The organism is Olsenella sp. HMSC062G07, from assembly GCF_001811895.1.
Taxonomy (GTDB): domain Bacteria; phylum Actinomycetota; class Coriobacteriia; order Coriobacteriales; family Atopobiaceae; genus Olsenella_F; species Olsenella_F massiliensis.
Genome location: NZ_KV806951.1, coordinates 1,024,157 through 1,066,396, shown reverse-complemented (window position 1 = coordinate 1,066,396; position 42,240 = coordinate 1,024,157). Strand labels below are relative to the sequence as shown.

41 protein-coding genes (1 of these 41 running past the window's edge) are annotated in these 42,240 nt (G+C 66.6%); 25 read left to right on the top strand and 16 right to left on the bottom strand.

The window, feature by feature from the left end; genetic code table 11:
* The coding region (locus HMPREF2826_RS07985; RefSeq protein WP_070640795.1) for an aldose epimerase family protein at nucleotides 1-741 on the bottom strand (741 nt) is incomplete at its 3' end.
* A gap of 450 nt (nucleotides 742-1,191) precedes the next feature.
* Between HMPREF2826_RS07985 and HMPREF2826_RS07980 the strand changes: the two genes are divergently transcribed.
* The 7 genes from HMPREF2826_RS07980 to HMPREF2826_RS07950 all read left to right on the top strand — a co-directional run bounded on the left by HMPREF2826_RS07980 (nucleotide 1,192) and on the right by HMPREF2826_RS07950 (nucleotide 7,852).
* Nucleotides 1,192-1,800, top strand: a complete 609-nt coding sequence (locus HMPREF2826_RS07980) for a 5-formyltetrahydrofolate cyclo-ligase (protein ID WP_070640793.1) — start codon at nucleotides 1,192-1,194, stop codon at nucleotides 1,798-1,800.
* A gap of 170 nt (nucleotides 1,801-1,970) precedes the next feature.
* Complete coding sequence (locus HMPREF2826_RS07975) at nucleotides 1,971-3,644, top strand: formate--tetrahydrofolate ligase (RefSeq protein ID WP_070640791.1); 1,674 nt, start codon at nucleotides 1,971-1,973, stop codon at nucleotides 3,642-3,644.
* A gap of 55 nt (nucleotides 3,645-3,699) precedes the next feature.
* Nucleotides 3,700-4,359, top strand: coding sequence for a cyclodeaminase/cyclohydrolase family protein (locus HMPREF2826_RS07970; RefSeq protein WP_246824720.1), 660 nt, complete (start codon nucleotides 3,700-3,702; stop codon nucleotides 4,357-4,359).
* A 1-nt stretch (nucleotide 4,360) separates the two neighbouring features.
* Entirely contained in the window at nucleotides 4,361-5,215 is an 855-nt protein-coding gene (locus HMPREF2826_RS07965) for a bifunctional 5,10-methylenetetrahydrofolate dehydrogenase/5,10-methenyltetrahydrofolate cyclohydrolase (RefSeq protein ID WP_070640789.1), read from the top strand.
* A complete protein-coding gene (folE, locus tag HMPREF2826_RS07960) occupies nucleotides 5,212-5,850 on the top strand; it encodes a GTP cyclohydrolase I FolE (protein WP_083307334.1) in 639 nt (212 codons plus the stop codon). Before HMPREF2826_RS07965 ends, folE begins: the two co-directional genes overlap by 4 nt.
* A 60-nt stretch (nucleotides 5,851-5,910) precedes the next feature.
* A complete protein-coding gene (locus tag HMPREF2826_RS07955) occupies nucleotides 5,911-7,326 on the top strand; it encodes a bifunctional folylpolyglutamate synthase/dihydrofolate synthase (RefSeq protein WP_070640787.1) in 1,416 nt (471 codons plus the stop codon).
* Between the two features lie 94 nt (nucleotides 7,327-7,420).
* Nucleotides 7,421-7,852, top strand: coding sequence for a double zinc ribbon domain-containing protein (locus HMPREF2826_RS07950; RefSeq protein WP_058270267.1), 432 nt, complete (start codon nucleotides 7,421-7,423; stop codon nucleotides 7,850-7,852).
* Between the two features lie 137 nt (nucleotides 7,853-7,989).
* Here HMPREF2826_RS07950 and HMPREF2826_RS07945 read toward each other — a convergent pair whose 3' ends face one another.
* Complete coding sequence (locus HMPREF2826_RS07945; RefSeq protein WP_070641283.1) at nucleotides 7,990-8,967, bottom strand: glycosyltransferase; 978 nt, start codon at nucleotides 8,965-8,967, stop codon at nucleotides 7,990-7,992.
* Nucleotides 8,968-9,259: 292 nt separating this feature from the next.
* Here HMPREF2826_RS07945 and thrS point away from each other — a divergent pair, with 292 nt between their 5' ends.
* The 3 genes from thrS (at nucleotide 9,260) to HMPREF2826_RS07930 (ending at nucleotide 12,365) form a co-directional block, all read left to right on the top strand.
* Nucleotides 9,260-11,026 (top strand): threonine--tRNA ligase, encoded by a 1,767-nt coding sequence (thrS, locus tag HMPREF2826_RS07940; protein ID WP_070640785.1) that lies wholly within the window; start codon nucleotides 9,260-9,262, stop codon nucleotides 11,024-11,026.
* 9 nt (nucleotides 11,027-11,035) lie between these two features.
* Nucleotides 11,036-11,665, top strand: coding sequence for a PLP-dependent aminotransferase family protein (locus HMPREF2826_RS07935; protein WP_070640783.1), 630 nt, complete (start codon nucleotides 11,036-11,038; stop codon nucleotides 11,663-11,665).
* A gap of 82 nt (nucleotides 11,666-11,747) precedes the next feature.
* On the top strand, nucleotides 11,748-12,365 hold the full coding sequence (locus tag HMPREF2826_RS07930; protein WP_070640781.1) for a hypothetical protein: 618 nt from the start codon (nucleotides 11,748-11,750) through the stop codon (nucleotides 12,363-12,365).
* A 146-nt stretch (nucleotides 12,366-12,511) separates the two neighbouring features.
* On the opposite strand, the gene HMPREF2826_RS07925 is transcribed toward HMPREF2826_RS07930, so the two are convergent.
* From HMPREF2826_RS07925 to HMPREF2826_RS07905, 5 genes are all read right to left on the bottom strand, one after another.
* Complete coding sequence (locus tag HMPREF2826_RS07925) at nucleotides 12,512-13,060, bottom strand: dihydrofolate reductase (protein WP_070640779.1); 549 nt, start codon at nucleotides 13,058-13,060, stop codon at nucleotides 12,512-12,514.
* A 26-nt stretch (nucleotides 13,061-13,086) separates the two neighbouring features.
* The gene (gene thyA / locus HMPREF2826_RS07920) at nucleotides 13,087-13,935 is read right to left on the bottom strand and encodes a thymidylate synthase (RefSeq protein WP_070640778.1); all 849 of its coding nucleotides are present in this window, start codon (nucleotides 13,933-13,935) and stop codon (nucleotides 13,087-13,089) included.
* A 94-nt stretch (nucleotides 13,936-14,029) separates the two neighbouring features.
* Entirely contained in the window at nucleotides 14,030-14,350 is a 321-nt protein-coding gene (locus HMPREF2826_RS07915; RefSeq protein ID WP_070640776.1) for a hypothetical protein, read from the bottom strand.
* Nucleotides 14,351-14,412: 62 nt separating this feature from the next.
* Nucleotides 14,413-14,859 carry a (deoxy)nucleoside triphosphate pyrophosphohydrolase gene (locus tag HMPREF2826_RS07910; RefSeq protein ID WP_070640774.1) on the bottom strand — a complete coding sequence of 149 codons (447 nt, stop codon included), beginning with the start codon at nucleotides 14,857-14,859 and terminating at the stop codon, nucleotides 14,413-14,415.
* Between the two features lie 5 nt (nucleotides 14,860-14,864).
* Nucleotides 14,865-15,809: a diacylglycerol/lipid kinase family protein gene (locus tag HMPREF2826_RS07905; protein ID WP_070640772.1), complete on the bottom strand. Its 945-nt coding sequence runs from the start codon at nucleotides 15,807-15,809 to the stop codon at nucleotides 14,865-14,867.
* A 121-nt stretch (nucleotides 15,810-15,930) separates the two neighbouring features.
* On the opposite strand from HMPREF2826_RS07905, the gene rnd reads away from it, so the two are divergent.
* The 9 genes from rnd (at nucleotide 15,931) to HMPREF2826_RS07860 (ending at nucleotide 24,199) form a co-directional block, all read left to right on the top strand.
* Entirely contained in the window at nucleotides 15,931-17,076 is a 1,146-nt protein-coding gene (rnd, locus tag HMPREF2826_RS07900; protein ID WP_070641281.1) for a ribonuclease D, read from the top strand.
* Between the two features lie 237 nt (nucleotides 17,077-17,313).
* Entirely contained in the window at nucleotides 17,314-18,000 is a 687-nt protein-coding gene (locus tag HMPREF2826_RS07895; RefSeq protein ID WP_070640770.1) for a zinc metallopeptidase, read from the top strand.
* Between the two features lies 1 nt (nucleotide 18,001).
* Nucleotides 18,002-19,378: an exodeoxyribonuclease VII large subunit gene (gene xseA / locus HMPREF2826_RS07890; RefSeq protein ID WP_246824719.1), complete on the top strand. Its 1,377-nt coding sequence runs from the start codon at nucleotides 18,002-18,004 to the stop codon at nucleotides 19,376-19,378.
* A gap of 113 nt (nucleotides 19,379-19,491) precedes the next feature.
* Entirely contained in the window at nucleotides 19,492-19,770 is a 279-nt protein-coding gene (gene xseB, locus HMPREF2826_RS07885) for an exodeoxyribonuclease VII small subunit (protein ID WP_371440582.1), read from the top strand.
* Between the two features lie 162 nt (nucleotides 19,771-19,932).
* Entirely contained in the window at nucleotides 19,933-20,301 is a 369-nt protein-coding gene (locus tag HMPREF2826_RS07880; protein WP_058270527.1) for a histidine triad nucleotide-binding protein, read from the top strand.
* A gap of 129 nt (nucleotides 20,302-20,430) precedes the next feature.
* On the top strand, nucleotides 20,431-21,612 hold the full coding sequence (locus tag HMPREF2826_RS07875; RefSeq protein ID WP_070640765.1) for an acetate/propionate family kinase: 1,182 nt from the start codon (nucleotides 20,431-20,433) through the stop codon (nucleotides 21,610-21,612).
* 226 nt (nucleotides 21,613-21,838) lie between these two features.
* Nucleotides 21,839-23,434, top strand: a complete 1,596-nt coding sequence (gene pckA / locus HMPREF2826_RS07870) for a phosphoenolpyruvate carboxykinase (ATP) (RefSeq protein WP_070640764.1) — start codon at nucleotides 21,839-21,841, stop codon at nucleotides 23,432-23,434.
* A 123-nt stretch (nucleotides 23,435-23,557) separates the two neighbouring features.
* Nucleotides 23,558-23,743 (top strand): hypothetical protein, encoded by a 186-nt coding sequence (locus HMPREF2826_RS07865; protein ID WP_070640762.1) that lies wholly within the window; start codon nucleotides 23,558-23,560, stop codon nucleotides 23,741-23,743.
* 99 nt (nucleotides 23,744-23,842) lie between these two features.
* The gene (locus HMPREF2826_RS07860; RefSeq protein ID WP_070640760.1) at nucleotides 23,843-24,199 is read left to right on the top strand and encodes a DUF488 domain-containing protein; all 357 of its coding nucleotides are present in this window, start codon (nucleotides 23,843-23,845) and stop codon (nucleotides 24,197-24,199) included.
* Between the two features lie 146 nt (nucleotides 24,200-24,345).
* On the opposite strand, the gene pta is transcribed toward HMPREF2826_RS07860, so the two are convergent.
* Nucleotides 24,346-25,353, bottom strand: coding sequence for a phosphate acetyltransferase (pta, locus tag HMPREF2826_RS07855; RefSeq protein WP_070640757.1), 1,008 nt, complete (start codon nucleotides 25,351-25,353; stop codon nucleotides 24,346-24,348).
* A gap of 225 nt (nucleotides 25,354-25,578) precedes the next feature.
* Between pta and glf the strand changes: the two genes are divergently transcribed.
* Together glf and HMPREF2826_RS07845 are read left to right on the top strand one after the other, a co-directional pair.
* Nucleotides 25,579-26,778, top strand: a complete 1,200-nt coding sequence (glf, locus tag HMPREF2826_RS07850) for a UDP-galactopyranose mutase (protein ID WP_070640755.1) — start codon at nucleotides 25,579-25,581, stop codon at nucleotides 26,776-26,778.
* A gap of 36 nt (nucleotides 26,779-26,814) precedes the next feature.
* Nucleotides 26,815-27,849, top strand: a complete 1,035-nt coding sequence (locus tag HMPREF2826_RS07845) for a glycosyltransferase family 2 protein (protein ID WP_070640753.1) — start codon at nucleotides 26,815-26,817, stop codon at nucleotides 27,847-27,849.
* Nucleotides 27,850-27,945: 96 nt separating this feature from the next.
* Here the strand turns inward: HMPREF2826_RS07845 and HMPREF2826_RS07840 are convergent, their stop codons facing one another.
* The 6 genes from HMPREF2826_RS07840 to ppk1 all read right to left on the bottom strand — a co-directional run bounded on the left by HMPREF2826_RS07840 (nucleotide 27,946) and on the right by ppk1 (nucleotide 34,847).
* Nucleotides 27,946-28,923, bottom strand: a complete 978-nt coding sequence (locus tag HMPREF2826_RS07840; RefSeq protein ID WP_070640751.1) for a P1 family peptidase — start codon at nucleotides 28,921-28,923, stop codon at nucleotides 27,946-27,948.
* Nucleotides 28,924-28,990: 67 nt separating this feature from the next.
* On the bottom strand, nucleotides 28,991-29,629 hold the full coding sequence (locus HMPREF2826_RS07835; protein ID WP_371440581.1) for a Maf family protein: 639 nt from the start codon (nucleotides 29,627-29,629) through the stop codon (nucleotides 28,991-28,993).
* Between the two features lie 68 nt (nucleotides 29,630-29,697).
* Nucleotides 29,698-29,883 carry a ferredoxin gene (locus HMPREF2826_RS07830; protein ID WP_070640749.1) on the bottom strand — a complete coding sequence of 62 codons (186 nt, stop codon included), beginning with the start codon at nucleotides 29,881-29,883 and terminating at the stop codon, nucleotides 29,698-29,700.
* 280 nt (nucleotides 29,884-30,163) lie between these two features.
* Nucleotides 30,164-30,784, bottom strand: a complete 621-nt coding sequence (locus HMPREF2826_RS07825; protein WP_070640747.1) for a YcxB family protein — start codon at nucleotides 30,782-30,784, stop codon at nucleotides 30,164-30,166.
* A 103-nt stretch (nucleotides 30,785-30,887) separates the two neighbouring features.
* The gene (gene rlmD / locus HMPREF2826_RS07820; RefSeq protein WP_148138359.1) at nucleotides 30,888-32,231 is read right to left on the bottom strand and encodes a 23S rRNA (uracil(1939)-C(5))-methyltransferase RlmD; all 1,344 of its coding nucleotides are present in this window, start codon (nucleotides 32,229-32,231) and stop codon (nucleotides 30,888-30,890) included.
* A 21-nt stretch (nucleotides 32,232-32,252) separates the two neighbouring features.
* A complete protein-coding gene (ppk1, locus tag HMPREF2826_RS07815) occupies nucleotides 32,253-34,847 on the bottom strand; it encodes a polyphosphate kinase 1 (protein WP_070640745.1) in 2,595 nt (864 codons plus the stop codon).
* 444 nt (nucleotides 34,848-35,291) lie between these two features.
* Between ppk1 and arcA the strand changes: the two genes are divergently transcribed.
* The 3 genes from arcA to HMPREF2826_RS07795 all read left to right on the top strand — a co-directional run bounded on the left by arcA (nucleotide 35,292) and on the right by HMPREF2826_RS07795 (nucleotide 40,030).
* On the top strand, nucleotides 35,292-36,542 hold the full coding sequence (gene arcA, locus HMPREF2826_RS07810; protein ID WP_058270289.1) for an arginine deiminase: 1,251 nt from the start codon (nucleotides 35,292-35,294) through the stop codon (nucleotides 36,540-36,542).
* 101 nt (nucleotides 36,543-36,643) lie between these two features.
* The gene (gene argF, locus HMPREF2826_RS07805) at nucleotides 36,644-37,639 is read left to right on the top strand and encodes an ornithine carbamoyltransferase (RefSeq protein WP_070640743.1); all 996 of its coding nucleotides are present in this window, start codon (nucleotides 36,644-36,646) and stop codon (nucleotides 37,637-37,639) included.
* 795 nt (nucleotides 37,640-38,434) lie between these two features.
* Nucleotides 38,435-40,030 (top strand): YfcC family protein, encoded by a 1,596-nt coding sequence (locus HMPREF2826_RS07795; RefSeq protein WP_070640738.1) that lies wholly within the window; start codon nucleotides 38,435-38,437, stop codon nucleotides 40,028-40,030.
* A 137-nt stretch (nucleotides 40,031-40,167) separates the two neighbouring features.
* Here HMPREF2826_RS07795 and trpS read toward each other — a convergent pair whose 3' ends face one another.
* Together trpS and HMPREF2826_RS07785 are read right to left on the bottom strand one after the other, a co-directional pair.
* Entirely contained in the window at nucleotides 40,168-41,217 is a 1,050-nt protein-coding gene (gene trpS / locus HMPREF2826_RS07790) for a tryptophan--tRNA ligase (protein WP_070640737.1), read from the bottom strand.
* Nucleotides 41,218-41,275: 58 nt separating this feature from the next.
* Complete coding sequence (locus HMPREF2826_RS07785) at nucleotides 41,276-42,004, bottom strand: M48 family metallopeptidase (RefSeq protein WP_070640735.1); 729 nt, start codon at nucleotides 42,002-42,004, stop codon at nucleotides 41,276-41,278.
* 91 nt (nucleotides 42,005-42,095) lie between these two features.
* Between HMPREF2826_RS07785 and HMPREF2826_RS07780 the strand changes: the two genes are divergently transcribed.
* On the top strand, nucleotides 42,096-42,240 hold the start of the coding sequence (locus HMPREF2826_RS07780) for a 5-formyltetrahydrofolate cyclo-ligase (protein ID WP_070640732.1). 452 nt of this gene lie beyond the right edge of the window; only the first 145 of its 597 coding nucleotides appear in the window; its start codon is at nucleotides 42,096-42,098; its stop codon lies off the right edge, out of view.

The window sequence follows — 42,240 nt, the reverse complement described above, 5'->3', positions numbered from 1 at the left end:
GAGCTGCTCGTCGTCCTCGTGGATGCGCGCGCCGAGGCGACGACCCTCGCGAAAGTCAAAGGGCGTCCCCGCGACGGGGAGCACTTCTCCCGCCGAGACGGAGTCCTCGCGCATGGGGAGGTACTCGTCGGCCTCAATGCGGACGAGCTGCCCGAGGACGTCTCCCGAGCCGTGCCCCGCGAGGTTGAAGTAGGCGTGATTCGTCATGTTCACGTAGGTGGGAGCGTCCGTCTCGCACAGGTAGCGCACGGCAAGCGTGGTCGCGTCACCCTCGTCCGCCAGAGAGAACGCCGCCTCGAAGCGGCGGTTGCCCGGTAGCCCCAGCTCTCCGTCTGAAAGCTCGCAGGCGAGGGTGAGGCCGCTCGACCCCTCCTGGGAGACGACGGACCAGACGCGCTTGTGCAGGCCATGGTCAAGGTCAGAGTGGAGGTTGTTGCGCCCGTCAGGCCCGTCGTTGGCGCTCAGGTGCCAGACCGTGCCGCCCAGGGGGACCTCCGCGCGGTCGGTGCGGTTGGCCACGGGACCTATGGTGGCCCCAAAGCAGGAGGGGTCGTCAAGGTAGCCCTCGAGCGTGTCATAGCCCAAAAGGACGTCGGCATAGGAGCCCCCCGCGTCGGGCACCTCGATGCCCTGGAGGGTGGCGCCAAAGTCCAGGACCCACGCCCGGGCGCGGTCGGTGCTCAGGCACCAGCATCGCACCTGCTCGCCGGAAGGGGTGGTCCCAAAGACTTCGCTTTGCATGATGAGAGCTCCTCTGACCTCCGCGCGCGTCATCCTGACGGCATCGATTATATCAAGGCCGCGCCCCTCGCCCGCGCATATGGGCTTAAAGCCTTGGTTGTCGTGGCGGTTAGCTGGCCCCGCGCCCCTCGCTTGCGCATGCGGGCCCATCCGGTCGCGCGGTCTGTCTTGTCAAGGCCTTGCCGATGACTTGCGTGCGCGTGCCGTCGAGGGCCCCCTCAACATGAGAGACGCCTCTCGTGTTCCAAGCCAAGGGCGATCACATCACGCTTGCCCCAAGAATTCGCCGCGCCGTGCGCTACGATTGATGACGCGCGTGGCCGTCTGCGAAAGAGGGTCGTTGGCACGCGCGGCGCGAGCTCTTGCGCCAGAGGGCGGCCAACGCGAGCAGGAAGCGCCACGTTGACGGCCAGCCGCCGCGTTGTGATGCTCGAAGGGAGTTAGCCCGCCATGGACGACGAGGTCATGAGGACGCGCAAGGCAAATCTCAGGCGCGCGCTCGGCGCCGCGCGCGCCTCGTTTGCGCCGGACGTCCGCGTGCTCGCTGACGAGGGGGTCTGCGACACGGTCTGCTCGTCGGGGGCATGGCGGCGGGCGCGGGTGGTCATGACCTATCTCTCCGTCGGCGCGGAGGTGAGCACCCGCGGCATCATCGCCCGTTCGTGGTCCTGTGGAAAGTTGGTCGCCCTTCCCTGGTGCGTGCCCGGCACGAGGGACCTGCGCTGGTTTGTCGTGGACTCCTTTGACGGGCTCGTGAGAGGCCCCCTGGGCGTGGAGGAGCCCGACCCTGCGACGGCGCGGGAGCTTGCGCCCTCAGGCGCCTCTCATGCCGACGCCGTCGCCATCGTTCCGGGGCTCACCTTTGACGCGAGGGGCTATCGCCTGGGCTACGGCGGCGGCTACTACGACCGCTTCCTCGACGCGTTCGGCGGCCGGTCTCTGGGGCTGTGCCGAGATGCCCAGCTGAGCGAGGATTTGCGGGCGCTCGGCGTCGTCGGGCCGCATGACCGCCCCGTTGAGCTCGTCGCCACGGAGTCGGGGCTCATGGGCGCCCCCTGACCGTCGCCCCCACCCCGCCGGCGTCGTGGGCGCGCGCCATGAATCGGCGGCGTTGTAAAACGTAGGGCACATCGGGCGCCAGGGCGTGCACAATGGTGGGGAGCGCATGAGAGGTCCATCGCGCCTGCGGGAGACGTCCCGACGGGGGCTAGGCGAAAGGATGAGCAGTGATGGCGGAATTCAAGTCGGACATCGAGATCGCCCAGGATGCGAGGCTCCTTCCCATTGCGGAGGTCGCCGCCAAGGCGGGGCTCTCTGAGGACCTCCTCGAGCCCTACGGGCGCACGAAGGCCAAGGTGGACATCCATGCCCTGGCGGACCGTCCCCAGAAGGGCAGGCTCGTCCTGGTCACGGCCGTCAACCCCACGCCAGCCGGCGAGGGCAAGACGACGACGTCCATCGGCCTCGCCGACGCCCTGAACCGTCTGGGCAAGCAGACCCTGCTCGCCCTGAGGGAGCCCTCGCTCGGGCCTGTCTTCGGCGTGAAGGGGGGCGCCGCCGGGGGAGGCCATGCCCAGGTCGTTCCCATGGAGGACATCAACCTGCACTTCACGGGCGACTTTCATGCCATCGGAGCCGCCAACAACCTCTGCGCCGCGCTTCTCGACAACCACATCAAGCAGGGAAACGCTTTGGGTATCGACCCAAGGCGCATCGTGTGGCGTCGCTGCGTCGACATGAACGACCGCCAGCTGAGGAACGTCGTCGACGGGCTGGGCGGGGTCGCCAACGGCATGCCGCGCGAGGACGGCTTTGACATCACCGTCGCCTCCGAGGTCATGGCCGCGTTCTGCCTGGCCTGTGACCTCATGGATCTCAGGCGCCGCCTGGGCAGGATGGTCGTCGCCTACACCTTTGACCGTGCTCCCGTCACGGTTCACGACATCAAGGCGGAGGGCGCCATGGCGGCGCTCCTCAAGGACGCGATCAAGCCCAACCTCGTCCAGACGCTCGAGGGCAATCCCGCCTTCGTGCACGGGGGGCCCTTTGCCAACATCGCCCACGGCTGCAACTCGGTCATCGCCACGACGACGGCCATGAGGCTCGCCGACTACGTCGTCACGGAGGCGGGCTTCGGCGCGGACCTCGGTGCCGAGAAGTTCCTTGACATCAAGTGCCGCGCCACCGGGCTCGCCCCCTCCGCCGTGGTCGTCGTCGCCACGGTCCGCGCCCTCAAGTACAACGGGGGCGTCACCAAGGCGGATCTAGGGACGGAGAACCTCACCGCCCTCAAGGCGGGCCTTCCCAACCTCCTGAGGCACGTCTTTAACATCCGCGACGTCTACGGGCTTCCCTGCGTCGTGGCCCTCAACGCCTTCCCGACGGACACCGCGGCCGAGCTTGCCCTCGTCGAGCGCCGCTGCGGGGAGCTCGGCGTCAGGGTGGCGCTCTCGGAGGTATGGGCCAAGGGGGGAGAGGGCGGCGAGGCGCTTGCCCGGGAGGTCGTCAGGCTCTGCGACGAGCCTTCCGAGCTGCGCTTTGCGTACGAGCTGGGCGAGAGCGTCCTCGACAAGCTCACGGCCATCGCCACGAAGGTCTATCACGCCGACGGCGTCGAGCTCGCCCCCGCCGCCCGAAGGCAGCTTTCCCAGCTCGAGGCCCAGGGCTTTGGCGACCTGCCCGTCTGCGTCGCGAAGACCCAGTACTCCTTCTCGGACGACCCCGCCAAGCTCGGCGCCCCCGAGGGCTTCACCATCACGGTGCGCAACCTCAGGGTGTCCGCGGGGGCGGGCTTCATCGTCGCCCTCACGGGCGACATCATGACCATGCCGGGCCTTCCTAAGGTCCCTGCGGCCGAGGGCATAGACGTGACCGAGGATGGCCGCATCGTGGGGCTGTTCTAGGGTCCCAAGAGCAGGTGGCCCGCGCACCTTCAACCTCGTGAGGAGAGACACGGACGTGAGCACAGAGAGAGGCTCGTCACCTGAGCGCGAGCCGCTGACGACACGAACGATAGATGGGTTTTCCAGGGCGCTTGCCGCCAAGGTCCCGGTTCCCGGCGGCGGGGGGGCGGCGGCCTATGCGGGCGCCCTCTCCGCGGCGCTTGCGGCCATGGTCGCAAACTACACGGTCGGGAAGCGTCGCTACCGGGAGCACGAGGACGACGTCCGTCGCGTCCTTCTCGACGCCGAACGGCTGCGCGAGAGGCTCGTCCTTCTCGTGGACGAGGACGCGGCCGCCTTCGAGCCGCTGTCCGCCGCCTATGGCATCCCCAAGGAGGACCCGAGCCGTGACGCCGTCCTCGACAGGGCCGTCCAGGGCGCACTTTTGTGCCCCCTGGAGATGATGAGGGCGGCTGCGGCGGTCATCCCCCTTCTGGAGGAGCTCGCCGAGAAGGGCTCCGTCCTCCTCGTGTCCGACGTGGGCTGCGGGGCGATCCTCGCCCGCGCCGCCCTGGAGTCGGCGGCGCTCAACGTCCTCGTCAACACGCGGGCCCTGCGCGACCGCGCGCGGGCAACAGAGGTCGAGAGGGAGTGCGACGAGCTCCTCGGCACGTGGGCGCCGCGGGCGCAGTCCGTCTCCCGTCTCGTCTTCTCGCGGCTGAGGGAAAGGGGCTAGCATGGCCGAGCTTTTGAGGGGGGCCCCTGCCGCGTCCGCTCTCTGCGAGCGGCTTTCCGGGCGCGTCCTCGCACTTAAGGAGGCGGGCGTGACCCCCCGACTCGCCATCGTGCGGGTGGGGGAGCGCGCGGACGACCTTGCCTACGAGCGCGGCGCCCTCAAGCGCTGCGGGGCCCTGGGCATCGCGGTGGAGCGCGTCGGCCTTTCGGCAGACTGCTCGCAAAAGGACCTGCTCGAGGCCATCGATGGCGTGAACGCCGACGCCTCGGTCCATGGCTGCCTGCTGTTTCGTCCCCTGCCGGCACAGCTCGACGAGGAGGAGGCCTGCGAGCGCCTCGCACCCGAGAAGGACGTTGACGGCATCACGTCCGCCTCGCTCTACGGCGTCTTCTCTCACCGGCGCGTGGGCTTTGCCCCCTGCACGGCCGAGGCGGTCCTCGCCCTCCTCGAGCATCATGGCGTGGAGCTCTCGGGGGCCTGCGTGACGGTCATCGGACGTTCGCTCGTGATCGGGAGGCCCGTCTCGCTCCTGTTGCAGGCGGCTGACGCCACCGTCACCATGTGCCACACGCGGACGCGCGACCTCGCGGCCTCCTGTGCGGGGGCGGACGTCGTCGTCGTGGCCGCAGGGCATCCCGGCACCTTTGGGGCGTCGTGCGCCAAAAAGACCCAGGTCGTCGTCGACGTGGGCATCAATTGGGACGTCGAACGGGGGAGGCTCGTGGGCGACGTCAACGCCGAGGCGGTGGCCCCCCTGGTGAGGGCCCTCACGCCCGTGCCGGGGGGCGTCGGCTCCCTGACGACGGCAATGCTTGCCAAACACGTGGTGGAGGCGGCAGAGAGGACGGTCGTATGAGCTCGGAGGCGAAGGCGACGGGTGATGGCGCCCTGGCGGGAGGCGGGGGCGCCCCCGGCCGCGGCGTCGACAGGCCCCGCATCGAGGCGGCCGTGCGAGAGCTGCTCATAGGCATCGGCGAGGACCCCGACCGCGAGGGCCTCGCGGGCACGCCCGACCGGGTGGCGCGGGCCTGCGAGGAGATCTTCGGCGGGCTTGCCGAGGATCCCGCCTCCCATCTGCGCAAGCAGTTTTATGAGCCTGGCAACGAGGAGATGGTCGTCGTCAAGGACATCCCCTTCGCCTCCATGTGCGAGCATCACCTGCTGCCCTTCGTGGGTCACGCCCACGTCTGCTACATTCCGCGGGACGGCCGCATCACGGGCCTCTCCAAGGTCGCCCGCTGCGTGAGCGGCTTTGCCCGCAGGCCTCAGCTCCAGGAGCGCCTCACGGGCCAGGTGGCCGACGCCCTGGTGCGCGAGCTCGACCCCTTGGGCGTGCTCGTGGTCATCCAGGCCGAGCACACCTGCATGAGCATACGCGGCGTCAAGAGCGCGGGTTCCGTGACCGTGACCTCGGCCGTTCGGGGCATCTTCCGGCGCAACCTCAAGACGCGCGACGAGGCCCTCAAGCTCATCGGCCTGGGGATTCGCTGACGCGGGCACGTCCCGTCGACTCACGCGCGCCCCGCCGCCTGGGCGGGAGAAAGGCAGAGCATGTATCAGCCACCCTTTGACGTGCCACGCCTCTCCTTCGAGGAGTCCCTCTCGACGCTGCACGGCGCCCTGCGCTTTGGCATCCAGCCTCTGCTCGAGACCGTCGTCGACCTTCTCGCCGAGCTGGGAGGTCCCGACGCCCGCTTCAGGTCCCTCCAGATAGCGGGAACGAACGGCAAGACGTCCACCGCGCGCTACACGGCGGCGATTCTCAGGGGAGAGGGGCTCAAGGTCGCCCTCTACACCTCACCTGAGCTCGTCTCCTACACCGAGCGCATGGAGATTGACGGCGCGCCCGTGAGCGAGGAGGCGTTCGCCCACGGCATCGCCGCGGCCGTCGAGGCCGCACGACGCGTCAACGCGCGGAGGCGCGCGGCGGGGGAGCGCCCCTACGACGTGACGGAGTTTGACACCCTTACGGCGGCCGCCTGCGTCATCTTTGCCGAGGCGGGCGTGGACGTGGTCGTGCTCGAGTGCGGCATGGGCGGGCGCTGGGACGCGACCAGCGCCGTGGGCTCCGTCGAGTCAGTCGCCGTGACGGGCGTGGGACTTGATCACATGCGCATCCTGGGGGACACGCTCGAGGCCATCGCCGGCGAGAAGGCCGCCATCATCAGGAGGGGGCGCGGCTGCGTGCTGGGTGTGGGCACCGCCACGCCCGCGAGCGTCGAGGACGTCTTCTTGTCCCGCTGCGCGTCGGAGGGGGTCGAGCCCGTCCTGCTGCGTCCCGCGCGTCCAGATGACGCCGCGGGCGAGATGCACGAGGGGATGCCGCGCGCGCACGAGGGTCTCCCGCACGCCAGCTACGTCATCACCAAGCACCCTCGGCGCCTCGGCTTTCCCCTTGAGCTGAGCGTCACCACGCCTCGGGGGCGCTACGAGGAGCTCTCCTGCCTCAAGCCGAGCTATCAGGCGGCAAACGTCGCCTGTGCCGTCACGCTGTGCGAGCGGTTCCTGGACAGGGCGCTTGACGCCGACAGGCTCTACCAGTCCGTCGTCGCCTGCCCCACGCCAGGGCGCTTCTCATTGCTGAGGCCCGAGCCTCCCGTGCTCGTCGACGCCTGTCATAACCCCCAGTCCGTCAGGGCCTTCCTCGCCTCCTTGGACGAGCTTGAGACCACGGCTTCCGTCCGCCCTGCGCTCTTATGCGCCGTGCTCGCCGACAAGGACGTGGACGGCATCGTGGCCCTGCTCGCCCCCGCGTTTCCTCGGGTCTATTGCACGCAGACCCGCTCCGCGCGCGCCCTGGCCGCCCCCGAGCTCGCACGGCGCTTTGAGGGGGCGTCGGCGTCGGTCGCCGGCGTGTTCGCCAGCGTCGATGACGCGCTCGCACGCATGGGTCGGGAGGCGTTCGTCGCCTGCGGGTCCATCACGCTGGCAGGCGAGCTCTTCGCACGGCGCAACGAGTTTTGCTAGAATTGCCAAAGCGGCGCCCTCGCGTCGTCTCAGCTGGCTTTTTGGATGACAGTGTTCGCATAGCCCTGTCGTAGTGCAAAGGAGCGCCCGCTTCATGTCTGAACTCATCGATCAGCTCATCACGCCTGAGGTGCGCATGGTGCTGTACCTCATCGTCGCCTGCGTCGTCATGCTGTATGTGCTGGCCATCGTCTACGTCATCCGCGACGCCCAGCGCCGCGGCGCCGAGCCCTGGTGGCTCTGGGCGCTCATCTCGGTCATCCCCGTCGTGGGCCTCCTGGCCTACGTCATCCTGCGTCCCAGCTCCTACCTCGTCGATCGCGAGGAGCAGGACCTTGACATCGCCCTGCGCGAGCACCAGCTCTCGCACTACGGCATCTGCCCCAAGTGCGGCGCCCCCATCGATCGCGACTTCGTGGTCTGCCCCATCTGCAACACGCAGGTGCGCAACGTCTGCCCCACCTGCCACCGGCCCCTCAACGCCGACTGGAAGGTCTGCCCGTACTGCCGCACCCGCATCCAGTGACGCGGCGCCTCGCCAGGCGCCCGCTCGTCAGACGAAAGCTCGCGTGACGGCGGAGGGGACGAAACATGAAGCGGGCGCACCCTGCCGCGCGCCTCCCGCACCCTGCTGCGCGTCCTCGGACGCCGGCCACCCAAACGCTAGTCGCGCCGCGGGGCCCTCTCGCCATAGACGCGCATGACCTCAAGCTCCCACTGGCGCCGACTCGCCTTGACCTCGGTGTCCAGGATGAGCCCGCAGGCAAAAAGGAGGGCGGCAAAGCCGGCAAACGCCACGGCGAGGATGGCGGTGGGAAAGCGCGCGACAAGGTGCGTGCGCTGGAACTCGGCGATGACGGGCACGCCCAGGAAGAGGCTGACCACCAAGGACAACAGCGACAGGAGCGAGAAGAAGCCCAGCGGCTTGTAGTCCTTGAACAGCCTGCCGATCATGCCGAGCACCTTCGCCCCGTCCGAGAAGGTGTCGAGCTTTGAGGTAGAGCCCTCGGGACGGTCGCGATACGCAATGGGCACCTGCTCGATGCGCCAGCGCTTGTCCACGGCATGGATGGAGAGCTCGGTCTCTATCTCGAAGCCGGGCGAGAGCACGGGCAGCGTCTTGGCGAACTCGCGGGAGAGGGCCCGATAACCGGTCATCACGTCCGAGAACTGGAAATGGTACAGAAGGCCGATGAGCCAGCGGACGAGGTCGTTGCCAAAGCCGTGGAAGGCCCGGTCGTTCTCCTTGCCGTAGGTGCCGTTCGAGAGACGGTCGCCCACCACGTGGTCCGCCGCGCCGCTGAGGATGGGCTCGATAAGACGGCAGGCCGCCTCGGCGGGATAGGTGTCGTCGCCATCCACCAAGAGGTAGCAGTCTGCGTCGATGTCACGAAGCATCTGCCGCACGACGTTGCCCTTGCCCTGACGCGTCTCGCGGCGCACGAGGGCGCCGTGCGCGCGGGCGATGGACGCCGTGTCGTCGGAGGAGTTGTTGTCGTACACCCAGACGTCGGCGTTTGGGAGGACGCGCCTGAAGTCGTCAACGACCTTGCCCACCGTGAGGGCCTCGTTGTAGCAGGGAATGAGCACGGCGACGCGCGACGGGGCGTCGGCCTCCTGCGTCTGGAGCGTCTGGTTCATGGCTGGGCCGTCCTTTGCGACGTAGACGTCGGTCGTACGGGCGCCGGTGCGGCGGGCGGACCGTCCGTCCGTGAGGGACATCGACCTTCGATTCTAGCAAAGAACGGCGAGGTGGTCTCAGGCGGGCGGCGAGGCGCAGCCTCACCCGCGCCGGTCCTGGTGTCAAGCGCCTCTACGGACGGGCGCAGTGGTGTAGACTAACCTGCGGTATGAACCGAACGAGGCGGACGGCCCCGCGTGCGGGCGCGCGGGCGACGGGATCGTCGCGTTCTTGAGGAGAGGGTAGCTGCGCATGAAGGCACTGTTCAACGACGGCCATGTCGAAGAGGTCCCCACGGACCAGGAGCTGCACGTCATCCGTCACTCTGCGGCACACATCCTTGCCCAGGCCGTGCGACGCCTGTATCCGCAGGCGGACTTTGCCTTTGGCCCCGCCACCGACAACGGCTTCTACTATGACATCGACCTTCCCGAGGGTCAGAGGATCTCGGAGGAGGACCTCCCGGCCATCGAGGCCGAGATGCGCAGGATCTGCAAGGAGAACCTCAGGTTCGAGACGTATGAGCTTCCGCGCGAGCAGGCCGTCGAGCACATGCGCGAGCGCGGCGAGAAGTACAAGGTCGAGCACATCGGCGACCTGCCCGACGACGCCCGCATCACCTTCTACCGGCAGGGCGAGTACGTCGACATGTGCGTCGGCCCCCACCTCATGTACACGAAGGGGCTCAAGGCCTTCAAGCTCACGGGCGTCTCGGGCGCCTACTGGAAGGGCGACAAGGACAACAAGATGCTCACGCGCGTGAACGGCGTGGCCTTCCGCAGCAAGGAGGAGCTTGCCGAGCATGAGCGCCTGCTTGCCGAGGCCGAGAGGCGCGACCACCGCAAGATCGGACGCGAGATGGAGCTCTTCATGATGAGCGACGCCGGCCCGGGCTTTCCGTTCTGGCTTCCCAACGGCATGCGCGTCAAGAACGCCCTCATGCAGTACTGGCAGCAGATGCAGGACGCCTACGGGTACGAGCAGGTGCAGACGCCCATCATCCTCTCGCGCAAGCTGTGGGAGACCTCGGGCCACTGGGAGCACTACAAGGACAACATGTACACCACACTCATCGACGACGAGGACTTTGCCGTCAAGCCGATGAACTGCCCCGGTGCGTGCCTCATCTACAAGAGCCGCCCGCGCAGCTATCGCGACCTGCCTCTCAAGCTTGCCGAGGCGGGGCTTGACCATCGCCATGAGCTCAAGGGGGCGCTCCACGGCCTCTTCCGCGTGCGCGAGTTCACCCAGGACGACGCCCATCTCTTCATCCGCCCCGACCAGATCACCGAGCAGGTCACGGACGTCGCTCATCTCATCACGGCCTACTACGCGCAGTTTGGCTTCCCCTACAAGGTGGAGCTCTCCACGCGCCCCGACGACTCCATGGGCGCCGACGAGGACTGGGAGCGTGCCGAGCAGGGCCTCAAGGACGCGCTCGAGTCCATGGGCGTCGCCTACACCCTCAATCCCGGCGACGGTGCCTTCTACGGCCCCAAGATCGACTTCCACCTGCAGGACTGCCTGGGACGCACCTGGCAGTGCGGCACCATCCAGCTCGACTTCCAGCTGCCCCAGAACTTCGAGCTCGAGTACACCGCCTCGGACGGCTCCAAGCAGCGGCCCATCATGATCCATCGTGCCGGCTTCGGGTCGTTCGAGCGCTTCTGCGGCATGCTCATCGAGCAGTACGAGGGCAAGTTCCCCACCTGGCTCAGCCCCTGCCAGGTCAAGGTGCTGCCCGTCTCGGAAAAGAGCCGCGCCTACGCCCACGAGGTGGGCGAGCGCCTGCGGGGCGCGGGCGTGCGCGTCAAGGTGGATGACCGCGACGAGAAGATCGGCTACAAGATTCGCGAGGCGCGCTCCCTCGACCGCGTCCCCTACATGCTCGTCCTGGGCGAGAGGGAGGTCCAGGCGGGCAACGTCTCGGTGCGCGACCGTTCCGGCGAGACCGTCGCGCGCGACCTCGACGACTTTCTTGCCGACCTCCTCGCCGAGATCGCCGAGAGACGCGGCTAGGACCTGGGCGTGTCTCGCGGCGCGCGTACGTCTTGGCCCCAGGCGCTCGTCGTCGCCGACGATGAGCTGCGGGCGGCCCTTGCCTCGGTCCCTGACCTTGAGCTGGTGAGCCCGCTCGGGGGCGTCCCCATCGCCTGCCGGGACGTCAGGGCGCACGCGACGGCCGCTCGGCGACGCGGGGTCCTCCTGGCCTGCGACCTCACCTTGTGCGCGGGCGCCTGCCCGGCCCTGAGGCTGGGGGCCTCTCTTGCCTGGGTGGGCCTAGGGACGGGAGAGAGCCTGCTGTGGGCGTGCCGCGACGCGACGAGCGTGCTGGGCCCCCTGCTCCGTGCCCGTCCTGCCGGCAAGGCCGAAGAGGGCGTGCTCGCCGCCAGGGAGGGGCGCTGGCGTGCCTCATCGGACGCGGCCCAGGTGGTGGCACACTACCTTGCCTGTCATCCCGGCGTGTCGTGCCTGCGCTACCCGGGGCTTCGAGGCGACCCCTCGTTCGAGACGGCCGCCCGCACGCTCATGGGCGGATTTGGTCCCCTCATCGACTGGCGAGACGACCCTCGAGGCCCCTGGCACCGGCTCGTCTGCGACGAACGGGACCCATACGAGCAGGTCATGGCCCTGGAGGCGCAGCTTTCAGGCAGATGACTCGTGCCATCCGCGACGCTCCGAGTGGTGGACCTTTAGGGTATCCTGAAGGTACCCGGATTCCATCGCAGGGAGGTTCATCATGTCCAACGCACATTTTGTCCGACGGGTCGTCACCGGCATGCTCGCCGCCACGCTGGCCCTGCTCGTGAGCTTCTCGCTGGGTGCCTGCCGGCAGAACGACGAGAAGGCCATTCGCGAGAGAGCCACGCAGATCCTTGAGGCGGTCAAGAATCCCACGAAGGAGAACCTCGCTCCCTACATGGAGGACATGGACGACGAGACCACGCAGATGCTTGACTCCTACGGCGTTGACATCTATGAGTTTTTCGGCCATGCCTTCAAGCATTTTGACTACAGCATCGGCGAGATCAAGGTGAACGGCAACAAGGCCACCGTGGACATCACCACCAAGAACGCCAACCTTGACAGCGCCATCGAGGTCGCCTCCCAGAAGTTCGAGGAGGAGGTCACTCAGGACGACATCATCGCGCTCTATTCGGACGGTGGCGAGAAGGCTGTCACGCAGAAGTTCTTTACCTATACCTATCAGGCTCTGGACGACTCTACGGACATCAAGAAGACCAGTGTGACCCTCAACTTCATCAAGACGGACGGGGAGTGGGAGGTGGACGACTCCTCCATGGAGGACTTCCTGAGCACGCTCTACGGCGGCGCGGACTTCTCGGACACGGAGTAGGCTCACCGCCGTGGTCATCCTGACGTCTCGCGCGTCATCGCGGCGTCGGGACGGGCGAGACGCAGCAGAGGGGGCGCCGGCATGTGCCGGCGCCCCCTCGTCGGTGAGCGCTTCGGCGCGCCCGGTGCGGACGAAGGATGTCCAGATCAGCTGGTCAGGCGTACGTAGCTTCGATACTCAAACGGCACCCCGTCATCCGTGACGCCGCCCTCGTCCGTCCGCTCAAGTCGCCACCGGGGGTCCTCGTCCAGCCGAGGAAAGTAGGCGTCTGCGGGCAGCAGGATGTCGTTCATGGTCACGACGGCGCGCGAGCAGAGCGGCAGCAGCCTGCGGTACACGCTCGCCCCCCCGATGAGCCACACGTGGTTGGGATCTTCCGACGAGAGCGCCGCGAGCGCGTCGTCAGTCGTGTTGTAGACCTCGTAGCCGCCGACCAGGACGCCTGGGGTCCCCTCCTGCGGCCTGCCCGCTCGCGGGAAGCCCGTCCGCTCGTAGGCCGCGTCATGCGTGAGGATGACGTTTCTGCGCCCCTTGAGGGGACCGCCAGGGAGGCTCTCGAAGGTCGCGCGTCCCATGAGGACGACGCCGCCGCTGGTCATGCGCACAAAGTGGCGCATGTCCTCACGGTTGCGTACGAGCAGGCGTCCCTTGAGACCGATGCCCCAGTCGCGCGTGACGGAAACGATGGCGTTCATGGCATGCGCCCCTCTCGTGCCGTCACTCAGACGGCTATGGGGATGTCCCTCACCTGGGGGCCGTGCTCGTAGCCCTCGACGATGAGGTCGTCGATGGTGAAGGCGTAGAAGTCCGTGACGGCGGGGGTGAGTGACACGCGCGGGGCGGGGTGCTGGGGCCTGCCGATAAGCTCGCGGACGATGTCGACGTGACGGTCGTAGATGTGGGCGTCCGCGATCATGTGCACCAGCTCGCCGGCCACCATCCCCGACGACTGCGCGACCATCATCAAAAGGATGGCATATTGGCAGACGTTCCAGTTGTTGGCCGCGAGCACGTCCTGGCTGCGCTGCACGAGCAGAAGGTTGAGCGTGAGACGCTCGTCGCCGGCGGCGTGCGTGACGTTATAGACCGCATTGTACGCGCAGGGGTAGAGGTGCATCTGGGAAAGGTCGTGCACGTTGTAAAGGTTCGTCATGATGCGGCGGGAGTACGGGTCGTCACGCAGGTCCTTGAGGACGCGGTCCATCTGGTCAAAGTCACCGTCGGCGTAGTGCGAGACCTGTCCCACCTGATAGCCGTAGGCCTTGCCGATGGACCCGTCCGCGTCGGCCCACTCGTCCCAGATGTGAGGGGCGAGGTCATGGACGTTGCTTGACTTTCGCTGGTAGATCCAGAGGACCTCGTCCATGCAGCTCTTGAGCGCCGTGCGCCTGAGCGTGAGGGCGGGAAACTCCTCGCGCAGGTCATAGCGGTTGCAGACGCCAAAGCGCTTGATGGTGTAGGCGGGGCTGCCGTCCGCCCAGTGCGGGCGCACCCGCTCGCCCTGCGTGGTGGTGCCATGCTCGATGATGTCCGCGCACATGCGGACGAAGGTCTCGTCTGCCTTGCTCATGCGTCGCTCTGCCTCCTGATGCGGTGGGGCTGGTGCGGAAGAGGTCGCCCGTCGTGTGCGAGGGGTCGTGCCTCCCTCGTCGTCGCGACGTTCGCTAGGCGTCCAGACGCCAGGATTCGCCCCCGTGTTCGTACGTGTCGCGGCGGCCGTCGTACCTGCCGTATACGCCGAATTCCTCGAACTCCCCGTCAAACATGGGGTCCAGATAGACGACGTCAGGGTCGTAATACTCCTCCGCGTAGCTCTCCACGAGGCGCTCAACGGGCTGAGCAAGCATCACGGACATGCCGATGAGCAGCAAAGAGACGATGGCTGCGACGATGTAGACGGTGCTGCCCGAGTTGGCGTTGTCAGGCGACGTCGTGGCGGAGGCGGTCTCGATGACGGGGCCAGGCGTGTTCGCGTTGGTGTCCATGGGGACTTCCTTTCGTGTGCGGTGACAGCTCCATGATAGACGAGATGCAATCAAGATGACGGCTAGCGTCGCAGCTCCTCCCAATGCGTCTCAAGATGGGCGATGAGGCCGCGGTCGGCAGGCAGCCACGCCGGCTCCCAGAGCTCGTCTCGTGAGAGCCAGAGCAGGTCGGTGTGGACGAGGGCGCGTGGGGCGTCCCCCGGGGCAAGGCCGCAGGCAAAGCACGGCATGTGCAGGCGGAAGTCCGGGTAGTCGAAGGTGACGACGTAGACGGGCCTTGGGTCCGTCACCTCGCAGGCGAGCTCCTCGCGGATCTCGCGTCGCAGGGCGTCCAGGTCAGACTCTCCCGACTCAACCTTGCCGCCGGGAAACTCCCACCCGCCCGCGAGCCTGCCGCCGCCGCGTCGCCCTGCCAGGACGCGCCCCTGGAAGAAGATGACGGCCGCCACCACGCGCAGCGTCTGTGGTCCGCCGCCCAGCGGGAGCGCCCTCGCGTCAGGCTCGAACATGGGGCCTACCTCGCGGCCGCAGACGCCGGGGCGGGCGCGTAGGAGCTCCCCCCGTCAACGATGAGCCGGTTGCATCCAGGCAGCACGCGCGCCGTGAAGCCAAAGGTGCCGGTGCCGGGCGCGGCCTCGCCGTCCGCCTGGATGGGAAGGGGATCAGCGGAGCGCACCGTGATGGCGCTGCCGCAGAGATGCTCAAGGTGAGGCCGGTCGAGCCTCTTGCCGGCCCGGTCAAGGAGGCCGGCGAACATGGGCCTGATGAGGCCGACCGTCTCGGTCGTCCGTATGACCATGAGGTCAAGCAGGCCGTCGTCCATGCGCGTATTGGGGATGAGCTCTATGCCGCCCTGCATCATGGCCGTGTTGCAGGCGACGCAGGCGATGCCGTCCCGCTCATACCGCACGCCGTCGCAGTCGATCGTGAAGTGCGTGACCTTGGGGTGCATGTTCGAGAGGACGGCGGCAAAGTAGGCCGCCTCGCCCATGTCGCGCTTGTTAGGCAGGGCGCTCCGCATGATCTGGGCGTCAAAGCCGATGCCCGCCATGATGACGAAGCCGCGCTCATGGTGTTGGCCGCCCTCGTCCTCCCAGCCGATCTGACCCAGGTCCGTCGAGGCCCAGCGGCCGTCGTGGCAGGCCCGTGCGAGGGCCCGCGGTTCCATGGCGTTGCCCAGGTTGGTCACGAGGAGGTTGGCCGTTCCCGACGGAAACACGCAAACGGGTGTCGTGCAGCCCCTGAGCGCGTATAGAAGGCTCGCCACAGTGCCGTCCCCGCCCGACGCCACGACCACGTCAAAGTCGTCCGCGTCGGCGACGGCCTCGTCGGCCCCGCCCGTCTCGGGCAGGACCCGCAGCACGCACTCGTCGCGCTGCCTCACGAGGAAGCGCTCAAACTCAAAGATGGCGTCCGACCCAAAGCCGGACTGGCTGTTATGAACTATGAGGTAGCGCACGCGAGGTCCGCCTTCCTTGTTATCATGATGGGTGCGAGGACCCTTCTGGCTCGCCGGAAGAAGGGTCCGTCTCGCCTTGATGGTACTCTTTTTTGACATGTCGAAAGCGAATCGAGATCACGTGTACATTAGCGATGCAGCCAAGCTCACCCAGTTCTGCGAGCGTGCGGGCAGGTCTGGAGTCATTGCCGTTGACACCGAGTTCATCCGTGAGAGGACCTATCATCCCAAGCTCTGCCTCGTCCAGGTGGGGTTTGGGCGGGGTGACGCCTTCGAGGGCGCCTGCATAGACCCGCTGCTGGTCACGGACCTCACGCCGCTCGTCTCGCTCTTGGGCGACCGGACGATCACGAAAGTCTTCCATGCCTGCTCGCAGGACCTCGAAGTCATCCAGGACTCCCTGGGCTGTGAGGTCGCCCCCGTGTTCGACACGCAGCTCGCCGCCGCGTTCCTGGGGCTTCGTCAGCAGATTGGCTACGGTGCCCTCGTGGAGGAGCTCTGCGGCGTCCGTCTGCCCAAGGCGGAGTCCCTCACCGACTGGTCGCGTCGCCCGCTTGACGACGAGCAGCTCAGCTATGCCGAGGACGACGTGAGGTTCCTGCCCGGCATCTATGAGCTCATGATGGGGCGCCTCTCGCGCGAGGAGCGCCTGTCCTGGGTGATGCCCGAGATGGAGGAGCTCGCCGACCCCCGCCGCTACCGCCGTGACCCCCTGGACGCCTTCGTGCATCTCCGGCGCGCCTCGTCGCTCACGCGCCGTCAGCTCGCGGTGGCACGCGAGGTCTGCGCCTGGAGGGAACGGGAGGCGTCGCGACGCGACCTGCCGCGCAAGTGGGTGGCCTCCGACGAGCTGCTGCTGGAGGCGAGCAAGCGGGCGCCCCGCTCGGTGGAGCGCCTTCGCCGCATCCGTGGGGCGGAGTCGCTCGGGGAGCGCGACGCCGCGGCTCTCGTGGCGTCCGTCGCCCGGGGATTGGCCTGCGATCCCCAGGACTACCCCCAGAAGACCCGTCACGAGCGTCCCAGCCAGGACATGGAGGGCGTCCTTGACCTCATGTACGCGACGCTGCGCATCGTCGCCGACCGTCAGGGCATCGCCCCGCAGCTCGTGGCTACCAAGGACGACCTCATCGACTTTGCCTCCGGAAGGCGGGATGCGCGTCTCGCGACGTCGGGATGGCGTCATGACCTGGTGGGAGGGCCGCTCTCCCGCCTTCTGGCGGGCGAAATGGGCCTGACGGTCAAGGACGGCCGCGTCGAGCTGCTCTAGGCGGCGCTTTCGGACGCCCCTGCGTGCGGGCGCCCGTTCGCGCTCGCGGCCTGGGGTGCGCGGGCGACGTTTTTCCTTGCGTCCGGGACCTCTGCTAGACTCGTTGCAAAAGGGTGTGGGGGTGCGCGTGTGGGGGCGGGCCCTTTGCGTCGCTGCACGCGGGCCGTGCGCCATCGGGTGCCGGATCATGGGTATAACGTCCGTACACGTCGGCCGTCATGCGCAAGGAGGGGTTCAATGTACGTAGGCTATGGCATGGACCTGGGCTATTGGGGCATCGTCATCGCGTCGGTCATCCTGGGCGGGTTCACTCAGGCATACATACAATCAACCTACAGAAAGTGGTCTCACGTCGAGGCGACCGCAGGGGAGACGGGTCGCGAGGTCGCGCGCAGGATGCTTGACGCCGAGGGCGCGTCGGCGGTGGGCATCACCAGCGTCGAAGGTCACCTCACCGACTTCTATGACCCCCGTGACAACATGCTGCATCTCTCTGAGGAGAACTGCGAGGGCGGGTCGGTCGCCTCCGTCGCTGTCGCCTGCCACGAGGCGGGCCACGCGGTCCAGACGGCGCGCGGCTATCTGCCGGGCCGCATGCGCACGGCATTGGTGCCCGTCGTCAACTTTGCGCAGCAGATCTGGATGATCGTGCTCATCGCGGGCCTACTGCTGGACCTGGCCGGCCTCGCGCAGGCGGCCATCATCCTCTTTGCGCTCTCGGTCGTCTTTCATCTGGTGACCCTTCCCGTCGAGATCGACGCCTCGCGCCGCGCGGTCGCCTACCTGGGGCATGCCGGCACGGGCATCGACGAGCGGGGGGCCCGGCAGGTGCTCACCGCGGCGGCCCTCACCTACGTGGCCGCGGCGCTCGTCTCCGTGCTTCAGCTGCTGTACCTGGTCGGTCGTACCAGCCGGAGGCAATAGCGTGGCCTCTTTGCGGGAGTGGGGCCTCACGGCGGGCGCGACGCCTTCCGCGGAGGCGTCCCTGAGCGTCACGGAGGCGGTGTCCAGGGCAAACGGCGCCGTCAGCGGGCTGGGGAGCATGGTGGTCCTCGGCGAGGTGAGCGGCTTTCGCGGACCCAACGCACGCTCGGGCCACTGCTACTTCACCCTGAAGGACGACCAGTCGTCCATGTCCGTCATCGTGTGGCGTGGCATCTACCAGGCTTGCGGCTTCACGCTCAAGGATGGCATGAGCCTGCTGATGACGGGGTCCTTTGACGTGTACGGCGCGAGCGGCAAGCTTTCGTTCAAGGCCGCGAGCCTGCGCCTGCAGGGGGAGGGCCTCCTGCGTCAGCGCGTCGCCGAGCTGGCGCGCAGGCTCGAGCGAGAGGGTCTCATGGACCCTGCGCGCAAGCGTCCGATTCCGCCTTTCTGCACGCGGGTCGCCGTCGTCACCTCGCTTTCGGGCAGTGTCATCGACGACGTCAAGCGCACGCTCGCGCGCCGGAACCCCCTGGTGGAGATTCTCGCCTCCAACTGCTCGGTGCAGGGTGACCAGGCGCCGGCCACGATCGTCCGCGCCCTTCGCCGCGCCGCCGCGGCGCGGCCCGACGTCATCCTTCTCGTCCGTGGCGGGGGTTCCTTCGAGGACCTCATGTGCTTTAACGACGAGACCCTCGCCCGCGCCGTGGCCTCCTGTCCCGTTCCGGTGGTCACGGGCATCGGCCATGAGCCGGACACCTCCATCTGCGACATGGTGGCCGACCGTCGCCAGTCCACGCCCTCGACGGCGGCGGAGTCCGTGGCCCCCCCGCTGGACGAGCTCGTCTCGGTCATCCATGAGCGCGAGCGTCGGATGCGCGTCACCCTCGAGCGCTGGTCGCGTGACGTGGGCGCGCGCCTTGACGCCACGGACCGCCTCATGCGCAAGGACGTCAGGGCGTCGCTCGACGCCCGCGCGGCCGCCGTGAGCGCCCTGGCGACCCGTCGCTGCCTTGCCAGCCCCCTCGCGAGCCTCGAGGGAAGGGAGGAGTCCCTGAGCATGACCGAGGAGCGACTGCACGCCACGTTGCCTCGGGTCCTGACGCGTCGCCGGCAGGACCTGGAAGGTCGCGCACTGCGGCTCAGGTCCCTCTCGGGGCGCCTGCTCAGGCCCTTTGACGCCCAGGTAGTCCGGGCCGCCTCCTCTCTTGAGGCGCTCTCGCCGCTCAAGGTGCTCTCGCGGGGCTACGCGATCGTGCGGGACGCCCGGGGCAGGGTGGTGGGCGGCGCCGACCAGCTTCTGGTGGGCGACGAGGTCAGCCTGCGCCTGGGGCGCGGGTCGGCGACGGCGGTCGTGCGGAAGCTCAGCCAGACGTAGGGAGGCCTCGCCGCCCCGCGAGGCCAAAGACGGCACGGGGCAGGGCGGACATGGTCGAGACGTGACAAAAACTGTCAGACAGGCGCTCTGCGCCGCGGCGGATGGGAGTGAAGGTGTCAGGGAATTCGTCTGATCGCAGCATAGCGGACATGAGCTTCAAGGAGGCGTCCATCGAGCTGGAGCAGGTCGTGCGAGCGCTGGAGGGAGGGGAGCTCGAGCTCGAGGACTCGCTGAGCTACTACACGCGTGGCGTGGAGCTCCTCAAGAGCCTCCGCGAGCGTCTCGCCGCCGCCGAGCAGAAGGTGACGGTGCTGATGGACGACGCGGCCGAGGGCGAGCCCCTCGCGCAGGACAGCTCGGCGGCGCCGTCGACCGGCTTTCTCGACGACTGACGACGCGCGGAGCGTCTGTCGCCTGCGGTCGCGTGGCTGCGATATGCTAGGGATATGCCAGGGACGGCACGTTCCCCGTCCCGCCGGCCCTTGCATGGGCCGGCTGGAGGAGACGTGCGTCCCGTGCCGGTCATGACGCATGCGACGATTGAGGAGAGCCCCATGGCGACGAGGGATGACTGTATCTTCTGCAAGATTGCCAACCATCAGGTCGAGTCCGACTACGTGTACGAGGACGACCTCGTCTGTGCCTTTCGCGACGTGTCGCCCCTGGCTCCCACGCACGTCCTGATCGTCCCGAAGGAGCATTACGACGACGTGCTCGACGGGGTTCCCGCCAAGGTGCTCGAGGCCCTCGCCCATGCCGCCGGCGAGGTCGCCCGGAGCGAGGGCGTCGAGTCCAGCGGCTTCAGGCTCGTTACCAACAAGGGGGATGACGCCGGTCAGACGGTACGTCATCTCCACGTCCATCTGCTGGGGGGCAGGGAGCTCTCGCCCGACATGGGGGAGGGCGCCGCCGTGCGCCCCTGACGGGCGTCGTGCGTCCCGCTTGAGGCTCGAAGGCGTCGTGGGAGCGACGCGTGGCGTATGATAGTCGTGTCGTAGCACATCGTGAGGCTACGCGCACCTCCTCTGGAGCGAACCAACGAAAGGAACGTCATGAGAGTTCTCGTCATCAACGCAGGCAGCTCGTCTTTGAAGTACCAGCTGCTCGACACCAAGAGCAAGGAGGTCTTCGCCAAGGGCAACTGCGAGCGCATCGGCATCGACGGGTCCTTCATCGGGCATGAGGAGAACGACGGCGGCAAGCAGAAGCTCGAGGTCGAGCTTCCTGACCACAAGACCGCGATCAAGCACGTCTTTGACCTTCTGGCCCAGGCCGGCTTTGACGCTGCGGCCATCGAGGGCATCGGCCATCGCGTGGTCCAGGGCGGCTGGTACTTTCCCGAGTCCAAGGTGGTGACGGACGAGACCCTGGGCTGGGTCCGCGAGGTCGCGCCCCTGGCGCCGCTCCATAACTACGCCGAGGCCGACGTCATCGAGATCTGTCGCAACATGTTTCCCTCCATCGGCAACGTGATCGTCGCGGACACCTCGTTCCACTACGACATCCCCGAGAAGGCCTGGCGCTACGCGCTGCCGCGCGACGTGGTGGACAGGCTTCACATCCGCAAGTACGGGGCGCACGGCACCTCGCACCGCTACATCTGGCGCACGACCAGAGAGTTCTTGTGCGGCGACGTCCACAAGCTCGTCAGCTGCCATTTGGGTTCCGGCGCGTCGCTCTCGGCCATCGAGGACGGCAGGGACAAGGACACCACCATGGGCCTCACGCCGCTGGACGGCCTCATCATGGGCACGCGCTGCGGCACCATCGACCCCGCCACGGTCTGCTACCTCGTCCGCGAGGGCGGCTACTCCATCGACGAGGTTGACACCATGATGAACAAGCAGGCGGGCATGCTCGCCCTGTCGGGTCGCTCGTCCGACTCGCGCGACATCGAGGAGGGGGCCGCCGCGGGCGACGCCAACTGCCAGATGGCGCTGGACATGTTCTACTATCGCACGGGCCAGCTCATCGCCGAGATGGCGCAGTCGCTCCAGGGCTTTGACGCCATGGCCTTCTCGGCGGGCATCGGCGAGAACTCGGCCACCATGCGCGCCGGGGTCGCCCAGGAGCTCGCGTGGCTCGGCGTCAAGATCGACCCCGAGCTCAACAAGGTCCGCTCCGACGAGGCGCGCCTCATCTCCGCGGCGGACTCCAAGGTCAAGGTGCTCGTGGTTCCCACCAACGAGGAGCTCATGATCGCCTACGACGTGGAGGCGCTGCTCGGCAGGTAGCCTGCCCAGCGCATAAGGACGTCACCAAGGCCACCCTCGCACCGGCGAAGGTGGCCTTGCGTCTGTCAGGCGACACGCCACCGCCCCGGGCCTTTGCCGAAAAAAGGATACCGTCTCGCATATGCGTGAGGCTGGCCTCGCGCATCTGGTATAGGATGACAACAGTTGCGCGTATTTACTTAAGAATTTGCGTGCTTATGCCTATTTCATACCATCTGGAGGTCTCATGATTCAAGATCAGCTTGCGATCTGCGGCTTGGGGGAGTGCCGGGGCGCCATCCTCACTGACGCCGCCCCCGCGACCCTCATAGAGAAGGCCATCAGGTCAAACGAGGGCTCTCTTGCCTCCAACGGGTCCCTCTGCGTCAAGACGGGCGCCTACACCGGCCGCTCCCCGCACGACCGCTTCATCGTGGACACGCCGGACGTCCATGACGTCATCGCGTGGGGCACCGCGAACAAGCCGTTCGCCGTGGAGGACTACCAGCGCGTCAAGCAGGCCGTCTGCGACTATCTCAAGGTGCGCGACCTGTACATCGTCCACGCCATCGCCGGCGCCGACCGGCGCTGGTGTCGCAAGTTCCTGGTGGTGTGCGAGAGGGCCAGCCAGGCCCTCTTTGCCCGCCAGCTGCTCGTCAGGCCCTCACGACGTCAGCTCGCGGACTTTGAGCCCCAGGACTTCAGCGTGCTGGTTGCCCCGGGCCTCAAGCTGGACCCATCCGTGCATCACGCGCATTCCGAGGCGGCCGTCCTCATCAACTTCGAGACCCACGAGATCATCGTCGCGGGCACCATGTACTCCGGCGAAATCAAGAAGGCCGTCTTCTCGGTCATGAACTACCTCCTGCCCGTCGAGGACAACGTGCTACCCATGCACTCCTCGGCCAACATGGACCCCGTGACGGGCGAGACGGCCGTGTTCTTTGGCCTTTCGGGCACGGGCAAGACGACCCTCTCGGCCGACCCCCAGCGCATGCTCATCGGTGACGACGAGCACGGCTGGGCGGAGAACAGCGTCTTCAACCTCGAGGGCGGCTGCTATGCCAAGGCCATTCGCATCTCCGCGGTGACGGAGCCCGAGATCTTTGACGCCATTCGCTTTGGCAGCATCTGCGAGAACGTCGTGATTGACCCCGTCACCCGCAGGCCCGACTTCTTCGACGGTTCGCTCACCGAGAACACCCGCGCCGCCTATCCCATCGACTACATCAAGAACGCCCAGGTCATGGGACAGGGACGCTATCCCAATGTGGTGATCTTCCTCACCTGCGACTCCTTTGGCGTCCTGCCGCCCATCTCACGCCTGGGCCGGGATGGCGCCATGTATCACTTCCTCTCGGGCTTCACCAGCAAGGTGGCCGGCACGGAGCGCGGCGTCGACCAGCCGGTCCCCACCTTCTCCACGCTCTTTGGCGAGCCGTTCATGCCCCTTTCGCCGCTGTGGTACGCCGACATGTTTGGCGCCAAGATGGAACGCTCGGGAACGCGCGTCTATCTGATCAACACCGGCTGGACGGGCGGCCCCTACGGCACGGGTGCGCGCATGGACCTCGCGTCCACACGCCTCATGGTGAGCGCCGCGCTCTCCGGCAGCGTGGAAGACGCCACGTTCGTTCACGACCCGGTCCTCAACGTCGACATCCCCCAGCACGTTGACGGTGTTGACCCCCGCATCCTCAACCCGCGGGACACCTGGCTCGACAAGGCGGAGTACGACCGGGCGGCCCGCGCCCTCGCCCAGATGTTTGTGGACAACGCCAACGCAAAGTACCCCGACATGACCGACGCGGTGCGCGCCGCTGGACCTCAGCCCCAGGCGTAGGACTAAGGTGCGGGCCTGACGCCGGAGCCGTCGCGCCGCCGCCGTCATGCGTTGCCGGCCGTAGGCGCGGGCGCGGCCGCGCCGTCGGCAGGGACGCGACGCAAGGAAGGGAAGGAGTTCGTCGTGGCGACCGACGAGATCAGCGGGGACGCGCTCGACGCGTATCTTCTGCAGCCCGACTGCCCTCAGTGCGGGAGCGATGACGTGGAGCTGCTGGGCAGCATGAGCGACGGCGGCGGAGGCACGATCTGTCAGTACGTCTGCCGCAGGTGCGGGCACGTCTGGGCCGAGACGCGCCCGGGGCGCTGACGCCCGCAATGCCACGACGCCGATTAGCAGCGCCGCCATCGGCTCGTCGTGTCAATCCGTCAAACGGCGGGTCATCACGTGAGGGGAGTGTGATGCGTCATGCCCGACATCGCGCTCAAGCGCGTGTATGAGAGGCCGAGTCCCCAGGACGGGCTGCGCGTGCTGGTGGACAGGCTCTGGCCACGAGGCATCTCCAAACAGCGGGCGCAGCTTGACCTGTGGGACAAGGACGTGGCACCCAGCGTTGAGCTCAGGACGTCCTGGCATCGCGGTGACGTGAGCTTCGAGGACTTCTCCGCGGCCTATCGCGCCGAGCTTGCGGCCAGTGGTGCGGCGCGACGACTTTTGGGTTGGGCGGCCTCTGCCCCCAGGATGTCCCTGATCTTTGCCGCCAGAGACGAGCGCATGAACCATGTCGTCGTCCTTGCCGACGTGCTGCGGACGTTGTCGTCGTAGGGATGTCGCCCAACCTGACGCTCGAGCATGTGCATGGCGCGAGGGCGTCTCAGACAACGGGACCCCTCCCGAGGGCGGGAGGGGTCCCGGTCGTGCTGTGGGGCGCATGGCGCGCACCGCTGGCGCGTGCGGGCGGCCTGCCGTGGCTAGGCCTCGGACTCGGCCCTTGCCATGGCGGCATCCATCATCTGGGCCTGGACGCAGGTGATGGCAATGACGCCCACGACGTCGTCGGGCGAGCAGCCGCGGGACAGGTCGTTGACGGGCTTCGCGATGCCCTGGAGCAGCGGTCCGTACGCCTCCGCGTCACCAAAGCGCTGGACGAGCTTGTAGGAGATGTTGCCGCAGGCCAGGTCGGGGAAGATCATGATGTTGACCTTGCCGGCGACGTGCGAGTGCGGCGCCTTGATGGTGGCGACCTCGGGCACGAGCGCGGCGTCAACCTGCAGGTCGCCGTCAAGCTCAAGCTCGGGGTAGCGCTTGTTCGCGAGCCGGGTGGCCTCCTGCATCTTGTCAGGCACCGCACCCTTGGCGGACCCCATGGTGGTGAAGGACATCATGCCGATCCGAGGCTCGTCCTCCATGAAGCCCCGCCAGGTCTTGGCCGTGGACGCGGCGATCTCCACGAGCTCCTCGGCGGTGGGGTCGATGTTGAGGCCGCTGTCCGCAAAGATGAGGGTGCCCTTGTCGCCGTACTCGTGCTTGGGCGAGCAGACCACGAAGAAGGCCGAGACGAGCTTGGCGTCCGGGGCGGTCTTCAGGATCTGAAGCGCGGGGCGCAGCGTGTTGGCCGTGGAGTGGCAGGCACCGGAGACCAGGCCGTCGGCGTCGCCCATCTTGACCATCATCATGCCAAAGTAGGTGGCGTCGTTCATGTTCTCGCGCGCCTGGACGATCGTCACGCCCTTGCGGGCGCGCAGCTTGGCGAACTTCTGTGCGTAGGCCTCATGCTTGTCGGAGTGGCGCGGGTTGATGACGGTCGCGCCGGGGACGTCAACCTTGTCGGAATCGCCCAGGATCACGATGTTGGCGATGCCGGCCGCAAGGGCCTTCTTGGCGGCCTCGATGACGCGGGGATCTTCGCTCTCGGGCAGGACGATGGTCTTCTTCTGCTTCTTCGCCCGGTCCTTGACCTTCTCGATCCACTCACTCATGGGATGCTCCAATCGACAGACGGTATAAGTGCGCGGGTCCTGCCCACTCGAAGTGAAGATGAACGTATGCTGGTGTTTGGGCCAACGCATCTCCATTATACAAACGCGTGATAGAATCAGACCGCCAATCGTTTGGCGGTGACTGTGCGTCGGTAAATGATATTGCGTTCACCGCATTTTATCGGGCCGCGTGCGAGCTGCGGCAGAATTGAAGGAGTCTACAGCATGAGCATCAGCCATGGCCTTCCCGAGGGGTTCAGCCCTCAGTCGTACGACGCGATCGTCGTCGGTGCCGGGTATGCCGGAGCCGTGTGCGCGCGTCGCCTTACCGAGGCCTGTGGCAGCAAGGTGGCCGTCGTGGAGCGTCGCTCGCACATCGCCGGCAACGCGTACGACTACGAGGACGAGGCGGGCGTTCTCGTCCACAAGTACGGCCCGCACATCTATCACACCGCCGACGAGCGCGTGCATGAGTTTCTCTCGCGCTTCACCTCGTGGACCGAGTACTCGCACAAGGTCCTCGCCAACGTGCATGGCACGCTCATGCCGGTTCCCTTCAACCATCGGAGCCTGAGGCTCGCCTTTGGCGACGAGCGGGGCGAGGAGCTCTACCAGAAGCTCGTGGCGACCTTCGGCGAGAACAAGAAGGTCCCCATCCTGGAGTTGCGTCGCAAGAACGACCCCGACCTCGAGGAGGTCGCGGACTATGTGTACGAGAACGTCTTTCTGCACTACACCATGAAGCAGTGGGGCAAGACGCCCGACCAGATCGACGCGGCCGTCACCTCGCGGGTGCCCGTCTTCGTCGGAGACGACGACCGCTACTTTCCCCAGGCCCCCCATCAGGGCATGCCCGCGGAGGGCTACACGACGCTCTTCGAGCACATGCTCGACCACGACCTCATCAACGTGTTCCTCGACGTGGACGTGCGCGACATCCTCAAGGTCAAGGAGAGCACGGTCGAGGTGTGCGGCAAGCCCTATGGCGGGGAGGTCATCTACACGGGCGCCCTTGACGAGCTCTTTGACCTGGATTTGGGCGCGTTGCCCTACCGCACGGTGGACATGGTCTTCGAGACGCTCGACATGGACCAGTTCCAGCCGGTCGGCACGGTCAACTACACCGTGAGCGAGAACTTCACCCGCATCACGGAGTTCAAGAACATGACGGGCCAGGTGGTCCCGGGCAAGACCACCATCCTGCGCGAGTACTCGCGCGAGTATCTTCCCGGCGTGGGTGAGACCCCCTATTACGTCATCGGCAACGCCAAGAACCGCGAGCTCTACCAGGCCTATCGCGACCGCGTCCGTGGGGTGCTCAACTTCCACGTGGTCGGCCGGCTTGCCGAGTACCGCTACTACGACATGGACGGGGTCGTCGCCTCCGCTCTCGAGCTTTCCGACGAGATCATTCAGAGCCACTAGACATTGGCAACATAACGACAGAGGTGCAGTAAATAGATGCAGAAGACGATCAGCTTCGGCATACCCTGCTACAACTCAGCCGCGTACATGGACCACTGCATAGCCTCCATCATCGAGGGCAGCGGCGAGGCGGAGGACGTGCAGGTCATTGTCGTGGATGACGGGTCCGCCAAGGACGACACGCTCGCCAGGGCCCAGGAGTGGCAACGACGGTATCCCACCATCGTCAAGGCCGTCCACCAAGAGAACGGCGGGCATGGCAAGGCGGTCCTCAAGGGCATCGAGAACGCCGACGGCGTCTACTTCAAGGTCGTCGACTCCGACGACTGGCTCGAGGCCGGCGCCCTCGCCGCCCTGCTCGAGCGCCTCCGAGCGTTCATTCGCCTGGACACCCGCGTTGACCTCGTGGTCACCAACTACGTCTACGAGCACGTGGAGGACGGCAAGCAGGTGCCCGTGGACTACGGCTTTGCCCTGCCCAAGGGCAAGATCATGGGCTGGGAGAAGATCGGTCACTTTAACCTGGCCCAGAACCTCCTCATGCACTCCCTGACCTATCGCACGGACGTCCTGTTGGACGGCGGCGTGCCCATGCCGGCCCACACCTTCTACGTCGACAACATCTACGCCTACGTCCCGCTCCCGCGCTGCAAGACGCTCTACTATCTTGACGTCGACCTCTATCGCTACTTCATCGGTCGGGAGGACCAGTCGGTCAACGAGAGCGTCATGGTGAGCCGCATCGACCAGCAGCTGAGGGTCACGAGCATCATGATGCACGCCTACCATCTGTACGACGACGTCGAGAGTCCCAAGCTCCGCAGCTACATGGTCGGCTACTTCACGTTGATGATGGCCGTGTGCTCCATCTTCTCGCGGCTGTCGGACAAGCCCGACGCCATGGACAACCTCGATGCGCTCTGGGCCGAGCTCAAGGAGTTCGACCCGCGCATGTACCGTCGGGCGCGTCGGGGCATCGTGGGCATCAGCACCAACCTCCCGGGCAAGGGTGGCACCAAGACCACGCTGTGGATCTATCGGGTGGCCCAGAAGCTCTTCAAGTTCAACTAGGCGTCAATCGACTCGTCCCGGCCCCGCGACGGCGAACGCCCGCGACGAGCGCCCAAGGCGGGCGTCGCGGGCGCATGAGACCGTGCGTGCCGGTTCCTACGCCGGCGCCAGGTCGCGCGCGGCCTTGAGGCCATAGGCCGCCGTGGCGGCCCTGACGGCGTCGACGATGGCCTCCTCAAGAGCCGTGACGGCCAGCATGCCCACCGAGTCCACGCTCGCCTCGACGTCGCCGTGGGCCATCACGAAGACGGTGTCGCCGTCGTTGGTGGTGTGCGTGGGGACGATGGCGTGGGCGTAGGCGTCGGCCGCCATCTGGGCGACCTTGGTCGCCTGCGCCTTGGTGAGGCGCGCGTTCGTGACCACGCAGGACACGGTCGTGTTGCCGCGGATGAGGGGGTCCGCTCCCAGGGCGAGCTCAAGCGCCGCCCTCGCGTCCAGCGGCGTCGTCCCCGTCTCGTCCAAGGTTCCCGCCAGCACCCTTCCGCAGGCGGGGTCGATGACGCTGCCGCAGGCGTTGACCGCGCTGACGGCGGCGACCACGAGCTTGCCCCGGCTCGCCGCGCCCTGCCCGAGGCCTCCCTTCATGCTGCGCGTTGGGCCGGCGAACTTTCCCACCGAGCAGCCGCAGCCGGCTCCGTGGTTGCCGCTTGTGAGGGAGGCTCCCGGCTCGAGGGCCCGCGCGCACGCCCGCGCGCCCATGCTCGCGTCGGGACGCGGCGACGGCTCACCGCAGGCAAGGTCAAACACACAGGCGGAGCTCACGATGGGCACCAGGCCCACGCCCACGTCCAGGCCCACGCCACGACGCTCGAGCTCCTCGGCCACCCCGCAGGAGGCCGCCAGGCCGTAGGCGCTTCCGCCCGAGAGGACCACGCCGTGCAGGACCTGCACGGTCTCCTCGGGGCGCAGCAAGTCCGTCTCGCGCGTGGCCGGAGCGCCCCCACGCACGTCCACGGCGCCTACGGCGCCCTGGGGGCACAGGATGACCGTGCAGCCCGTGCCCGTCCGGGCGTTCTCCGCGCTGGCTGCGCAGAAGCCCTCGACCTGGTTGATGTCCGTGATGCGGTGTGTCATGCATGCCTCCTCGGCGATGGTGTCCTCTTATGCGGCGTGGTGGCCGTGTGTCGGCCCGCGGCGCCCCTCAGCCCCTCAGCGCCCGCTCCAGCAGGCTCGCGCCCGCGCCCTGGGGGCCCATGAGCTCGTCGAGCTCGCGGACGAGCCGGGAGAGGGGAAGCCCCACCACGTTCGTGTAATCGCCGCGTATGTCGCTCACGAGCAGACTCCCGCGTCCCTGTATGCCGTAGGACCCCGCCTTGTCCATCGGCTCGCCGCTCGCCACGTAGGCGCTGACGGCCGCGTCGGAAAGCTCATGAAAGCGGACGTCGGTGGTCTCCACGAACGAACGGCGCCGCTCCTCCCATATGAGCTCGACGCCCGTCGAGACATGATGGACCCTGCCGGACAGGGCGCGCAGGGTCGCGCGGGCGTCCTCGGCGTCGCGCGGCTTGCCCAGGACGCGTCCCCCGTCAGTCCATACGGTGGTGTCGGCCGCGATCACCACGACGTGCGCGCGCTCGTCGCCGAGCATGCCCGTGCAGGCGGCGGCCTTGTCATGCGCGAGGCGCGCCACGAGGTCCCGAGGGCCCTCGTTTGCCCTGCGGCGCTCGTCCACGTTAGCCGGCCGCTGCTCAAAGCTCAGTTTGAGGCGCTCAAGAAGCTCCCGCCGACGGGGTGACGACGAGGCGAGGATGATGCGGGGGATGTCGGTTCGTGGCGTCACGAAAGCTCTCCATAGAAAGAAGCAGGCCCCGAGAGGCCCGCTTTCGCCGTGCTCTGTCGACGCGAGACCTACTCGATGGTGATGGCGGAGACGGGGCAGTTGTCCTGAGCCTCCTGGGCGCTGTCCTCGGCGTCCTCGGGGACCTCGTCAACGACGACGACCGCGATGCCCTCGTCGCCGATCTCGAAGACGTCGGGGCAGGTGGACTCGCAGACGCCGCAGCCGATGCAATCCTCGTTAACGGTAGCCTTCATGATGTATCCTCTCGCTCGTTGAACCCTGGGTCCCGTACCCAAGTCACTTCAACCTTTGTACTATGACTCGCCCTAAAACGCCAGCGACATTGACGAAAAAGTGGAAAGCGCCGTCTGTGCAGGCAAAGCGGCACTCGGCAGAGCCGCCAAGGCGACGCGCCTGCGAACCTGTACGTTTCGCGGCCGTTTGATTTTCGCATCCTGGGCAAACGCAAAAGCTAGCCGTAGCAACGTACACTTTGAACGGGAGCGTCACGTGGCAAGGCCTCCGGGGCCATCGTCAGGGCAGGGGCGGGCGGAACGCCTCGAACAGCATATATATGTTTGCCGCCGCGATGCACGTCAGGCACAGTCCGACGACACGCGCCCGCAGGGGCCTCCTTGCCGGGTACGCCTCGATGCACGCCTTGAAGTCCTCGAACGTCCCGGAGGTGAAGCCCGTCTTGCTCAGCTGGACGACGATAGCCCCGTCAAAGACGACGAAATAGAATCGCTCGCTCTCATAGCGATCCTTGATTGACGACAGAGGGAGCGTCTGCGTCTTGGCACCGTCCTGGGCGGCGATGACGCATGCGTCATCATGAAACTCGTAGCGGGCGACACGGTCGTCCTTGCGCAGGAGCTTGATTCTCACCTGCGTGACCTTGACGGCCTCTTTGAGCCTGATGCGCCACATGGCGAACATGGACGCGCAAAGAAGCAGGTCAAGCACGCCTAGAGTCATATAGCTCTGCCTCAGGGGAAACGTCAGCGCGCATGCGACGAAAAGAGCGCCAAGCAGCGTCAGGATGACGCACAAGGCCCGACTATACGAAGAGAAGTATGCATGTCGCAGCCATGACGACGCATACTCCCTGATGGCGTCCTCGTCGACGGCGTACTCGTTCCTAAAGGTTCCCATGCTTGCCCTCCAAGGTCGCTGTAGCCTTACTGATGGCGGCGCGTCGCCCGCGTGACCAGCGAGTGTCCCAGACGCCCAAGCCCCGCCTTTTGACGTTCGACGCTCAATCCCTCCGCGACATCAGACAGACCGTCTCCACGTGAAAGGTCTGGGGAAAGAGGTCGACGGGCGTCACGCGCACGGGAGCAAAGACGCCGCGCTCCCTGAAGCGGGCGAGGTCGCGCGCGAGCGTGGCCGGGTCGCAGGACACGTACGCGATCGCGCCCGCGGGCTGCTCGGAGAGCTTCGTCACCACGTCCTCCTCAAGTCCCGCCCGCGGGGGGTCCACGACGATGAGGTCCGCCTTCGAGTCGGGAAACTCCCGGCCTGCGTCGCCGCCTATGGCCTCGACGTTGTCCAGGCCCGAAAGCTCCAGGTTGCGCCTAAGGTCGCGGACGGCGGGCCCATAGGACTCCACGGCGTCTACCGCCGCCACGCGCTGGGCCAAAGGCAGCGTGAAGGTGCCCGCCCCGCAGTAGAGGTCCATGGCGACGTCGTCCTCGCTGGGCGAGAGGCCCTCGAGCACCAGCTTCACGAGCGTCTCGGCGCCCTTGGTGTTCACCTGGAAGAACGAGGGCGCGCTCACGCGCAGGGAGGTGTCGCCGATGCGCTCGCCCCAGGACCCTTTGCCCGCCAGGCGCTCGACCCCCACGACCCTGCGGGCCTTGCGGGGCCCCTTTGTGAGCACCCGCACGACGGAGGTCAGCCTGGCGGCGTCTTGAAGCACCTTGGCCACCTGGGCGCGGGGGAAGGGCCCCGGCTCGGTCCAGAGCGCGAGCTCGACCTCGTCGGTGCGGCCCGAGGCGCGTATGCCCAGGCGCTCGACGCCGAGGTCCCGTGACCCCACAAGGTAGCTGAGCGCCCCCGAGACGGACTTGACGAGCGAGGCATGGCGCCTCTCGAAGAGGGGACAGGCCTTCACGCGCACGACTTGCCGCCCGCTCACGTCGTGCATGCCGACGGTCGTCCTGCCGCCCTGGCGTGCGACGACCAGCTCCACCTTGTTGCGATAGCCCCAGGGGTCGCTCGGCGCCACGCAGCTATCCACGAGCCCCTCGGCGGCGTCCGCCGTGAAGCCGCCGATGCGCGTGAGGGCGTCCACGACGTTGGCGCGCTTTGCGTCGAGCTGGCGCTCGGGGGACAGACGTCCCCAGGGGCAGCCGCCGCAGACGCCCACGAGCGGGCAGGGGGGCTCCGTCCGGGCGGGGGAGGGGCTGACCACGCGCAGGACCTCGGCGCGCAGGAAGCGGCCGTGGTCCTGCGTCACGCGGGCGTCAACGACGTCGCCCGGGACGCCCCCGGCGACGAACGCGGTGCGGCCGTCCTTGGCGTGGGCGACGGCGTCGGCGCCGTAGGACAGGCGCTCGACGGCGAGGTCGTGCAGCACGAGTGCGTTATCCTGCGACACTGGAAGGCCTCCTCTGCGGGGCTAGTCCTTGGGCGAGAAGAGCACGCGCAGGCCCTGGGCGATGAGCGCGAGGCCTCGCGTGAGGCGTCCGCCCCCCCTGCCGGCGTCGCCGTCGCCTGTGCCGGCGGGCTTCCCGCGCGCCTCGCCAAGCACGAGTTGGGCCGCCGCGTCGCGCGCGGAGGCGTCCGCCTCGGCCTCCCTGCCGCCCGTCGCCGACGAGGGCTGCGCCGTGGCGCCCTCGTAGGTCGCTATGCCTGGCAGCTCCACGAGCTCGCGAATCTGGTCGCGTGACATGTCGGGGTAGATGCCGGCCAGGGGCGAGAGAGACTCCGCCCCCACGCCCTGGGCCGCCCGCGAGCGGCGATAGGCGAGGGCGAGCAGAAGGTCCTGGCTGTCGACGTGCGGAGCATCGGGCGGTGCGACGACCTTCTCCCAGTCGCCTTCGGAGGTGAGCTGGCGCGACTTGGCGTTGTCCGCCAGCTGGATGTTCATGTAGGTCATGACGAGCGAGCGGCAGGTGGGATCGAGCACGGGATAGGCGATCTCCACGCGGCGCTCCGTGTTCCTGGTCATCATGTCCGCGCTCGAGAGGTAGATGGTGTCGGCATCGACGCCAAAGGCATAGACGCGTGCGTGCTCCAGGAAGCGGCCCACGATCTGACGGACCACCAGGCCGTCCGTGCGCCCGGGAACGTTGGCCCTGATGCAGCAGATGCCGCGGACGATCATGAGCATGCGCACGCCCGCCTGGCACGCGTCGGCGATCTTGTCGATCACGTCGCGGTCGGTGAGCGAGTTCATCTTCATGAAGACCTGTGCGCTCTCGCCGCGCAGCGCGCGCTTGATCTCGCGGTCGAGGCCGCGCATGACCAGGGGCTTGAGGCCTGCGGGGGCGACGCCCAGCTGCTTGTAGCTGCCCAGGAGGTTGCCCAGGGAGAGGTTCCTGAAGAAGGTGTTGCCGTCCTCGCCGATGTCCTCGTTGGCCGTGAGGAGCATGAAGTCGGAGTAGAGCCGGGCCGTCTTCTCATTGAAGTTGCCCGTGCCCAGGCAGGTGATGCGGCTGATGCCGCTCTTGTCGTGATAGGTGATCTGGCAGATCTTCGAGTGGCACTTGTAGCCCTCGGAGCCGTAGATGACCGTGCAGCCGGCGTGCTCCAGCCGGTCCGCCCAGGCGATGTTGTTCTCCTCGTCAAAGCGGGCGCGCAGCTCCATGAGGACCGTGACCTCCTTGCCGCTCTCGACGGCGGAGATGAGGCTCTCGCAGAGGCTCGACTGCCGGGCGACGCGATACAGCGTCACCTTGATCGATATGCAGTCGTCATCGCCTGCCGCCTCGCGCAAGAGGCGCAGGAGGGGGGACATGCTCTCGTACGGATAGAAGAGCAGAACGTCATGGTCGTTGACCTGATTGCGCATGGGCAGGGAGGCGTCGACCATGGGCGACTGCTGGGGCTCGAAGGGATAGTGCAGGAGCTTGGGGCGCGCATAGCCGGGAATCCTGTCCTCGAGCCCAAAGACGTACGAGAGGTCCAGGGGCACCGTGGTCCTCGTCACCTTCAGGGGCGGCAGCGCGAGCTCGCGCGTGATGAAGGTGGTGAGCTTCTCGTCCAGCTCGCCCTGAAGCTCCAGGCGCACCGGCTGGAGGCGCTGGCGCTTCTTGAGGACCTTCTTCATGTGCTGACGGTAGTCCTCCTCCTCCTCGACGCCCTCGCCGTCGGGATCGACGTCGGCGTTGCGGGTCACTCGAATGGTCGCCCAGGTGACGGGCTGGTAGGCGCCGAAGCAGCCGGGCAGGCGAGAGATGATCACGTCCTCGAGCAGGGTGTAGCGCCGGCAGCGGTCGGTGGAGGGCAGCTCGACGACGCGCTCGAGGCTCGACGGCACCTCGACGATGCCCAAGAGGCCCTTCTCGCCCGCGCCCATGAGGGAGCAGACCACGTAGAGCTGGCTGTTGCGCAGGTTTGGGAAGGGATGGCGGGGGTTGACGATCATGGGCGAGAGGATGGGCTGGACGTTCTGGTCAAAGTGCTTGGCCACGACTTGGCCGTCGGCGTCCGTGTAGGACGTCGCCCCCACGCGCGCGAGGCCGTTCTCGGCGAGGCGCGACTCGATGGCGGCAAACGCCTCCTCGCGTCGGCGCACCAGGGGAGGGAGCATGGACAGGACGCTCTCGATCTGCTCGGCGGGCGTCTCGTTGGACTTGTTGTCGCGGGGCTGGCGCTTAAGCAGGGCGATGTCCGAGAGGCCGCCGATGCGGATCATGAACCACTCGTCGAGGTTGCTGCCAAAGATGGAGACGAACTTGAGCCGCTCGAAGAGGGGCACGGACTCGTCAAACGCCTCGTCCAGCACCCGGTCGTCAAACTTGAGCCAGCTCACCTCCCGGTTCTGCGTGTACGAGAAGTCGTATGCGCCGTCCGCGTCCTTGGCGTCGCCGCTCGCGTCGGGCGCCTTGCCAGGGGCCCCGTCACCCGCGTCAAGGCCCTGGAAGGCGACCTCCTCCGCCGTCGCGGTCGTGTCGGAAGGTGTCGCGCCGTCGTTCGTCTCGCCGCCGCGCCCGGCGCCGTCGGCGGTCGTGTCCTCGACGCCCTTCCTGCCGTCCTTCTTCTTTGCCATGCGCGTCCCCTCGCGTCGATGATGACTCTAGGCTAAATAGTAGCAGCCCGCGGCGCGCCCCGCGTGTAAGCAATTGACACAGATAGAGATTAACTAATAGAAATTTAAAAAAATAGGATAATATGATATTGTTTGACGATGATGACACAAAAGCCGTCCGTGGGTCTCATACATGGACGCGTCGAGGCAACCACTGTCTAAACCTAGAATAACACCAGGTAGATTGAATAGTATACCTGTTGCATCGTGGTCATATGACCGCTTATAGGACGATTTGCACCGTTCCCCTAGAAGTGGGACGTCCAGTTGTAGAGATTAAAACTATTGGATATATTTACAATGTAGTCAGTTATGGCCCTGCGGTTTGCCAATGTGTGACAGGCCCGGCCGCGGGAGCCAACCGCCATCGCGTCGCCACGGCGGCGCAGTCGAGTAGGAGGAAGCATGGCTAACGGTCTGTATGTCCACAGCGAGATAGGACCCCTTCAGAAGGTCCTTCTCCACCGTCCCGGCGAGGAGCTCTTGAACCTCCCCCCCGACGAGCTTGGTCGCCTGCTCTTTGACGATGTGCCGTTCCTCGAGGTCGCCCAGCAGGAGCATGACAAGTTCGCCGAGATCCTTCGTGGCGAGGGCGTCGAGGTCCTGTATCTCGAGAAGCTCGTCGCCGAGGCCCTTGACGCCGCAGGCAGCCGCGAGGAGTTCACCAACCAGTGGCTCGACGAGTCCGGCCTGCGCGGCAGGCACACCCGTGCCGTCGTAAAGGAGTTCATGGACTCGATCACGGACACCCAGACCTTCGTCGAGAAGTGCATCGCCGGCATCCGCAAGAACGAGATCGACCTGCCCACGCACTCCTCGAACCTCCTCGCCGACCTCGTGGGCTATGACCAGGACAGCGAGTCCGACCTGCTCATCGACCCCATGCCCAACGCCTACTTCACGCGTGACCCCTTCGCGATCGTGGGCAAGGGCGTCAACCTCAACCACATGTTCTCCGTCACGCGCAACCGCGAGACGCTCTTTGGCAAGTACATCTTCCGCGATCACCCCGAGTACAACGACGCGCCCCTCTGGTACCGTCGTGACTCCGCCTACCACACCGAGGGTGGCGACGTCCTCAACATCAACGCCACCACGCTCGCCATCGGCATCTCGCAGCGCACGCAGGCCGCGGCCATCGACGCGCTCGCCCAGCACATGTTCTGGGAGAAGGGCGACGAGTGCGAGATCGAGAACATCTACGCCTTCAACATCCCGGTCTCCCGCGCCTTCATGCACCTCGACACCGTCTTCACCCAGATTGACGTGGACAAGTTCACCATCCATCCGGGCATCATGGGCACGCTGCAGGTCTTCAAGCTCACCAAGGGCGCGACCGAGGGCGAGATCAAGATCGAGGAGATGAACGACACCCTCGAGCACGTCCTCGCCAAGGCCATGGGCATCGACTCCGTCCAGCTCATCAAGTGCGGCGGCGGCGATCCCGTCGCGGCCGCCCGCGAGCAGTGGAACGACGGCTCCAACACCCTCGCCGTCGCCCCGGGCAAGATTTGCGTGTACCAGCGCAACACCGTCACCAACGACGTTCTGTACAAGGAGGGCCTGGACCTTCTCGTCATGCCCTCCGCCGAGCTCTCCCGCGGTCGTGGCGGCCCCCGCTGCATGAGCATGCCCTTCGCTCGTGAGGACATCTAAGCGTAACAGCGCGTGATGATCTACCCAGGGGCGGCTCTGCTGCCCCTGGCGCACGTACAGATAGGCTGCCGCACGACGGCATGACGAAAGGATCTGCATCAATGGGCGTAAACCTGCGCGGACGTCACTTCCTCAAGCTTCTTGACTTCACCACCGAAGAGATCGAGTATCTCCTCGACCTCTCCGCCGACCTCAAGCGCATGAAGAGGGCCGGCATCCCTCACCGCTACCTCGAGGGCAAGAACGTCGCCATCATCTTCGAGAAGACCTCCACGCGCACGCGTTGCTCGTTTGAGGTCGGCGCCTACGACCTGGGCATGGGCGTGACCTACCTTGACCCCACCGGCTCGCAGATGGGCCACAAGGAGTCCATCGCCGACACCGCCCGCGTCCTCGGCCGCATGTATGACGGCATCGAGTACCGCGGCTTCGAGCAGGAGAAGGTCGAGGCGCTGGCCCACTACGCCGGCGTGCCCGTGTGGAACGGCCTCACCAACGAGTTCCACCCCACGCAGATGCTCGCTGACATCCTGACCTTCAAGGAGAACTTCAACAACGACATCAAGGGTCGCACCCTGGTCTTCATGGGCGACTCCGCCAACAACGTGGCCAACTCCCTCATGGTCGTCTGCGCCAAGCTCGGCGTCAACTTCGTCGCCTGCGCCCCGGAGGGCTACTTCCCCGCCGACGAGCTCGTCGCCACCTGCCGTGAGATCGCCGAGAGGAACGGCTCTACCATCAAGCTGACCTCCGACGTCAAGGAGGGCGTGACGGGCGCCGACTGCATCTACACCGACATCTGGGTCTCCATGGGCATGCCCGACGAGTTCTACAAGGAGCGCATCCCCCTCATGGAGCCCTACCGCGTCACCTCCGAGGTCATGGCCCAGGCCAACCCCGGCTGCATCTTCCTGCACTGCCTGCCCTCCTTCCACGACACCAACACCACGAAGGGTGCCGAGGTGGCCGAGAAGTTCGGCATCACCGAGATGGAGGTCACCAACGAGGTCTTCGAGTCGTCTGCCTCCAAGGTCTTCGACGAGGCCGAGAACCGCATGCACACGATCAAGGCGGTCATGTACGCGACCCTGAAGTAGCACCCCTCGCAAGCGTTCTGGCAATCCGGGCCCCCCGCGCCGTGCCACGGGGGGCCCTTTGCCCACAGGGGCAAAATGTGACCAGGCGCCTTGGAGCGGCAGCCCTCGCGCGAGGATTTTACATGGAGAGGGTATGTAGCAAGGCGCCAAGGGGCCATCCGTAAGGATGTCCAATACATATGCATAAATAGCGTATGAAACTCACTTGAAACTTCCCTTCATGACAATGCGGCGGCGAGGGGCAAGGAACCTCGCGCGCGCAGGGGGGCGTCCCTGTCAATGACGTCGCGCCATGCTGGCTCACGGCGCGGCCTGAGCGGTCGGGCGACCCCGCAAGGCGCGTTGCACCTGCCCGTCAGGGTCGCGCCGCTCATCGCCCGTCACAAGGCGGGCGAATGCCCTTCGGGGGATGTTCTCGCTTGCCACGGGACTCTCCAGGCCTTCTGGCTCACGGCGCACGAATTAGCGCTGCGCCCGGCTCGGGCGCAGCGAGGCGGCCCGTCCGCCCTCGCCGCCCGTCTCGCCTTGCTGTCGAGCGCGCTTGCGGAGTATGATGTCCACGGCTCGTCCCTCCGTCTCTCGGCGTGCGTCCACAGGTGCGCCCACGGTTACGTCCCTTGGGGGTTCCGTTCGCCGGTATATTGGATAACGCTCACGGAGTAATCATTCCCTCGATTGCTTGCTTAGGTACATTTAAGGAGAGGATGAGTTTTTTGTTTGTAGGTATTATTCGTTCGTAGGTAGTTGTGGCCATAAGGCCAAATGGGCGCGCAAGCGCCAGGAAGGAGTTGCGCCATGACAGAAGAAGCGCAGCCAAAGAAGAAGAGGGGAATGATCAGCTCGTTCTCCATCATCTTCATTCTTCTCGCCATCGTCGCCGTCATCACGATCTGCCTCAACGGTCAGACGTACATGCTCGACGGGGCGGAGAAGACCGTCACGGGCGCCACGCTCGGTGACTTCCTCATGGCACCTGCCAGGGGGTTCGTCGATGCCGTTGACGTCTGCCTCTTCGTTATCGTGCTCGGCGGCTTCCTGGGCATCGTCAACAAGACGAACGCCCTCAACACCGGCATCAAGGCCCTCGTCAAGAAGATGGGCGGCAACGAGCTCGTGCTGATTCCCATCCTCATGCTCCTGTTCGCGGTCCTGGGTTCCACCTACGGCTTCTGCGAGGAGACCGTGGGCTTTTACGCCCTGCTCGCCGCCACGATGATGGCGGCCGGCTACGATGCCCTCACCGGCGCGATGATGATTCTGCTCGGCGCCGGCGTCGGCTGCCTGGGCTCCACGGTCAACCCCTTCGCGACCGGCATCGCCTCCTCCGCCCTCACCGCGCTGGGCATCGAGGTCAACCAGGCCGTCATCATCGGCCTCGGCATCGTCCTGCTCATCGCCACCTATCTCGTCGCCGTGTTCTTCACCATCCAGTACGCCAAGCGCGTCAAGGCCGACCCCTCCCGCACGCTCATGAGCGCCGGCGAGCTCGAGGCCGCCAACGCCGAGTACGGCATCAAGCATGAGGAGGGCTCGGACGCGGTCCTCACCGGTCGCCAGAAGGGCGTCCTCGTCATCTTCGCCCTCGCGTTCCTCATCATGATCATCGGCTTCGTGCCCTGGGAGAAGCTCGGCGTCAACGCCTTCGTCTCCGATGCCGCCTCGCACGAGGAGACCAGCGAAGTCGTTGCCGCGGACATCGCCGCCCAGTATGACGACGCCGGTCTCGGCGCCCTCGAGCTCCCCGAGACCACGGCCGGCACGCTCACGTCCGACGTCACCGACAACGCCGGCTGGTCCTCGTTCCTGACGGGCACCCCGCTCGGCCAGTGGTACTTCGCCGAGTCCACCACCTGGTTCCTCCTTCTTGCCATCATCATCGGCATCGTGGGAGGCCTCTCCGAGAAGGAGATCGTTGACGAGTTCATGGCCGGCTCGGGCGACATGATGTCCGTCGTCCTCATCATCGCCGTCTCCCGTGGCGTCTCCGTCCTCATGAGCAGCACGGGCCTCTCCAACTTCTTCCTCACCTGGGCCGCGGGCGCCCTGGCCGGAACCTCGGGAGTCCTGTTCACCATCGGCTCCTACGTGCTCTACTTCTTCCTGTCCTTCCTCATCCCCTCGACGTCCGGCATGGCGACCGTCTCCATGCCCATCATGGGACCCCTTGCCCAGGAGCTTGGCTTTAACCCCGCCGTCATGGTCATGGTCTTCTCGGCTGCCTCCGGCGCCGTCAACCTGATCACGCCCACGAGCGGCGCCATCATGGGCGGTCTCGCCCTGGCCCGTGTCGAGTACGGCACCTGGGTCAAGTTTGCGGCCAAGATCGTCGGCTGCGTGGCCGTCGTCTCCATGGTGATCCTCGCCATCGCCATGATGGCCATCCCCGCCTAAGGCGTAGGCCCTCATAGCACGCAAAGGGGAGGGCGCCCATGTGGGCGCCCTCCTTTCGCATGTTCGCATGTTCGCATCTGACGCTCGTCCGTCTCGCCCGCCGCCGGCGCTTGCGCCCCGCCGTCAGGGTCGCGGCGTCAGTACACCATGCCCATGGCCTCGCGGACCTCGCCGAGCGTCCGGTCGGCGATGGCGTTGGCGCGACGGTTACCGTCGCGCAGCACGTCCTTCACGAGGTCGAGGTCGTCCTCATAGCGACGCCTCCTCTCGCGTATGGGCGCGAGATAGTCGTTGACGACCTGGGTGACGTAGCGCTTGAGCTGGCCCGCCCCGCCCATGCCGATCTCCTCGGCGATCTCCTCGGGCTTGCGGCCCGTGCAGAGGGACGCCGTCGTGAGCAGCGCCGAGACGCCGGGGCGACCTTCGGGGTCAAAGCTGATGTTGCGCTCGGAGTCGGTCCTGGACTTCTTGATGAGCTTGGCCGTCTCGGCCTCGCTCATGCTCAGCGCGATGGCGTTGCCGTAGCTCTTGCTCATCTTGCGGCCGTCAAGGCCGGGAATGAGGGGAGTTGCGGTCAAAAGCCCCGTGACGTCGGGAAACACCCTGCCGTAGCGCTCGTTGAAACGCCGGGCGATCTTGGACGTGATCTCGATGTGGGGCAGTTGGTCGCGGCCCACAGGCACGATGTTGCCCTTGCAGAAGAGGATGTCACAGGCCTGGTGGACGGGGTAGGTCAGCAAAAGGCCGGTGAGCGCATGGCCCGAGGCGGCCTGCTCGGCCTTGACGGTGGGGTTGCGTTCCATCTCGGCCTCGGTGACGAGCGAGAGAAATGGCAGCATGAGCTGGTTGGCCGCCGGAACGGCGGAATGCGTGAAGATCATGGTCCTGTGGGGGTCGATGCCGCAGGCAAGGTAGTCCATGACCATGCCGTACACGTTGTCGGCGATGTTGTCGGTGCTGTCACGGTCGGTGATCACCTGGTAGTCGGCGATGATCACGTTAGTGCTGACGCCCAGATCCTGCAGGCGCACGCGCTCCTTGATCGTCCCGAAGTAATGTCCCAGATGAAGCCTGCCGGTGGGACGGTCGCCCGTCAGCATGCGATAGGCCCCGGGATTTGTGAGCAGGTCTCGTTGAATCTGGTCTGAGCGCTTGAGCGCCGCCTCGTAGCTGCCCTCGTTTGGCATGGATGCTCCTTATGCGTGTGATGGTCCCTGGTATGGTACGGCAAAGCCGCCGGACGGGCTAGCGCAGGGGAGGATTTGCGTCAAGATGGGCCTGCTCCGCCTGCCAGTCTGGCTCAAAGCGGTCCATGAGCGCCCAGAAGCGGGGGCCGTGGCTGGGCTCCAGTAGATGGCAGAGTTCATGGGCGCAGACGCAGGCCAGGGAGGCCACCGGCATAAAGCAGAGCTCCGTTGCGAGGGTGATGTCACCTGTCCGCACGTTGCAGGAGCCCCAGCGGCTTCTCATGCGACGGATGCGCAGCGCATGGGGGGTGACGCCCATGCGAGGGGCGAGGTCGGCCATGAGGCGCGTCGCCTCGTCGCGCAGCAGCCGACGGGCGAGGGGCTGGCAGGCGTCCTTGAGCTCCTCGGGCGTCAGGTCATGCGGGGTGACGACGACGAGCTCGTCGCGGCATATCCGAGCAGACCTGCGCGCGCCTGCGACCTGCCGCGCGCGCAGCCTGAGGGGGCGTCCCGCCAGCGTGAGCGCGCCCCCGTCGCGCCAGCGCGCTTCCTCCCGGCGGGACCGGCGCCTCAGGAGGTCCTGGCGCTGCTCTATCCACGGGCGTCGTTCGCGCACCAGACGCTCGAGTTGACCATCACTGACGTGGGGAGGGGCGCTCATGCGCACGCTGCCGTCGGGGCGCACGCGCAGGTTGACGCGGCGTACCCCGCCCCGGTGCAGCTCGACGGCAAGGCCGTCCACCGTGATCGTCGTCAGCGGACGAGCGTCATGCGCGCGTAATGACACGTCTTTGCCTCCAATGGCCGGTCTCTGTCAGGTCGAACGCAAGGGACGTTGCGCTATTGTATATGGAGTGTGTCGGCGAAGGGAGACTGGGATGGCAAGCTCCACTGGGGAGGACGCCAGCAAGAGTGCGCTCAGGGAGGGGTACGCGGAGGCTCAGCGGCGGCTGACCCCCGCGCATCGCCGTCGCGTTGACGGCGAGATCCTCCGTCATCTTGAGGCCCTTCCCGCCTACCGTG

Coding starts and splice junctions, on each gene's coding strand:
- HMPREF2826_RS07965 (WP_070640789.1), top strand. CDS start 4,361: ATGGCCGAGCTTTTGAGGGGGGCCCCTGCCGCGTCCGCTCTCTGCGAG.
- HMPREF2826_RS07930 (WP_070640781.1), top strand. CDS start 11,748: ATGTCCAACGCACATTTTGTCCGACGGGTCGTCACCGGCATGCTCGCC.
- HMPREF2826_RS07945 (WP_070641283.1), bottom strand. CDS start 8,967: ATGAACCAGACGCTCCAGACGCAGGAGGCCGACGCCCCGTCGCGCGTC.
- argF (WP_070640743.1), top strand. CDS start 36,644: ATGGGCGTAAACCTGCGCGGACGTCACTTCCTCAAGCTTCTTGACTTC.
- HMPREF2826_RS07795 (WP_070640738.1), top strand. CDS start 38,435: ATGACAGAAGAAGCGCAGCCAAAGAAGAAGAGGGGAATGATCAGCTCG.
- HMPREF2826_RS07830 (WP_070640749.1), bottom strand. CDS start 29,883: ATGAAGGCTACCGTTAACGAGGATTGCATCGGCTGCGGCGTCTGCGAG.
- HMPREF2826_RS07910 (WP_070640774.1), bottom strand. CDS start 14,859: ATGTTCGAGCCTGACGCGAGGGCGCTCCCGCTGGGCGGCGGACCACAG.
- HMPREF2826_RS07950 (WP_058270267.1), top strand. CDS start 7,421: ATGTCTGAACTCATCGATCAGCTCATCACGCCTGAGGTGCGCATGGTG.
- thrS (WP_070640785.1), top strand. CDS start 9,260: ATGAAGGCACTGTTCAACGACGGCCATGTCGAAGAGGTCCCCACGGAC.
- pta (WP_070640757.1), bottom strand. CDS start 25,353: ATGAGTGAGTGGATCGAGAAGGTCAAGGACCGGGCGAAGAAGCAGAAG.
- HMPREF2826_RS07975 (WP_070640791.1), top strand. CDS start 1,971: ATGGCGGAATTCAAGTCGGACATCGAGATCGCCCAGGATGCGAGGCTC.
- folE (WP_083307334.1), top strand. CDS start 5,212: ATGAGCTCGGAGGCGAAGGCGACGGGTGATGGCGCCCTGGCGGGAGGC.
- HMPREF2826_RS07845 (WP_070640753.1), top strand. CDS start 26,815: ATGCAGAAGACGATCAGCTTCGGCATACCCTGCTACAACTCAGCCGCG.
- HMPREF2826_RS07825 (WP_070640747.1), bottom strand. CDS start 30,784: ATGGGAACCTTTAGGAACGAGTACGCCGTCGACGAGGACGCCATCAGG.
- HMPREF2826_RS07875 (WP_070640765.1), top strand. CDS start 20,431: ATGAGAGTTCTCGTCATCAACGCAGGCAGCTCGTCTTTGAAGTACCAG.
- HMPREF2826_RS07915 (WP_070640776.1), bottom strand. CDS start 14,350: ATGGACACCAACGCGAACACGCCTGGCCCCGTCATCGAGACCGCCTCC.
- HMPREF2826_RS07840 (WP_070640751.1), bottom strand. CDS start 28,923: ATGACACACCGCATCACGGACATCAACCAGGTCGAGGGCTTCTGCGCA.
- thyA (WP_070640778.1), bottom strand. CDS start 13,935: ATGAGCAAGGCAGACGAGACCTTCGTCCGCATGTGCGCGGACATCATC.
- glf (WP_070640755.1), top strand. CDS start 25,579: ATGAGCATCAGCCATGGCCTTCCCGAGGGGTTCAGCCCTCAGTCGTAC.
- trpS (WP_070640737.1), bottom strand. CDS start 41,217: ATGCCAAACGAGGGCAGCTACGAGGCGGCGCTCAAGCGCTCAGACCAG.
- HMPREF2826_RS07955 (WP_070640787.1), top strand. CDS start 5,911: ATGTATCAGCCACCCTTTGACGTGCCACGCCTCTCCTTCGAGGAGTCC.
- HMPREF2826_RS07860 (WP_070640760.1), top strand. CDS start 23,843: ATGCCCGACATCGCGCTCAAGCGCGTGTATGAGAGGCCGAGTCCCCAG.
- HMPREF2826_RS07880 (WP_058270527.1), top strand. CDS start 19,933: ATGGCGACGAGGGATGACTGTATCTTCTGCAAGATTGCCAACCATCAG.
- HMPREF2826_RS07980 (WP_070640793.1), top strand. CDS start 1,192: ATGGACGACGAGGTCATGAGGACGCGCAAGGCAAATCTCAGGCGCGCG.
- HMPREF2826_RS07925 (WP_070640779.1), bottom strand. CDS start 13,060: ATGAACGCCATCGTTTCCGTCACGCGCGACTGGGGCATCGGTCTCAAG.
- pckA (WP_070640764.1), top strand. CDS start 21,839: ATGATTCAAGATCAGCTTGCGATCTGCGGCTTGGGGGAGTGCCGGGGC.
- ppk1 (WP_070640745.1), bottom strand. CDS start 34,847: ATGGCAAAGAAGAAGGACGGCAGGAAGGGCGTCGAGGACACGACCGCC.
- arcA (WP_058270289.1), top strand. CDS start 35,292: ATGGCTAACGGTCTGTATGTCCACAGCGAGATAGGACCCCTTCAGAAG.
- HMPREF2826_RS07895 (WP_070640770.1), top strand. CDS start 17,314: ATGTACGTAGGCTATGGCATGGACCTGGGCTATTGGGGCATCGTCATC.